Origin of the sequence: Geobacillus sp. Sah69, assembly GCF_001414205.1 — a bacterium.
Taxonomy (GTDB): domain Bacteria; phylum Bacillota; class Bacilli; order Bacillales; family Anoxybacillaceae; genus Geobacillus; species Geobacillus stearothermophilus.
The window spans coordinates 1-56,008 of the sequence record NZ_LLKS01000022.1; the positions used below are offsets into that span (position 1 = coordinate 1).

Consider the following 56,008-nt stretch of genomic DNA (forward strand, 5'->3'; position numbering starts at 1 on the left):
CCGTGGACTGGCCTTGGGATTAGGAGAGGAACCGAAGTACCGCAAGGTAGACCTCTTCCGCCAAATCCAGCAGGCGATCGAGCGATTGTATCATGAACGGCGGATCACGCCGGTGTTCATTTTGGATGAGATGCATTTAGCGAAGGATGCATTTTTACAGGACATCGCGATCTTGTTCAACTTTGAGATGGATTCGACCAACCCATTTGTCTTGATTTTGGCCGGGCTGCCCCATTTACAGGGGAAGCTGCGGCTCAATCAGCACCGCCCTCTCGACCARCGGATCATCATGCGATACCGGATGGGGCCGCTGGAGAAGGAAGAGGTGGCGGGCTACATCGAACATCGGATGAAACAGGCCGGGGCGAAGCATCCGATCTTCACCCCATCGGCGTTAGAGGCGATTGCCCTGCAGTCGCGGGGATGGCCTCGGGTGATCAACACGTTGGCCACGACGTGCCTGTTATACGGGTATCAGCTGAAAAAGGACGCCATTGACGAAGAAATGGTGCGCATGGCCGCAGAGGAAATGGGGTATTAGCACGAAAGGGGCCGAATCGGCCTCTTTTGTGCTTTCTCTTTTCCATAGGTCCATCAGGCGCGCTGGAAATCTTCATCTGAAAGAGCGTGCAAACGTTCCGAAAGAATGTGCAAAATCCGGAACAATCCGCAAAAATTTTGCACATTATTTCCGAATCCGCCTGAAATAATTTGAAAAAGGGATTCTGAAATAATGTGCTAGTTTACATGGAAAGGAACGTTTTTCCCGTTCCGACTCCACCATAAAAAATAACTTTAATTTGCATTTCCACTTATCTTTCACCTCCGGTGGACTCGAAAAATCGATCATAATGACTAAGTCCTCTAGAGGCTTCAGGCATAGTGGGAACGCTTATTTTTGGCTGGATGGGTTCCCTTATCCCTCTTCCATTGATTAACTGATAGAATACTTGCTTAATGGAATCTACACTCGGATGCCCATATTGCGAAGCGAGCCGTAAAGCTTGCGTTGAAATTTCAAAATCGTGCTCTTTTAGTAAAACGGCCAGTAATTGTAACGTTTTTTGTTTTTCCTGAATGGTACAATGTGAAAAATAATCTTGCCATTCTGAAGGCATTTTCTCGTAAAAATCCGTATACTTTAATGCATTTGGCCTTTTAGCCATCAGGATAAGGTAAGGTTGCCATTTCATCGATTTTTGTTGCGTTCCATACAAACGCTCATGTTTCACTATGAGTTCATAGTCCTCTGTCAAAATCTCAATCTCTTGATATGAGATTTTTGCCAAAACCATTTGTTTGGCAAAACGGGGAGAAGTGGAATAAAGTTTATTCTCTACCCGGATGTAGCCATATTTATCCGCCCTAACTTGTTCATACCGAACACATTCGTATTCTTTTGCCGGCAACTGTAGAAAGCATTCCTTCTCTTCCTCAAACAATTCGGCAATCGTTTTTCCTTTTTGATAATGGGGCCTCTGCCAGTCTCTTTCACACTTTTCCCATAAGGAGTCATTAAAGGACTCCAAATCATATATCGTTAATTCTGGAAGAAGAAAGTTATTCCGAATGTACTTCACTTTTGCTTCCACGTGCCCTTTTTCATTTCCACTTGCTGGATTACAAAATTCACATTCAAACCCGTAATGTAAAACAAACCGTTGAAATTCCTCTGTCAGTTCTCTTTCTCCATTAGGCAGGATCTTTTTCACCGCAGGTGATAAATTGTCGAAACGGATCACCTTCGGTACTCTGCCCATGTAATGAAACATTCGTTTTAATCCTTCCAAAAAGCATTCTCTGTTTTGAGAAGGCATGACTTGAAAATAAAAGCCATTGCTGTACGGAAACGAAAGAGCTAAAAAAGGAAGAATGACACGTTCCCCTTTGTAGACGAAAGGGGCTTCTCCAAAATCTACTTGTGCTGTCGCCGGCTTGGCTTCTAAAGGAAGAGCCGCTGATTCACTCTGTTCTTGTAACTCTTTTTTCCGTTTAGCTACATAAAGTCGAACGGAACGATCTGACCCTTTGAAATCAAATTGTTCTTTTAACATTTCATACATTCTTTTTGCAGTTCTTCTAAACTTTTTCTTTTTCGTTAAGTCCTCTTGAATCCACTTATCTAAGATAGGTTTCACTGGATCCATTACTCTAGCTTTCCGGATTTGTTTTCTTTTCGTTGGGCTAAAGTCCTCCATCTCTGCATACTTCTTAATCGTTCTAGGATCATGATTCGTTCTTTTGGTAATATCTGAGTATGAACGCCCTTTTTGATTCGCCTCATATCTGATATAATCTATTTCAGCCACTGCTAACATCTCCTTCATTACCTCCCGTTGAACAAGTTGCCCAACTAGGAGGGTATGGTATTTAGGGAATGTTGGCAAGTGGTTTTTTTATTTATGTATGGCCGCTGGGGCCTACATAAATTAATTGCCATACACTACATTAATAGATTGCCACAAACAGCTCCGGGGGTATTTAAAACACCGCTTTTTGCCGGTTTACCGGAAAAGGCGCAGGAAGCACTGGCAAAGATGACGCCCTTTTCCCCTAGACTGGGACATCCAGAAGAATTTGCCAGGCTGGTTTGTGCGATCGTGGAAAATCCAATGTTAAATGGGGAAACGATTCGTCTTGACGGGGCAATTCGCATGCCGCCGAAATAGACAGAGGGGTGATGGAATGGGAGAGCTTGTATTCGTACGCAAGGACAAGCACATCGCATATTTGACGATGAACCAACCGGAAAAATTAAATGCTTTATCCGCAGATCTGGTCCAGGCATTAATTCGCGAATTGAAGAAGGCGGAAGCCGATGATGAAGTGAAAGTTATTATCCTCTCCGGAGCGGGGAAATCGTTCTGTTCCGGCGGAGATCTTTCGGCTTTTCAGAAAATGTCCGATATTGGATCAATCATCAACTGGATGAAAGAGGCAACAAGACTTGAGCAGACGATTGTTGAGTTAGATAAGTTGGTGATTAGTGCAGTTCACGGGTATGCTGCTGGCGCTGGTTTCAGTTTGGCATTAGCGAGCGATTTTATCGTTTGCGATAAGGATGCGATTTTTACCGCGAGTTTCGCGAAGGTGGGACTGATTCCCGATTTAGGGTTGATGAAAAATTTAGCGAAAAACGTACCGCTACCGCTGGCAAAGGAGTGGCTTCTATCTGGAAGTCGTATTACAGCTGAAGAAGCCTATCGAAAAGGACTCGTCAATCGAATTGCTGAAGGAGATTTACTGGAGGAGGCGAGTCGTTTTGCCAAGTTTATTGTGGAGGGACCGCCACTTGTTCAGCGTTTTGTTAAATATATGTTGAATCATGCCCATGAGTTCACCCACGATACGAATTTCATGCAAGAAGTAACGATGCAAGCCTTGCTTTTACAGACAGAAGATAATAAGGAAGGCGTGCGGGCATTTTTCGAAAAAAGAAAGCCAGATTTTAAGGGGAAATAAGTGAAAAGATGAAAAAAAGGCGGAGAAACATAAGGTTTTTCCGCCTTAAGTCATTTAGTGAGGAAACTATTCATGTGTCTTTAATACGTGTTTCCTTAGAGCATTTGCCACTCCATGTTGATCATGGTGATCGGTTGTAAACATTGCATGACTTTTTACGACATCATCGGCATTCTCCATTGCAATGCTAATACCTGCTGCTTTTAACATCGGAATATCATTGATTTGGTCTCCAATCGCGACCGTATTTTCCATAGGGATTTGTAAGTGACTGGCCAAGTAACGTAGGCCGAACCCTTTATTCGCATCTTTATGGGTAAATTCAATGGAAGGTGGTCCACCAGAACTAATGGATACATCGTTCCGTGCCATCGTTTGTTTTTCCAAGAGCGATAGTTTTTCCTGATTAAATGTATTTCCGCTAATTTTTGTAACGTTTAAGTTTAATAGATCAAGTTCTTCGACATCACGTACAAATATCATATTGTTTTGGCTGAATACGATATCCGCATGATGTCTGTAGTAGTCTTTATCAATAGCAGGAGATGATTTTGCCAATTCGTCAATCTCGTTGTATAGAAAACTCTTTGTATCTTTTTCCATGAATATACCTTGATCGGTATAAAGTTCAACGGGTATCTCATATTGACGGAGGGCGTTAATTATTTCCAGGACCGTTTGCTTGTCTAAAAACAATTGTTTTAAAAAGCCGTTATCGTAAATGCTTGAACCATTCCCGCTGATAATTGGTAAATGAAGCTTATATGGCTTTAAAATATGCAAAATATCATCATGATACCTTCCAGAACAAATCGCAATATGATGGCCCTGCTTCTTCACTTCCAGGATTGCCTGTAGATTTTCATCGCTGATCGAACCATCGCTCGATAACAATGTGCCGTCCATATCAATGGCGATTAATTTCATGAAAACATCATTCGCTTTCTTTGTATTTTTGTTCCATGATAAAAATAGACCCGCACACCATAAGATAAGAGTTTTTGATAAACTTTTCGTATGGTGGCGGGTCTTACCTTAACAATTCTATCTATCTAAAATACTTCATTCGACATAAGCTATTTGTTACGATTCTTCAAGGGTTGAGTGAGTGATTTTGTCCAAATTGGAGGTCCTTCCGGGAATGCTGCTTGCATATATACGTACATGAACATTCCCGAAAGTTTTTTTATTTATTAGAGCTCTTCACCATTCGTTTCGATGACTTTCTGATACCAGAAGAAGCTGTCTTTCTTAATCCGTTCCATAGATGCGTTATCGTCCACATCACGATCGATATATACGAAACCGTAACGTTTTTGATACCCGTTTAACCAGCTTAATACGTCTGAGAATGACCATACAGTATAGCCGATCACGTCTGAACCATCGGAAATTGCATCCCGAATCGCGTTAATATGATCTCTTAAATAGTTAATTCGATAATCATCGTGGATTCTGCCGTTTTCCACAGTATCAAATGCTCCGAGACCATTTTCTGTAATTAATACAGGTAAGTTGTAGCGACTGGTGATTCTTGTGATGGCAATTCGTAAACCGGTCGGATCGATCGTCCAGTCCCAATCAGTTTTATCGGTGAATGGATTATCGACAATCCGATAAAGTCCCGGAATTCCTTTTTCCGGTGTCGTTCCTTTTTCACCGGTATTGTTAATTGCATAGTTCATTTGCACACCGTCGAGGGGATTGTAAGCAACGGTTGCTGTTTGATAGTAGTTGATACCCATAAAATCAGGTTTTCCTTTGGCAAGGAGCTCGAAGTCGCCTTCCTGGATATCCGGTGTCAAACCATTTTCCTCTAAATAACGCCATGCTCTTTTCGGATATCTGCCATGTACGTATACATCCATCCAGAAGTAATTGTGGAAGTCATTCGCATCGTCTGCTGCCAGTACATTTTCTGGTTTCGTATCTACAGGGTAGTACGGCATATAGGCAAAGCTCGGTCCAATTTTTCCATCTGGAACATATTTGCGGAATTCGTTTATGACAGCCGCATTGGCGAGATTGGCAATATGGTTTGCATTATACATTCTTTTTCTATCTTGTACTTTAGGAGGGTGGAGAGCAGATTCATAGCCATGCCCGATAAAAATATTTTGTTCATTTAATGTTACCCAGTATTTTACACGGTCTCCGTACCGTTTAAATAATGTAATCGCATAGTTTTTAAAGTCTTCGATGATTCTTCTCGATTCCCAACCGCCATATTCATCTTGTAGAGCTTGCGGTAAATCCCAGTGATAAATCGTTAATACTGGTTCGATATTGTATTTGAGTAATTCGTCGATTAAACGATCGTAAAATTCCAGTCCTTTTTCATTTACCTCGCCATATCCTTTAGGATAAATACGTGGCCAGGAAACAGAGAAACGGTATGCTTTAAGACCTAATTCGGCCATTAATTTTACGTCTTCTTTATAGCGATGATAGTGGTCAATCGCTATATTACCGGTTGTGTTTTTGTAAGTATTTCCAGGGGTCTGAGAAAATGTATCCCAGATGGACGGTCCTTTTCCATCCTCATTCCAGGCCCCTTCTATCTGGTAGGCTGCCGATGCAGCCCCCCATAAGAAATCTTTCGGGAAAGGTTTTTTCTTGAGATGCTCCATTCTAAAATCCTCCTAATTTATTAATCAATTTTATTAGTTGTTAAATTGTTTTAATACAAAGTCAATCGCTTTCTTCGGATTGTTTGTCAATTCGATATATTCTTGACCACTGGTCGATACGAGTTTAATTCCTAAACGATCCGTATCTTTCTTGATCACTTCGTAGTTGGAAGCAACTTGTGGTGCGAGAATGACTAAATCAAAGTCTTTCAAAATATCATTGTGAGAACCGTATGCACCTGCTCCTGCAATAATCGGAACATTATATTCTGCAGCGGCTTTTTTTAATGCATTGGCGAGTAAACCACTAGTTCCACCACCGGCACATAAGACAAGGACGTTTTTCACATCTTTCTTTTGTGCAGCGACAACTTCATCAAGCGCTGTATCTACTTCAGCCGTAACTTCTTCTTCATCTGATTCTGCAGTTTCCAGTTCTTTTTGATAGATTTCATTATCGTAAGCTTTAAAGAATGGATAGTAGATGAGGAAGTCAACAACCAGTAACAGGATTGCTAACACAAAGGATAATCCTGCAAAACCGGTACCCATTACTAATCCTAACGGACCGGGTGTTGTCCACGGTAATACGTAAATGAATCCATTCATATTTAAAACATCAACGAAAAATTTGAAGAGCCATACGTTTGCAATTGGTGCCAGGATAAATGGTACAAAGAATACCGGGTTTAAGACTAACGGTGCACCGAATAAGATCGGTTCGTTAACACCGAAAAGTACAGGAATCGTTGCTGCTTTACCGATTGCCCGGTTTTGTTCTGATTTGGCTAAGAATGCAAACATTAATGTAATGATTAATGTTGCACCGGTTCCACCTAAAGTGGCGACGAAATATTGTAATCCAGGAGCTAAAACGTGTGAAGCGTGTTCACCAGCCTGGAATAATTTCAAGTTTGCTTCGATATTCACATAGTAAATTGCAGTAACAGCAGGTTCAACAATGGAAGGACCGTGAATACCGATAAACCAGAAGAAGGCCATGGCTCCGTAAATGAGCGCCAGTCCTAAATATCCATCAGCAGCTGAGAACAAGGGTTGGAAAAACTTAATAACTCCTTCTGCAAAGTTCATCCCGGTTAAGTTTCTAAACACCAAATCAAATAGCCAGAAAAATAATGTAGATAAGGCAAATGGAATTAAGTCCTTGAATGTTTGGGCGATATTTGGTGGTACTTGTTCCGGTAATTTGATCGTTACATCGTTTTTCACACAAACTTTATAAATATTACCAACGACAAATGCCGAAATGAAAGCTGTAAGTAATCCAGCAGATCCCATATAGCCACTGGAAAAACCGCCTTCAATGGCATCTGCGGAAACGAGCAAGAAACCAACAATGGAAGCTAACATCGTAGAAATATTGTTGATTTGGTTGTTACTCGGTAAATCCCGGTTAAATGAGTCGGTTAAATATTTTGCCGTTGTGGCAGTTACCAATACGGCCAAAATTCCCATTGAATAATTGTAGGCTTTTAACAGAATTGCTTCGATGTGTTCAGGCCAGTAGAATCCGAAAACATTTGGTACGAAAGCCACTAACATAAAAATACTGGAAAATAAGACAACAGGCATGGATGCGATGAAACCGTCTTTTACAGCTCTCAAATAGACGTTTCGAGAAATTTTTTCAAAAAAGGGTTTCATTTTTTCGATTTGTGCAACTAAGCCATTCATTTTTTCCCATTCCTTTTCATGATTTTTATGAATTGTGATCTTTTCGGTAAATATTTATTAAATGCTGAACAATATCACTTAACAACAATGTCGTCATTAAATGATCTTGTCCATGGACCATGATGAAACCTAATTCTAAATCTTCGCCACTAGCTTCAGCTGATAAGACTTTCGTTTGAGCATTATGAGCTTTATTTAAGCTCTCTCTTGCTTCTTCGATTAACTGATCAGATACATCGAAGTTGCCATTTCTTGCTTCGTTGATTGCGTTGAGTAGCTTTGATCTTGCTTCACCGGCGTAGGAAACAATTTCAAAGCCTACTAAATTCACTTCCGTTTTATTCATGTTGTTTCTCCTTTCTAAAACATGTTTGCTATTTTTTGTATTTAATGTAAAATTTGAAATTTAATAATGTAACAGAAGCTGAAAAGAAAAACTATAATAAAATTCAAACAATTCACCGCAAAAATCACGTTTGGAACGGAAAATTATGGTAACAACTGCTTATATAATTGCCTATTATTATACCCGTGGTGCTAGTTGAACTTTAACGCTCAACTAGCCCAAGAATTACGAGTGAATAAGCTAGTAAAATGCTATCCAAAGCTGATTCAAATCCAGAAACAGAGTTGGCTCGAATCTCTGTGATCCGGTACTGATCAATGAGAACTGAAAACACGGTTTCAATGACTTTGCGCTTTCGTTTCATCCATCGTTTCCATGCTTTCGATTGATGGATTTTCTGGTTTTTCCGAACGGGCGTCCAAAAAGCGATCATGTATTCATCATACAGCTTCTTTTGCAAGTCTTGGCTCACATATCCTTTGTCACCAAGTGTATACGGATGAGGAAGTTGGGCCATCACGGTTTCCGCAGCTGTCCGGTCGTGACAGGATGCTTCGGTGACGACATATCCCATCGGAAGCGCTTGGTCAGTGATCTGGAGATGAAGCTTAAACCCATAGTAAGCCATCTTTTTGGATGCACAATACCCGATATCTGCGATTCCTTGAAACTCCAAATAAAGTGAAAGTGGGAGGAGTTCAGTTCAACGGATACAAAACGGCTTAAGCGCTTTCTTATAACCCATACAGAAATTCCGAAAGGATAACGATATTTTTTAGGTGCTCTTTTAAAAATTCTCCCTAATTTTTTTGACTTTCTCATTTCAAAGCATCCTAATGTTTCTAAATTCTATAGAAACACTTTGGTCAGTTAATGGCTTACTTACTGATTTTCATTGATCACAAACAATACCAAACGAATGTTATATAACTTCACTGAACAGCATGACCAAAAGATGTCTCACCGCATGAATTGATTTTTTGTCTGATGTCCCTTATAATTAAAACTATCAGTGACTTGTTTTCTCTCAAACTACCTGTTTTTCACTGGATTTGTTTTGCACTGCATTTTTGTATTCTTCATTTCTTTTTTTCATTTGTTTTACATACCAAGCTTTTGAATTTTATATCTTTCTCTAATTTTACAACAACAAGTTTTTTGCAGTTACTGTATTCAGGTTCTGAGTGTGGGATTGCCACGTTAGGAAGATTTTCTCCAACCACACTTAAGTCTATTCCGGTAGGATATTTTTCTTCTCTCTCCACAATAGATTCAATGAACCCTTCTTTAACTAAACCATTTTCCAACAACTTACGACCAATTTTTCTTAATATTTCCTCCTTGCTCTCAGCGTTTTCAAAGAAGATTAATTCTTTATTTAATAATTCACTAATTACTTTCATCCTTCTATCACCTCCTCGATATTACAATACATCCAACTTTCAATTACCTTATTGATTTTCCACTTAAGGAATAAATTCTATCTACTATCATTTGATTGATAATATAGTCAATTTGATTGGTATCAATAAACCCCGTCTTTTCTTCGATAGCATTTAACGTTCCGAAAGCATTGCCATAGACCAATACTTGTTCAGGACTATAATTTCTCTGAAGGGCGACAGCGAATCCAGCGACCATAGAATCCCCTGATCCAACCGGATTGACCGCTTGGACCTTAGGTGGTGTAATTTTGTAAAAAACTCCTTGATGATAGGCAATCGATCCTCTTTGTCCTAATGAAACGACAATATATTCGATTTCATATTCCAATAAAGAATTTTGGATGGCTTCGATGACTTCTTCATCCGTTGTCACTTTTCGATTGCATAGTTGGGATAATTCATCGAGATTCGGTTTAACTAAATATGGCTTCGCCTTTATTCCTTCTCTCAAAGCTTCTCCACTTGTATCCAAAATAAATTTTTTTCCTTTTTTATTCGCAATCTCAATCAATGTTCGATAAAAAGACGGTTTTAACCCTTTTGGCAAACTTCCCGAAGCTGTAATGACATCGGCACCGTTGATGAGGTCTTGATAATTCTCAATAAATTTTTTTGCTTCTTCTTCTGATATCGCCGGTCCTTCTTCTAAAATTTCTGTTTGTTGTCCATCATGGAGAAGAGCTATGCAGTTTCTTGTGTTTCCCTTAATATCAACAAACCGATGTGGAATTTGGATGGAATCAAGCTCGTTTCTTATAAACTGTCCGTTTGTTCCACCGAGAAATCCCGTTGCACAAAGACTTTCATTTGTGCAACGGATAACCCGGGAAACGTTTAACCCTTTTCCACCAGCGGTTTTGATCACACGATTGCATCGGTTCACTTCGTTGATATGAAAGGAAGAAAGATGATAGCTCATGTCAATAGCCGGATTTAATGTGATCGTCAAAATCATCCATCTCACCTTTTTCAATAACGATTGACACTCATGCACATTTCGATTTTTTCTTTAACCACTTGTTTCATAGCTTGCTTGGCCGGTTCCATATATTTTCTTGGATCATTTGCATTAGGATGATCGATTAAATATTGTCTTAACGCATTGGAAAAAGAAATTTTCAATTCAGTGGCGATGTTGACTTTACAGCATCCTAATTCAATACATTTTCGAACATCCTCGAATGGGATGCCAGATGCCCCGTGCAAAACAAGAGGCACACTTACCACTTCACGAATTTCTCGTAATCGATTAAAATCTAATTTAGGGGCGGACTTGTAAAGACCATGAGCTGTTCCAATCGCAACCGCTAAAGAATCAACACCCGTTCTTTCCACGAATTCTTTGGCGGCTTGCGGGTCCGTATAATAAGAATCAGCATCATCTACCACTAGATCATCTTCTTGTCCGCCCAATCTTCCGAGTTCCGCTTCAACGGTTGCTCCATTAGAATGAGCCAACTCCACCACTTGTTTGACTACCTGAATATTTTCTTCAAAGGGGAGATGAGAACCATCGATCATGACAGATTTAGTACCCAATTCAATCGATTCCTTAATATCTTCGATGTTTTCATGATGGTCAAGATGAAGTGCAATCGGAATCGAGTATTTTTTGGCGGCCGTTTCGGCAATGGCTTGGATGTAATCTCGGCCCGCATACTTAAATGTGCCCGGTGTGGCAGCTAAAATCACCGGCGATCTTAATTCAGATGCTGTTTCGACGACCACTTGAATCGTTTCCAAGTTGTGAATATTAAATGCAGGAACCGCATAACCCTCTTTTTGAGCTTTTAATAACATGTCTTTTGTGTTGACTAAACAATTGAACATAATGATTGCCACCTTCTTGTTTTTCATTATTCATTCGGGTACTCGCCTTTTTCCCATTTTTCTAAGAATTCATCAAAAAAGTGTTCATCCCCGATCGATGAGTCCTCCTCAATCAATCCATCGATTTTTTCTATCCATTTCTTATTTTTTTCTGTTTCTTTATACTCTGTTTCAAGAAAGACGTCGATAATATTTTCCATCAACCCGATGCCTGTAATTCGTCCCCCCATTCCAATGACATTGGCATTCAATTGTTCTCTCGCATATTTGGCTGTGGCTACATCTCGAACCAATGCGGCTCGTATGCCTTTTACTTTATTAGCGCTCGTCGTAATGCCAACACCGGTACCGCAAATAACAATGCCTAAATCCGCTTCGCCATTTACAACTTTCTCGGCTGTTTTTTTGCCATAAATCGGATAATGAGTTCTCACTTTATCATAAGTACCATTATCAATCACTTCATAGCCTTTCTCTTTTAGATACTCAACTAAATGATCTTTAATTTCTGTGACAATATGATCGCAACCTATCGAAATTTTCACCGAAATCCCCCCATTTATGCCATTTTATTTAGCATATCCACGCGAATTTGATGTCTGCCACCGGAGTATTCCCCTTTGATGAAGGCATCGACGATCGATTCAGCCAACCGTTTTCCCACAATACCAGACCCCATAGTAATCATCGAGGCGTTATTATGCTCCCTTGTCATCTTGGCAGAATGTTCATCCGAGACTTCAGCACAAATAATGCCTTTATACTTGCAAGCCGTCATAAATGACCCAGCTCCATATTCGTCAATCGCAATTCCTCTGTCAGCCTCATTAGCTAAAATCGCTTTGGCTACACGAGTAGTCGATTCAAAAAAATCCAAATCATTTTCCGGCGTTTTATCTATCACTTTATGACCTTTGAGACTTAAATACTTTTTCAAATGTTCTTTTAATTCAAAACCGGCGGAATCTGCACCTATCGCAATCTTCATGTTGGGATCCTCCCTTACTTTCTATTTAATAATTTTGGTCCATTTCTTATAGTACTCTTCTATTTGGGGACTAATTTTCGTGTCTGTGATAATCGCTGTCACATTTTTTACATCATAAAAGGTACAAAATGCTTCCACCCCAAATTTAGAATGGTCAGCTAAAATGTATTTTTCTGCCGCATTGTCTAAAATGATTCTTTGTCCATTGCCTTCCTCTTCATTGGCTGTAGTCACTCTTGTATCAATGATTCCGTTTGTGCCGATAAAAGCTTTATTTACTTTGATCTCGCTTAATAATTTATTGGCAAAATAACCAATAAAGGTTCCTGTTCTTTCTCTAAATCTTCCACCGATTAAAATCACATCATACCGTGAATCGTGCTTAAAACGGTTAAAAACCGTAATCGAGTTGGTGATAACATCCACATTTTCTGCCTTGACATAATCATAAATTAATTCATTCGTCGTTCCCGGCCCAATAAAAACAATATCATGATCGCAGATTAATTCCGCACATTTTTGAGCAATATGTTTTTTCTCCTCTACATTGATCGTTTGTTTCTGAACATGGGATAACTCTACATAAGGGATGGTACCTTTCTTCTTCGCACCCCCGTGAACCCGCTCAATTAAGCCTTGTTCCTCAAGAGCATTCAAATCCCTTCGAATCGTCATTTCAGCGACATTCAATCGCTCCGCCAATTCCGAAACCTTCACGACATCTTTTTGACTAATCACATCTAAAATGAGCCGGTATCTATCCTCTTTTAACATCGTCACCTCCCTCCTTTCACAGTTCGAAAATGTTCATTTTTGTTATAAAATGTTTGTTTCTGTTTACATTTATTTTATAACGAAAACGCTATAATTACAACGATTTTTTGTTTTGTTCAACCTTTTGTCAAAAAACAGACTGGTACCGTCAAGAAGTTTGTTTCTGTTTACATTTATTATTTTATAACGAAAACGCTATCATTACAACTATTTTTTGTTTTGTTCAACCTTTTGTCAAAAAACAGACTGGTACCGTCAAGAATTTTGTGTAATGTAATGGGGTAGGGTTTCTCTGAAATGGATTTGGAATGAATAGGGAACTAGTTTCCTCCACACAGGAGACTGAATATTCAGTCTCTTGTGTGGAAAGGGAGAATCCCCCTATTTTGTTTATTTACAGTATTTGGTTAATGATAACGTTCTTCAAACATTCGCTCGAGGGCTTCCTGCGCTTCGGCAAATCCTCTTAACTTTCGCCCTGCCCATTTCTCATTAAAATCTTGAATGGTTAAATACACGACTTTTTCCGCGGCTTCTAAACTGCTCAAACTGTTCATCGGCTTTAGACGTTTCCGAATCTCTTTGATCGTTCGTTCGATGACATTCGTCGTGTAAATCACACTTCGAATACTGCTTGGATAATCCATAAATGTAAGGAGGACATCCAACTCATTGGCCCAAGATTGAACTTCTCTTGGATATTTGCTGGACCATTTCGACTCAAACTGTTGAAACATTTGTAACGCCATCTCCTTATTCGGCGCGCGATAAATCAGCTTGAGATCCTCGGCCACTTCGAATTGGTCTTTTTTCCGAACACGGCTGAGGGTGTTGCGGACTTTGTGCACGACACAGCGCTGCACATCGGCTTTCGGATACACCGACTTAAAGGCTTCCTCCAGCCCCGGAAGGCCATCGAAGACGCCAAGAAGCACTTCCTTGACGCCTCTTTGGTAGAGGTGTTGAAGAATTTCCTGCCATACATAGGCGCTTTCTTGTCCTCCCACAAAGAAATCAAGAATTTCGCGATATCCTTCTTCGTTCACCCCTAACACCACATAAATGACTTCTTTCTCCACGGTTTTGCGACGAAGTTTTACGTATAAACCATCCAAATATAAGACGGAATAACGCTTGTGCAGTGGACGAGTGTGCCATTTCTCGATGTCTTCCTTCACTACATCGGTAATACGGCTGATCGTTGCAGGAGAATAGGCATTGCCTAAAATTCGTTCAATAAACTTGCCAATTTCACGCGTACTCATGCCACTTTGATACATCCTGATGATGGCTTCCTCAAGCCAGCCGGTGTGCCGTTGGTAAGGGGCAAACAACTGCGTTTGAAATTCCCCGTTTCGGTCTCTTGGAACCAAAAGACCCTCAATCCGGCCATATTGCGTATCTAGATTTCGCTGATAGTAGCCGTTTCTCATATTCGGCGTTCCAGCCTGTTCGATTTCAAGGAAATGTTTGATTTCTTCCCGCATAATCAGTTCTAATTTTTCTTTTACAAACTGACGAATGGCATTTTCCAGTTGATTTGCCCAGTCTACATTCGGTATACTTTTAGACATAGGTAGGGTTCTCCTTTCTCTAAGATTTTTGGTCCAATCAGAGAATACCCTACCTTTTTTCTTTTGTTCTAGCAAAATGCTTTACACAAAATTTTATACATCATCCTGTAGATGAGCAAATTCACTGACATAAATTGACAACTAAACAAAAAAGGAGACATGAACCCGATTCCTTGGTTAGAATAGATGTACCACCAACTATCCACAAGGAGGTTCATGTCTCATGAATAGATTAGCACATCACCAAGGAATCCACAAGTTTTTCTTCACGCTGGGGTTGACGCTGCAGCTTTCCAAACCGGTCATCAAGCATCTCATTCATATTGTCGATGCCTTGACCACCAAGGGATTCTCGGGAACATTGACTGATATTCATTACTGGAGCTTTCATCCGAATCATCGAACGACGCTCMGTCACTTTTTCACGAAAAGCCCTTGGAACGAGGAAAGGCTGCTTGGGAAGCTTCAAGAGTGGATCCTTTCCCAGGTCGAACGACTGGCCAAACGGAAGAATCAACCCCTTTTTGTTTCGATTGATGATACGATTTGCCAAAAAACAAAGCCTTCGTCACGGGCTGTGCACGCCATTCAAGGGTGCGACTGGCACTACTCGCATAAAGATCATCAATCGGTCTGGGGGCATTCGCTCGTTTGGCTGATGGTGCACACCTTCACGCAGGCGTTCCCRTAATCGTCACGATCGTGTTGTTGAAAGTCGAACGGATATGAGCGATGCCAGTGTCAATATTTTTTCTCACCCGGCGTTTGCGAGTGTTTGTTCTGCGTGCCATTCGTCAAATGACCTCCTTTGCGTGATTATTTTTTCTTATTCGCTACCGTACGGCGCGGACCTTTGCGCGTGCGGGCATTGTTTTTCGTGTTTTGGCCGCGAACCGGCAATCCGCGGCGATGGCGGAGTCCGCGATAGCAACCGATTTCCATCAGCCGTTTAATGTTTAACGATACTTCGCGGCGCAAATCCCCTTCCACTTTTAAGCGGCCGACGATTTCGCGAATGCGGCCAAGCTCTTCTTCCGTTAAGTCACGGACGCGCGTGTCTTCCGATACTCCTGCTTCTTTTAAGATTTTTTGCGCCGTTGGTTTGCCGATCCCGTAAATGTATGTTAACGAAATGACTACGCGCTTGTCGCGCGGAATGTCAACACCTGCAATACGTGCCATCGTAGTACACCTCCTTGGAAATTACCCTTGACGTTGTTTGTGTTTTGGGTTTTCACAAATGACCATGACTTTTCCGCGTCTGCGAATAACTTTGCATTTTTCGCAAATCGGTTTGACAGATGGTCTCACTTTCATGTTGTTTACCTCCTTATTAAACGGAGTGCAATCTTTTATTTATACCGATACGTGATTCGTCCACGCGTCAAATCATAGGGCGACAATTCCACCGTCACTCGGTCGCCGGGCAAAATGCGGATGAAGTGCATGCGGATTTTGCCGGACACATGGGCCAATACCGTATGCCCATTTTCTAATTCTACACGAAACATCGCATTTGGCAATGTTTCAATGACGGTGCCTTCTACTTCAATGACATCGTCTTTTGCCATCGAGCGGCTCCCCCTCCTTCGAATGAGTAACATTGTGTTACGCAAAACCGGACGGACATAAGGCGGCGCAATTGTCCACAGTGAACGGGAAGGTCGGTAAGCGGCCGCCTTGATCGCGGAATCGGCGAAACAGCTTTAGACAACTGCAAACGTTGAAAACGGTTCGCCGATCTGCCCGAGCACCTTGAGGCGGCTCTGCCTCGATCCGTTCACGTTAAAACTTCATAGCCATTTTCCGTAATCACAATCGTATGTTCAAAATGGGCACACCGTTTTCCGTCCGCCGTCACGACGGTCCAGTCATCAGCCAACGTTTTGACATGGCGGCTGCCCGCATTGACCATCGGTTCGATGCATAGCGTCATCCCCGGACGCAAAATCGGCCCTTTATTCGGTGGCCCATAATGTGGGACTTGCGGGTCTTCATGTAAGTGTTGACCAATTCCATGCCCCACATACTCGCGAACGACGGAAAAATGGTGCGCTTCAACATACGTTTGAATCGCATGAGAAATGTTCGTCAAACGAGCGCCTGGCTTCGCCTCGGCGAGTCCGACATACAACGATTGTTCTGTTACGTCGAGCAGCCGCTTCGTCTCCGCATCGATCTCCCCAACGGGATACGTCCAGGCGGAGTCGGCGTGATACCCTTCATACTGGGCGCCCACATCGATCGTAATAATGTCGCCCTCGCATAACACACGGTCGCCGGGAATGCCGTGCACAAGCTCCTCATTGACTGAAGCGCAAATGCTTCCCGGGAACCCTTGGTATCCTTTAAACGATGGAACGGCGCCATGGGAACGAATCACTTCCTCCGCGATGGCATCCAGTTCCTTTGTCGTGACCCCGGGGCGAATATGGTTTTTCAACTCTTCCAACGTAGCGGAAACAATTTTTCCAGCCTCGCGCATGAGGGTGATTTCGTGCGCGGTTTTGCAAATGATCATCGAGCAAGTCCCCCGAGCAATTCACGAATATCGGCAAACACCTTTTCCATGTCCTGTTCGCCGTTAATGTTGCGCAAATAGCCTTTTTGTTCGTAAAAGTCAACGAGCGGCTTCATTTGTTTCATATTCACTTCGAGCCGGTTCGCCACTGTCGCTTCGTTATCATCGGCGCGCTGGTACAATTCCCCCCCGCACTTATCGCAAACACCCGGTTTCGCCGGCGGATGAAAAACAAGATGGTACGTCGCTCCGCAGTTGCGGCAAATCCGTCTGCCGGTCAAGCGCTCCATTAAAACGTCTTGGCGGACATCGATATGGATGACATAGTCAAGTTTGCGGCCAATGTCGGCCAACATCGTTTCCAGCGCCTCCGCTTGAGCGACCGTGCGCGGGAATCCATCGAGCAAAAAACCGTTTTGGCAATCGTCTTTGCTCAGCCGTTCACGGACAATGCCGATCGTCACTTCATCCGGAACAAGGTCGCCGCGGTCCATATATTGCTTCGCTTGAAGCCCTAGCGGCGTTCCTTCCTTCATCGCCGCCCGAAACATATCGCCCGTTGAAATGTGCGGAATACCGTAAGCCGCTACGATTTTCTCGGCCTGCGTGCCTTTGCCTGCACCCGGCAGCCCCATCAGCACTAAATTCATCCTAACTCCCCCTATCGGCAAGGGACGCCCGCTCTTGCCTTCTTTATTTGATGAATCCACGGTAATGGCGTTTCACCAGCTGGCTCTCAAGCTGTTTCATTGTCTCCAGCGCCACGCCGACGACAATGAGCAAGCTCGTACCGCCAATTTTCGCAGAAGGTGGCAAGTTCGCAACGTTCACGAAGAACACCGGCAGCACGGCAATGACCGCTAAAAAGACAGAGCCGACGAGTGTCAGCCGGTACAAAATTCTCGTTACATACTCTTGTGTATTCTTTCCAGGACGGATGCCTGGAATATAGCCGCCTTGCTTCTTCAAATTCTCCGCCATTTGCTCCGGGTTGACTTGGACGAACGCATAAAAGTACGTAAACGCGATAATAAGCACGACGTAAATCGTCATGCCAATCGGATGGGTATAATCAAACGTTCGGCGAATCCACAATGTTACATCATTCGTGCCAAAAAACGATGCAATGGTCGGTGGTGCAATCAAAAACGATACAGCAAAAATGACCGGAATGACTCCCGCTGGGTTCACTTTGAGCGGCACATGAGTCGAGTGGCCGCCCACCGGGCTTCGGCCCTCAAGCCGCTTTGCGTATTGAATCGGAATTTTCCGGAACGCCTGCTGGATGTAAATGACACCAACGATGACGGCAACGACCGCCAACGCCACAAGCAGGAGCCGGACGATGCGCAAAAACACATCTTCCCCGACATTTTCAAACTGTTGGGCGTAAATTTGGTTCAAGACCGTCGGAATGCCTGAGACAATCCCGGCGAAAATAATGATCGAAATGCCATTGCCCACGCCTTTCGCGGTGATCTGTTCGCCGAGCCACATTAAAAATGCAGTGCCGGCGGTCAAGACAACCGCGATCAACAAATACGTGCCGATGCCCGGATTTCGAATGAGCATCCCGCCAGCTAAATTGTTGAAGCCGTACGACATGCCAAGCGCTTGGATAAACCCGAGCACGACCGTGAAATAGCGGGTAAACTGAGCTAATTTACGCCGGCCAACCTCGCCTTGCTTCGACCACTCCGTAAATTTGGGAACAACGTCCATTTGCAGCAGCTGGACGATAATCGACGCGGTGATGTAGGGCATAACCCCCATGGCAAAAATTGAAAAATTTCGCAGCGCCCCGCCGCCAAAAATGTTCAGGACGCCGAACGAATTTAATTCATCTTGCAGCTTGAGCACATCGGTGTTCACGCTCGGAACCGGGATGAACGTTCCGATGCGGAACACGATCAGCATAAGAAGAGTGAAAATGATTTTGTTTCGAATATCACTGACGCGCATAAAGTTGGAGATTGTCCGAAACATTAAATCACCTCAGTTTTACCGCCAGCCGCTTCAATGGCCTCTTTCGCCGATGCTGAGAATTTATGTGCTTTGACCGTCAGTTTTTTCTCGATTTGGCCTTTGCCTAAAATTTTCACACCCGATTTCAACTTGCTAATAACGCCCGTTTCAAGGAGCAATTCCGGCGTTACTTCCGTTCCGTCTTCAAAACGGTTCAGTTTTTCCAAGTTCACAACTGCATATTCTTTCCGGTTGATGTTCGTGAAGCCGCGCTTCGGCAAACGGCGGAACAACGGTGTTTGACCGCCCTCAAAACCGAGGCGAACCCCCCCACCCGAGCGGGCATTTTGACCTTTTTGACCACGTCCGGACGTTTTGCCGTTGCCTGACCCGATCCCGCGGCCGACACGAACCGCTTTCTTCCGGGAACCCGGCGCTGGTTGCAATTCATGAAGTTTCATGGCGAAGCACCTCCTTACGATTATTCCTCAATTTCTTTCACTTTGACCAGATGAGCGACTTTGTTGATCATCCCGCGGATGGCAGGATTGTCGTTATGGACGACCGTTTGATGCATTTTCCGCAAGCCGAGCGTTCTGACGGTAATGCGCTGATCTTCCGGACGGCCAATCACGCTGCGCGTGAGGGTAATCGCCAGTTTTTTTGCCATGATCGTTCCCTCCTTATCCTAACAGTTCCTCGACTGTTTTGCCGCGCAATTTTGCTACGTCTTCGGCGCGTTTTAATTGTTTCAACCCATCGAACGTGGCGCGCACCATGTTGATTGGTGTGTTCGAGCCGATTGATTTTGACAAAATGTCGCTGATGCCCGCCAGCTCTAATACGGCACGGGCCGGACCGCCGGCGATAACCCCGGTACCTTCAGAGGCCGGTTTTAAAATGATTTCCCCAGCGCCGAAGTGGCCGATGACTTCATGCGGAATCGTTGTGCCGACGATCGGCACTTCAATTAAGTTTTTCTTCGCATCTTCAATGGCTTTGCGGATCGCTTCCGGAACTTCTTGCGCTTTCCCGGTGCCAAATCCGACGTGGCCGTTTTTATCGCCGACGACGACGAGAGCTGAAAAGCGCAGGCGACGTCCGCCTTTCACGACTTTTGCTACACGGTTGACCGCGACTACACGCTCTTCGAGTTCGAGTTTATTTGGATTGATACGACGCATCGTTGTCCCTCCTTTGTAATTAGAATTCCAGACCGGCTTCGCGGGCGGCATCCGCTAGTGCTTTCACCCGGCCATGGTACAAATATCCGCCGCGATCGAAGACGACTTGTTTGATGCCTTTTTCCAACGCCCGTTTGGCGACAAGTTCGCCGACTTTTTTCGCCGCCTCAATGTTGTTCGTCGAATCTAAGCCGAACTCTTTATCCAATGTCGACGCGCTGACAATCGTTGCTGATTTTGTATCATCAATAATTTGTGCATAAATATGTTTGTTTGAACGGAACACGCTCAACCGCGGACGTTCAGTCGTGCCGAAGATTTTTTTCCGGATGCGCGCGTGTCTTTTTTTGCGGACCGCGTTTCGGTCAACTTTTGTAATCATCGAGTGTCACTCCTTTCGCTTCGCTATGCCGCGTTATTTACCAGTTTTGCCTTCCTTCAGGCGCACCAATTCGCCTTCGTAGCGAATGCCTTTGCCTTTATACGGCTCCGGCGGGCGTACAGCACGAATGTTGGCTGCCAATTCGCCGACGCGTTGTTTGTCTGCCCCTTTGACGATAATTTTCGTTTGGGACGGAACTTCGATTTCGAGCCCTTCCTCTGGCTCAATTTCTACCGGATGGGAGTAACCGACGCTCAACACAAGCTTTTTCCCTTGTTTGGACGCCCGGTACCCGACACCAACGAGTTCGAGCGCTTTTTCATACCCTTTCGAAACGCCTTCGACCATGTTGGCGAGCAAGCTGCGCGTCGTGCCGTGGAGCGCGCGGTGATGTTTTTCATCGCTTGGGCGCGTAACAGTGATCACATTGCCCTCAACGGTGATCGTCATATCCGGATGGAACGTGCGGGTTAATTCCCCTTTCGGCCCTTTGACCGTAACGGTATTGCCGTTCACAGTAACGGTGACACCGGCAGGAATTTCAATTGGTTTTTTGCCGACACGTGACATGTCAAACACACCTCCATTCTTGAGCAAATAAATTACCAAACGTAGGCGATTACTTCGCCGCCCGTGCCTTTTTGCCGTGCTTCTTTGTCCGTTAAGACGCCTTGCGATGTCGAAAGAATCGCGATGCCTAAGCCGTTTAAGACGCGCGGCACTTCATGAGCCTTGACGTATACGCGCAAACCGGGTTTGCTGATGCGTTTCAGCCCTGTAATGACGCGTTCATTGTTCGGGCCGTACTTCAAGAATATGCGGAGAATGCCTTGTTTGTTGTCTTCGATATATTCATAATCACGAATAAACCCTTCGCGCTTTAAAATTTCGGCGATTTCCCGCTTGATTTTCGAAGCCGGGACTTCGAGCTTTTCGTGACGAACCATATTCGCATTCCGAATGCGGGTCAGCATATCAGCAATTGGATCTGTCATCACCATTTTGTTTTACCTCCTTCCCAATCAATGGGTTGATTACCAGCTGGCTTTTTTGATGCCAGGAAGTTGACCTTTATATGCGAGTTCACGGAAACAAATACGGCAAAGTTTAAACTTGCGGTAAACCGAATGCGGGCGGCCGCAGCGCTCGCAGCGGGTATACGCTCTTACTTTAAACTTCGGCGTCCGTTTTTGTTTCGCGATCATCGATTTTTTAGCCACGATTTCGCCTCCCTTTCCTTATGGGATCATTATTTTTGGAATGGCATGCCCAGCAACGCCAGCAGTTCACGCGCTTCTTCGTCCGTGTTGGCCGTTGTGACGATCACGATATCCATGCCGCGCACTTTGTTCACTTTATCGTAGTCAATCTCCGGGAAAATGAGCTGCTCTTTAATGCCGAGCGTATAGTTGCCGCGGCCATCGAACGCTTTTTTCGATACCCCGCGGAAGTCGCGCACGCGCGGGAGCGAGACCGAGATCAACTTATCAAGAAATTCATACATCCGTTCACCGCGCAACGTTACTTTTGCACCGATCGGCATCCCTTGGCGGAGACGGAAGCCCGCAATCGATTTTTTCGCGCGCGTCACAACCGGACGCTGGCCGGCGATCAACGTCAGCTCTTCAACGGCGCTGTCTAATGCTTTCGGGTTTTGCACCGCGTCGCCGACACCCATGTTGATGACGATTTTTTCGATTTTCGGCACTTGCATGATCGATTTATAGTTGAACTTGCTCATCAGAGCAGGAACGACTTCTTTTACATACTTCTCTTTTAGGCGGTTCATAAAGGTACCTCCTTTCCTGCGTCACGATTATTTATCTAAAATCTCTCCGGATTTTTTCGCGTAGCGCACTTTTTTACCGTCGACAATTTTGTAGCCGATGCGCGTCGGTTCGCCTGTTTTCGGATCTAACGGCATCACTTTCGACACATGGATCGGCGCCTCTTTTTCGATGATGCCGCCTTGCGGATTCGCTTGCGACGGTTTCGCATGCTTTTTCACAATGTTGACGCCCTCAACGATGACGCGGTTTTTCTTCGGAAACGCCGCCAGGATGACGCCTTGTTTGCCTTTGTCTTTACCGGAGATTACTTGCACTTTGTCACCTTTTTTTACATGCATCGCATTCGCACCTCCTTGAAACGTGCTTCCGTCCCATTAGATAACTTCCGGGGCTAACGAAATGATTTTCATGAAATCTTTGTCGCGCAGTTCGCGGGCAACCGGCCCAAAAATACGCGTGCCGCGCGGGCTTTTGTCATCACGGATGATGACGCAGGCGTTCTCGTCAAAACGGATATATGAACCGTCCGGACGGCGCACCCCGCGTTTTGTGCGGACGACCACCGCTTTTACGACTTGACCTTTTTTAACAACGCCACCTGGCGTCGCATCTTTAACCGTAGCGACAACAACATCGCCGATGTTCGCATAGCGGCGGCCCGAGCCTCCGAGCACTTTAATGACAAGCACTTCGCGTGCGCCAGAGTTATCAGCTACTTTTAAGCGAGATTCTTGTTGAATCATCGACGAAACCTCCTTTCGGACTTATCTCCCCGAACTGGAATGAAATGATTACAGAACAACTGCTTTTTCAACGATCTCGACGAGGCGGAATCGTTTCGTTGCCGACAGCGGGCGGGTTTCCATGATTTTGACGATGTCGCCCACTTTCGCTTCGTTATGTTCGTCATGCGCTTTATATTTTTTCGAATATTTCACGCGCTTGCCGTATAACGGATGTTTTTTGTACGTTTCAACCAAAACGGTAATCGTTTTGTCCATTTTGTCTGATACGACCCGTCCGACGTACACTTTTCGTTGATTGCGTTCGCTCATTCCGCAAACCTCCTCTCAAACATTATTTATTGGCAGCGAGCTCACGTTCGCGAATGATCGTTTTCATACGGGCGATGTCTTTGCGCACTTGGCGGATGCGCGCCGTGTTTTCCAGTTGGCCCGTCGCCAGCTGGAAGCGAAGGTTGAACAATTCTTCCTTCAACGCTTTAATTTTTTGTTCGATTTCGGCAGTGGTTAACTCACGGATTTCTTTCGCTTTCATTACGCTTCACCACCAGTTTCTTCACGTTTTACGAATTTGCATTTGATCGGAAGTTTGTGAGAAGCCAAACGCAACGCTTCACGTGCCACTTCCTCGGAAACACCGCCCACTTCAAACATCACTTTGCCTGGTTTGACAACGGCAACCCAGCCTTCCGGAGCCCCTTTACCGGAACCCATCCGCACTTCAAGCGGTTTCGCTGTGTATGGTTTCGAAGGGAAAATGCGAATCCATACTTTTCCGCCCCGTCTCATGTAGCGGGTCATTGCCCGACGGGCGGCCTCAATTTGCCGGTTCGTAATCCAAGCCGATTCCAGCGCTTGCAGGCCGAATTCACCAAAATGAACTTCCGTACCGCCTTTGGCGCGGCCTTTCATCCGTCCGCGATGTTCACGGCGATATTTGACGCGTTTTGGCATTAACATGATTATTTTCCTCCTTCCTCAGCTTTTTTCTTTGTCGGAAGGACTTCCCCACGGTAAATCCATACTTTCACGCCGATTTTTCCGTACGTCGTATCGGCTTCTGCCGTCGCATAGTCAATGTCAGCGCGCAGCGTATGGAGTGGAACCGTCCCTTCGCTGTAATGTTCCGAACGTGCAATCTCTGCACCGCCTAAGCGGCCGGACACCATCGTTTTGATCCCTTTCGCCCCGGCGCGCATCGCCCGTTGAATCGCTTGTTTTTGCGCCCGGCGGAACGATACGCGGTTTTCAAGCTGGCGGGCAATATTTTCCGCAACAAGTTTCGCATCCAAATCCGGTTTTTTGATTTCAACGATGTTGATGTGAACGCGTTTGCCGGTCAATTGCGTGAGCGCTTTGCGGAGCGCTTCCACTTCCGAACCGCCTTTCCCGATGACCATGCCCGGTTTCGCCGTATGGATCGTCACGTTGACGCGGTTGGCGGCGCGTTCAATCTCTACGCGGGAAACGGCTGCGTCCTGCAAACGTTTGTTGATGTATTCACGGATTTTTAAGTCCTCATGCACGAGGTCTGCATAGTCTTTTTCCGCATACCATCTCGATTCCCAGTCACGAATGATGCCGATGCGCAGACCGATCGGATTGACCTTTTGACCCACGGATTATCCCTCCTTCTTTTCTGACACGACGATTGTAATATGGCTTGTGCGTTTATTAATGGCGCTTGCCCGGCCCATCGCACGCGGACGGAAACGTTTCAACGTTGGACCTTCATCAACGTACGCTTGGGAAATGACCAAGTTGTTGACGTCCATGTCATAGTTGTGTTCAGCGTTGGCAACAGCCGATTTCAACACTTTTTCAATGATCGGGGAAGCCGCTTTTGGCGTGTGGCGCAAAATCGCGAATGCTTCGCCCACTTCCTTCCCACGGATCAAGTCAATGACTAAGCGCGCTTTACGAGGAGCGATGCGAACGGTTCTCGCAACAGCTTTAGCTTGCATATCCAGAACCTCCTCTCATTACCGTTTTGTTTTCTTGTCATCGCCAGCATGGCCGCGGAACGTGCGCGTCGGCGCAAATTCACCCAATTTGTGCCCGACCATGTCTTCTGTGATGTATACCGGTACATGTTTGCGGCCGTCATATACGGCGATCGTATGGCCGACAAACTGCGGGAAGATCGTCGAACGGCGAGACCATGTTTTGATCACTTGTTTTTGCCCAGTTTCATTGAGCTTTTCGATTTTTTTCATCAAATGTTCATCGCAAAACGGACCTTTTTTCAAGCTGCGACCCATAAGTGAACCTCCCTTCTGAATTGCGCTCGTTCATTATTTCTTACGGCGGCGAATGATGAATTTATCCGATTTGTTTTTCTTTTTGCGCGTTTTGTATCCGAGCGTCGGTTTGCCCCACGGCGTCATCGGCGACTTGCGTCCGATCGGTGCTTTCCCTTCACCACCGCCGTGCGGATGATCAACTGGGTTCATAACCGAACCGCGAACAGTCGGACGGATGCCTAACCAGCGAGCGCGCCCTGCTTTCCCGATGTTGACAAGTTCGTGCTGCTCGTTGCCGACTTCACCGACAGTAGCGCGGCATTTGCCCAAAATCATGCGCACTTCGCCCGAAGCGAGGCGAACGATGACATATTTGCCTTCTTTCCCGAGCACTTGCGCCGACGTTCCGGCTGCGCGCACCAATTGCCCGCCGCGGCCCGGCTTCAATTCGATGTTGTGGACAAGCGTACCGACCGGGATGTTTTCAAGCGGCAATGCATTCCCGATTTTAATGTCCGCATCCGGACCCGACATGATTTCCATGCCGACTTTTAAGTTTTTCGGCGCGATGATGTACCGTTTTTCACCGTCTGCATAGTTGATGAGCGCGATGTTCGCCGAGCGGTTCGGATCGTACTCAATCGTAGCAACGCGTCCTGGAATTCCATCTTTGTCACGCTTAAAGTCGATGATCCGGTATTGACGCTTATGACCCCCGCCTTGATGGCGAACGGTAATTTTCCCTTGGTTGTTGCGGCCTGCTTTTTTCTTTAATGGAGCAAGCAGCGATTTTTCCGGCTGGTCTGTCGTGATCTCCGAGAAATCAAGCACCGTCATGCCGCGACGGCCGTTCGATGTCGGTTTGTATTTTTTAATCGCCATCGGAATGTCCCTCCTTCGCTTTTAGTCTTACACTTCAAACAGTTCGATTTCTTTGCTGTCTGGCGTCAGCGTGACGATCGCTTTGCGGCGGCGGTTCGTATAGCCGCTGTAGCGGCCGACGCGTTTAAATTTCCCTTTATAGTTCATGATGTTGACTTTCTCGACTTTGACGCCAAAAATTTTCTCGACCGCGTCTTTCACTTCCGTTTTGTTCGCTTTGACGTCGACCTCAAACGTATATTTCTTTTGCCCGATCAAATTCATTGTGTTTTCCGTGATGATGGGGCGCTTAATAATGTCGCGAGGGTCTTTCATTATGCAAGCACCTCCTCTACTTTCTCCACGGCCGCCTTCGTAATGACGAGCTTATCGTGGTTTAACACGTCAAGCACGTTGATGCCGTTGGCTGGAACGACTTTGACGCCCGGGATGTTGCGCGCCGACAAATATACATTCTCATTGAGCTCGTCGGTCACAATGAGTGCTTTCCGATCCACCGAGAGATTGTTTAAAATTTTGACCATTTCCTTCGTCTTCGGTGCTTCAAGCGACAATTGGTCCAGTACCACGATGTCGTTTTCGAGCACTTTTGAAGACAATGCCGATTTGATCGCTAAACGGCGGACTTTTTTCGGCAATTTGTAGCTGTAGCTGCGCGGAACCGGACCAAAGACCGTGCCGCCGCCGCGCCATTGCGGAGCGCGAATCGAACCTTGGCGGGCGCGTCCTGTCCCTTTTTGACGCCACGGTTTGCGGCCGCCGCCGCTCACTTCCGCGCGGTTTTTCGTTTTGTGCGTTCCTTGGCGCATCGAGGCGCGCTGCATAATGACAGCTTCGAACAATACGTGTTTATTCGGTTCAATCCCAAAAACGGCATCGTTCAGCTCGATTTCTCCGACTGTCTGCCCGTTTTGGTTATATAATGCTACTTTTGGCATTACGTAGTTCCTCCTTTCTCGGCCAAATGTTATTTCGCCTTCGCTTTCGCTTTAACGGCGCTTTTTACGATCACTAATCCTTTTCTCGGGCCCGGTACGTTCCCTTTGATGAGCAACAAGTTACGTTCCGGATCGACCTTGACAATTTTCAAGTTTTGAATCGTCACACGCTCGCCGCCCATGCGTCCCGGCAAGTTTTTCGTTTTGAATACGCGGTTTGGCGCGATGGCACCCATCGAACCCGGGCGACGATGATAGCGAGAACCGTGAGCCATTGGCCCGCGCGACTGGCCGTGGCGCTTAATGGCCCCTTGGAACCCTTTCCCTTTGGAAATGCCTGTGACATCGACGATGTCGCCTTCGCTGAAAATGTCCACTTTTACTTCTTGGCCAACTTCATACTCATTGATGTTGGCGCCGCGAATTTCACGAATGAAGCGCTTAGGTGCCGTGTTTGCTTTGGCAGCATGGCCAATTTGCGGTTTGTTGGCGCGTTTTTCGCTAATATCTTCAAACCCTAATTGGATCGCTTCATAACCGTCGTTTTCGATCGTTTTCTTTTGCAACACGACGTTTGGCGTTGCATGGATGACAGTAACCGGAATCAAATCGCCATTTTCCGCAAATATTTGCGTCATACCGATTTTTCTGCCTAAGATTCCCTTCGTCATTCGTCACACCTCCTAATCGATTAAAGTTTAATTTCAATATCAACGCCCGACGGCAAATCCAGCCGCATCAACGAATCAACCGTTTGCGGAGTCGGATTGATAATGTCAATCAAACGTTTGTGTGTCCGCATTTCGAATTGTTCACGAGAGTCTTTGTACTTGTGAACGGCACGCAAAATCGTATAGACCGTTCTTTCCGTCGGCAGCGGGATCGGCCCCGACACTTTCGCCCCAGAACGTTTTGCCGTTTCGACGATTTTCTCTGCCGATTGATCTAAAATTCGATGATCATAAGCCTTTAAACGAATACGGATTTTTTCTTTTGCCATTTTGGTTTCCCTCCTTCTTCGCCTATTTTGAAAATAGACTTCTCCATGGAAATTTCCTGCACACCGCCGTGGCAAAGCGGCCGGGTGTGTCAGCAACCTTCCACTTCATCGCAGTCAAAGACCAACATTTGATATTATACTCGTATGTAAGCGAGATTGCAAGTGATTTCTTCGCTTTTCCCACACTTCCTCATTATACATAGCGGCCGCCTCATTTTCAACAAGACACCCAAACGGTGAAGTTTGGCAAAGCCGCGTCAAAGATTGAAAGAACGGTGATGAATAGGATTCTCTGGCAGCCAGGATAAAGAAAAAAGGATGTCCAATCGTTGGACATCCTTTTTTCTTGATTACTCGATGATTTCCGATACGGAACCAGCGCCAACTGTACGGCCGCCTTCACGGATCGAGAATTTCGTTCCTTCCTCGATCGCGATCGGTGCGATCAGCTCAACCGTCATCTCAACGTTGTCGCCAGGCATAACCATTTCAACGCCTTCCGGAAGCGTGATGATGCCTGTTACGTCCGTTGTGCGGAAGTAGAATTGCGGACGATAGTTCGAGAAGAACGGAGTATGGCGTCCGCCTTCCTCTTTCGTCAGAACGTAAACTTGTGCTTTAAATTTCGTATGCGGCGTGATTGAGCCCGGTTTTGCCAATACTTGGCCGCGCTCAACTTCGTCGCGCGATACACCGCGGAGAAGCGCACCGATGTTGTCTCCAGCTTCTGCTTGGTCAAGAAGTTTACGGAACATTTCAACACCCGTAACCGTCGTGGCTTTCGGCTCGTCAGAAAGACCGATGATTTCAACCGGGTCACCGACTTTGAGCGTACCGCGCTCAACACGGCCCGTCGCAACCGTACCACGGCCTGTGATCGAGAAAACGTCCTCAATCGGCATCATGAACGGTTTGTCAACTTCACGTTGCGGAGTCGGGATGTACTCATCAACCGCGTTCATCAATTCAATGATTTTTTCTTCCCATTTCGGATCGCCTTCGAGCGCTTTTAATGCCGAACCTTTGATAACCGGCACTTCATCGCCCGGGAAGTCGTATTCAGAGAGAAGGTCGCGAACTTCCATTTCAACGAGTTCAAGCAATTCTTCGTCGTCCACCATGTCGCATTTGTTCAAGAAAACAACGATGTACGGAACGCCGACTTGGCGGGAGAGAAGAATGTGTTCGCGCGTTTGCGGCATCGGACCGTCAGCTGCCGATACAACAAGGATTGCACCGTCCATTTGCGCTGCGCCCGTGATCATGTTTTTGACGTAGTCAGCGTGGCCCGGGCAGTCAACGTGCGCGTAGTGACGAGCATCTGTTTCATACTCGACGTGGGCCGTCGAAATCGTGATCCCGCGTTCACGCTCTTCCGGAGCTGCGTCGATTTGGTCGTACGCTTTTGCTTCGGCTTTCCCTTGTTTCGCAAGAACCGTCGTGATCGCAGCTGTCAGCGTCGTTTTCCCATGGTCAACGTGGCCGATCGTGCCAATGTTGACGTGCGGTTTCGTGCGCTCAAATTTCGCTTTAGCCATGAGAAAGATCCTCCTTAAAAGTAAAATATGAATTTGTATAGTTAGGTAAGTATAGGATGCTTGGGAACAAAATGTTCCCAAGTCTTACTTACATAAGTATTTATAGCGGAACTAGCAAGAGAAATCAATTATTCGCCTTTATTTTTTTTGATAATTTCATCGGCGATGTTTTTCGGAACTTCTTCGTAGTGATCAAATACCATCGAGAATGTTCCGCGCCCTTGCGTGTTCGAACGGAGCGATGTCGCATAACCGAACATTTCGGCCAGCGGTACCATCGCGCGCACGACTTGGGCATTCCCGCGCGCTTCCATCCCTTCAACGCGACCGCGGCGAGACGTGATGTCACCCATAATGTCGCCGAGGTATTCCTCAGGGATGACAACTTCGACTTTCATGATCGGCTCAAGGAGAACCGGCTCACACTTCGTCGCGGCGTTTTTCAGCGCCAATGAAGCGGCGATTTTGAACGCCATTTCACTCGAGTCGACGTCGTGGTACGATCCGTCGAACAGTTTCGCTTTAATGTCGACGATCGGATAGCCAGCTAAGACGCCATTTTGCATCGCTTCTTCCAAACCAGCTTGAACGGCCGGCACATACTCTTTCGGAACGACACCGCCGACAATGGCGTTTTCGAATTCGAAGCCTTTGCCGCGTTCGTTCGGCGAGAATTCGATCCAAACGTGACCGTATTGACCGCGACCGCCGGACTGGCGAACGAATTTGCCTTCGACTTGGGCCGATTTGCGGAACGTTTCGCGGTAAGCAACTTGCGGCGCGCCGACGTTCGCCTCAACTTTGAACTCACGGCGCATCCGGTCAACGATGATGTCAAGATGCAGCTCGCCCATCCCGGAAATGATCGTTTGCCCTGTTTCCGGGTCGGTGTGAGCGCGGAACGTCGGGTCTTCTTCTTGCAATTTTTGCAGCGCTTGACCCATTTTGTCTTGGTCTGCTTTCGATTTCGGTTCGATCGCGACCGAAATAACCGGCTCTGGGAACTGCATCGATTCTAGGATGACGAGGTTTTTCTCATCACATAGAGTATCGCCGGTTGTCGTATCTTTTAAACCTACTGCTGCCGCAATGTCGCCGGCGTATACTTTCGAGATTTCCTCCCGATGGTTGGCGTGCATTTGCAGCAAGCGGCCGATCCGTTCGCGTTTGCGTTTCGTCGAGTTCATGACGTACGAACCGGAATCGAGCGTTCCCGAGTATACGCGGAAGAACGTCAATTTCCCGACATACGGGTCGGTCATAATTTTGAATGCCAGCGCCGCAAACGGAGCGTCGTCGCGCGCTTCACGCGTTACTTCTTCTTCCGTATCCGGAATCACCCCGCGGATGGGCGGAATGTCTACCGGAGACGGCAAGTAGTCGACAACGCCGTCAAGAAGCAGCTGAACACCTTTGTTTTTAAACGCCGAGCCGCAGAAGACCGGGAAGAATTCAACGCTGATCGTCGCCTTGCGGATGGCGGCTTTCAGCTCTTCTTTCGTGATCTCTTCGCCTTCCAAATATTTCATCATTAATTCTTCGTCCAGCTCAGCGACCGCCTCAACCAACTTGTTATGGTACTCTTCTGCCATATCGCGATATTCTTCCGGAATTTCAATGCGCTCAATGTTTTTGCCGAGCTCATCGTGGTAATGGTATGCGCACATTTCAACCAAGTCGATAATGCCAGAGAACTGGTCTTCAGCGCCGATCGGCAGCTGCACCGGGTGAGCGTTTGCTTGCAAGCGGTCATGGAGCGTTTTCACCGCATACAAGAAGTCCGCACCAATCTTGTCCATTTTGTTGACGAACACGATCCGCGGAACGCCATACGTCGTCGCTTGGCGCCAAACCGTTTCCGTTTGCGGCTCTACACCTGACTGCGCGTCTAAAACCGTGATAGCTCCATCCAATACGCGCAACGAACGTTCAACCTCAACCGTGAAGTCGACGTGCCCCGGCGTATCGATGATGTTGATGCGGTGGCCTTTCCATTGTGCCGTTGTCGCCGCCGACGTGATCGTGATCCCGCGCTCTTGCTCTTGCTCCATCCAGTCCATCGTGGCTGCGCCTTCATGCACTTCCCCGATTTTATGAACACGGCCGGTATAGAACAAGATCCGTTCGGTCGTCGTCGTCTTCCCGGCGTCAATGTGCGCCATGATCCCGATGTTGCGAGTATTTTCCAAGGAGAACTGTCTTGCCATAGTGGTTATTTTCTCCTTCCTTCAAAATAAAATAGATAGATGGCGCCTCCATCCTCTTGTTCTGCAGAGAAATGATCGCGCACGCGGCCAAAAAGCCGAAATATGTAGGAAGATAGGTGAACAGGCCGTCGATTGCGCCTTTTCACCTATTCCTTTCAAGCAGCTATTCTTACCAGCGGTAGTGGGCAAACGCTTTGTTCGCTTCGGCCATTTTGTGCGTATCTTCGCGTTTTTTCACCGCTGCGCCCGTGTTGTTGGCAGCATCCATAATTTCGTTCGCCAAGCGTTCTTCCATCGTTTTCTCTCCGCGAAGGCGGGCGTATTGCACAAGCCAGCGCAATCCGAGGGAGACGCGGCGATCTGGACGGACTTCGACCGGAACTTGGTAGTTCGCTCCGCCGACGCGGCGAGCGCGCACTTCCAACACCGGCATCACGTTTTTCAGCGCTTGCTCAAACACTTCCATTGGATCTTTACCCGTTCGTTCACGAATAATATCAAAGGCAGTGTAAAGAATTTTTTGCGCTTTTGATTTTTTTCCGTCGATCATAATTTTATTGATCAAACGGGTAACAAGTTTTGAATTGTAAATTGGGTCTGGCAATACGTCACGTTTAGCAACAGGGCCTCTACGTGGCATAGTTTTTCCTCCCTTCAGGAAAACATTCTCTTCACTTCATTATTTTTTCTTCACTTCATTATTTTTTCGCTGCTTTTGGTTTTTTCGCGCCGTATTTCGAACGACCTTGCATCCGGTTGGCAACGCCAGCCGTATCAAGCGCACCGCGGATGATATGGTAGCGCACCCCTGGCAAGTCTTTAACACGTCCGCCGCGGATCAGCACAACGCTGTGTTCTTGCAAGTTATGGCCGATCCCCGGGATGTAAGCCGTTACCTCGATCCCGTTCGTCAGACGGACACGGGCATATTTCCGAAGCGCCGAGTTCGGTTTTTTCGGCGTCATCGTGCCGACACGCGTGCAGACGCCACGTTTTTGCGGAGACGCCACGTTTGTTTGTTCTTTTTTGAAGCTGTTGTACCCTTTGTTCAACGCAGGGGATTTCGATTTAAATACTTTTTTCTCGCGTCCTTTGCGGACTAATTGGTTGATTGTAGGCATGAAAAAGTTCCTCCTTTCACATGTATCGTTTAAGCCCACATATCCAGGTGGTTCATCATGTATGCAAACAAAGGTTTAAAGGCAAACTGGTCAACGGAGAATCGCCACCGCAGCCGCGCCGACTTGGATTTTGCATGCTTTGCCGAGCTTTTTCATCGAGTCGACTTTCGTGACCGGCACGTTCGCTTCATTGGCAGCAGCGGTCACTTTTTCGATAATCGGCAAATCGGCATCTTCCGCTACGATCACTTCCGTTACTTTCCCTTCCTTTAAAGCCCTTATCGTTTGTTTGGTTCCAATGACGATTTTCCCAGCCTGCAATACTTTTTCATAAGACATGTAACATATCCTCCAAAGTACCAGGTTGTTGGAACACCTTTATTAGACTACCATTTTCTTTGTTCATTGTCAACTGGATTTTTTTCATCAAGGACCGGCCGGTCAAAGGTTGCCTTGAACCGACCGATCTCTACTTTTTACTTCGATGGAACCGTATCGCCAGCCGTTTCCTTCTTGACGGCAGGTTTTACTTTTCGATAGCGGGCCATGCCCGTTCCGGCTGGGACAAGTTTGCCGATAATGACGTTTTCTTTCAAGCCGAGCAGCTCATCCCGCTTCCCTTTGATGGCGGCGTCGGTCAGGACGCGCGTCGTTTCTTGGAACGAAGCCGCGGACAAGAACGAATCCGTTTCAAGCGACGCTTTCGTAATACCCAGCAGCACCGGGCGGGCTGTCGCCGGTCGCTTTCCTTCGCGGATGGCTTGGGCGTTGACATCGGTAAACTGGTGGACGTCCAAAAGCGTGCCCGGCAGCACATCCGTATCGCCGGCATCGACAACGCGCACTTTGCGCAGCATTTGCCGCACCATCACTTCAATATGCTTATCGCTGATTTCAACCCCTTGCATCCGGTATACTTTTTGCACTTCGCGGAGCAAGTATTCTTGCACAGAAGTAATGTCGCGCACGCGCAACAACTGTTTCGGGTCGACCGAGCCTTCTGTCAGCTCCTGACCGCGCTCGACGCGCTGTCCTTCTTCCACTTTGATCCGCGCGTTGTATGGAGCAACGTACGTGCGCGTTTCGACCTCGCCTTGAACAACGATCTCATATTGGTTGTCGCGCGTTTCGTTCACGGAAATGACCGTGCCGTCGATTTCGGAAATGACCGCTTGCCCTTTCGGATTGCGCGCCTCAAACAGCTCCTGCACCCGCGGCAAACCTTGGGTAATGTCGTCCCCGGCGACGCCGCCCGTATGGAACGTCCGCATCGTCAGCTGCGTGCCCGGCTCACCGATCGATTGAGCGGCGATAATGCCGACCGCCTCGCCAACTTCCACATCCATGCCCGTCGCCATATTGCGGCCGTAGCATTTTTTGCATACGCCATGGCGCGTGTTGCAGGCAAAGACGGAGCGGATCCACACTTCCGTAATGCCCGCCTTAATAATTTCGTTTGCAATGTCTTCAGTGATCATTTCATCTTTGCGGACGATCACTTCACCGGTTTCCGGATGGCGCACCGTTTTGTGCGCATAGCGGCCGACAAGCCGTTCTTCCAGCTTGACGACGACCTCGGTGCCATCCGTCAATGCGCGTGCCAAAATGCCGCGGTCGGTGCCGCAATCCTCTTCGCGGACGATGACATCCTGCGCCACATCGACGAGACGTCTCGTCAAATATCCCGAGTCGGCCGTTTTGAGCGCCGTATCCGCCAACCCTTTTCGGGCGCCGTGCGTCGAGATAAAGTACTCCAATACTGTCAGCCCTTCGCGGAACGACGATTTGATCGGCAGTTCGATGATCCGGCCGGCCGGGTTGGCCATTAAGCCGCGCATCCCGGCGAGCTGCGTAAAGTTCGACGCGTTCCCCCGCGCTCCGGAATCGCTCATCATAAAGATCGGGTTGCGCTTATCGAGCGATTTCATCAAGCGGTCTTGGATTTTATCTTTCGCCGCGCTCCAGATGGAGATGACACGCTCATACCGCTCTTCGTCGGTGATCAACCCGCGGCGGAACTGCTTTAAGACGGTATCGACCTTCGCTTGCGCCTCATCCAAAATTTCTTGTTTTTCCGGCAAGACGACAATGTCAGCGACGCCGATCGTAATCCCGGCTTTCGTCGAATATTGGAAACCGAGGTCTTTCATGCGGTCCAGCATTTTTGACGTCTCGGTGATTTTGAACCGCTTGAACACTTCAGCAATAATTTGCCCGAGCACTTTTTTCTTAAACGGCGGCACAGGCTCGCGCTTGCGAATCTCCTCGCGCACGTCGACCCCTTTGTCAAGGAAATACTTGTCCGGCGTCCGCCCTTCGATGTTTTCCGTCGTCGGCTCGTTAATGTACGGGAACGAGTTGGGCAAAATTTCGTTGAAAATCAGTTTTCCGACCGTCGTTAAGAGCAGTTTGTTGTTTTGCTCCTCGGTAAACGTTTCATTTTTCAGCGAGCCGGCATGGACGGCGATGCGCGAGTGGAGATGGACATAACCGTTATGGTAAGCGAGCAGCGCTTCGTCCGTATCTTTGAACACCATGCCTTCGCCGATCGCCCCTTCGCGTTCCATCGTCAAGTAATAGTTTCCTAACACCATGTCTTGGGAAGGTGTCACGACCGGCTTTCCGTCTTTCGGGTTCAAAATGTTTTGCGCCGCCAGCATCAACAGGCGAGCTTCCGCTTGTGCCTCGGCCGACAGCGGCACGTGCACCGCCATTTGGTCGCCGTCGAAGTCGGCGTTGTATGCCGTACAAACGAGCGGATGAAGGCGGATGGCCCGGCCTTCGACGAGCGTCGGCTCAAAGGCTTGAATGCCGAGACGGTGAAGCGTCGGGGCGCGGTTGAGCAGCACCGGATGCTCTTTAATGACGTCTTCAAGCACATCCCATACCTCAGGGTGGACGCGCTCAATTTTCCGTTTCGCGCTTTTAATGTTGTGCGCCAACCCCCGCTCCACAAGCTCCTTCATGACGAACGGCTTAAACAGCTCGAGCGCCATTTCTTTCGGCAGGCCGCATTGATACATTTTCAAGTTCGGACCGACGACAATGACGGAACGGCCGGAGTAGTCAACGCGTTTGCCGAGCAGGTTTTGCCGGAAGCGCCCTTGCTTCCCTTTCAGCATGTGGGAAAGCGATTTTAACGGGCGGTTCCCCGGCCCGGTCACCGGACGGCCGCGGCGGCCGTTGTCAATCAAGGCGTCGACCGCTTCCTGGAGCATCCGTTTCTCGTTTTGGACGATAATATTCGGCGCGCCAAGGTCAAGCAGGCGCTTCAGCCGGTTGTTGCGGTTAATGACGCGGCGGTACAAATCGTTTAAGTCCGATGTCGCAAACCGGCCCCCATCGAGCTGGACCATCGGGCGCAATTCCGGCGGAATGACCGGCAATACATCTAGCACCATCCACGCTGGGTCGTTTCCGGAGCTGCGGAACGCCTCAAGCACTTCAAGCCGTTTAATGATACGGGCGCGCCGCTGTCCTTGCGCCGTCTTCAGTTCTTCTTTCAACGCCGCCACTTCTTTATCCAAATCAATGTCCTGAAGCAGCTTTTTGATCGCTTCCGCCCCCATCGACGCTTGGAACGACTGGCCGTATTTCTCGCGATAGGCGCGGTATTCCTTTTCCGACAGCAGTTGTTTTTTCTCCAGCGGCGTATCGCCGGGATCGGTGACGACGTAAGAGGCAAAATAAATCACTTCTTCGAGCGCCCGCGGCGACATATCAAGCACAAGCCCCATCCGGCTCGGGATGCCTTTGAAATACCAGATGTGGGAAACCGGAGCAGCGAGCTCAATATGACCCATCCGTTCGCGGCGGACTTTTGACCGCGTCACTTCAACGCCGCAGCGGTCGCAGACAACCCCTTTGTAGCGGACGCGCTTATACTTGCCGCAATGGCATTCCCAGTCTTTTGTCGGGCCGAAAATGCGTTCGCAAAACAAGCCGTCTTTTTCCGGCTTTAGCGTCCGGTAGTTGATCGTTTCCGGCTTTTTGACTTCACCGTACGACCAAGAACGAATTTTCTCCGGGGAAGCGAGCCCGATTTTCATGTACTCGAATTTATTGACATCTAGCAAGGGGTATACCTCCCTCTTTGATCCGTCGGTTTTGCTCCATGGCTTGTTCGTCATCCGTTCGCCTCAATGGCCGCGGGCGGGGAAACGCTCCCCGCCTTTTCGCCATTGCCGGTTACTCTTTCGTTACCGCATCTTTTTCTTCGCTGGCTTCTTCCGGTTCAGCCGGTTTCACATCGACCATGATCGCATCCGGCGCATGATCATCATCGTCGTCAAAGTTTTCCATGTTGATTTCCTGTTCGTCGCTCGTCAAAATCGTGACGTCCATCCCTAGACTTTGCAGCTCTTTGATCAACACTTTAAACGACTCCGGCACGCCCGGTTCCGGAATGTTTTCCCCTTTGACGATCGCTTCGTACGTTTTGACGCGGCCAACCACATCGTCAGACTTGACGGTCAAAATTTCCTGCAGCGTATACGCCGCACCGTACGCTTCAAGCGCCCATACTTCCATCTCGCCAAAGCGCTGGCCGCCGAACTGCGCCTTACCGCCGAGCGGCTGCTGGGTGACAAGCGAGTACGGGCCGGTCGAGCGAGCGTGGAGTTTGTCGTCGACCATGTGGGCAAGCTTGATCATGTACATGATCCCGACCGACACGCGGTTGTCAAACGGTTCGCCCGTCCGCCCGTCATACAGCACCGTTTTGGCATCGCGCGCCATGCCGGCTTCTTCAAGAATGTTCCAAACATCTTCCTCCGTCGCTCCGTCAAAGACTGGGGAAGCGATATGCAAGCCAAGTTTTTTCGCCGCCATGCCAAGATGCAGCTCAAACACTTGCCCGATGTTCATCCGCGACGGAACGCCGAGCGGGTTCAACATGATGTCAATCGGCGTGCCATCCGGCAAGAACGGCATATCTTCTTCCGGAAGAATGCGGGAGATAACCCCTTTGTTTCCGTGGCGGCCTGCCATTTTATCGCCTTCGGAAATTTTCCGCTTTTGCACGATATAGACGCGCACCAACTGGTTCACGCCCGGCGGGAGTTCGTCGCCGTCTTCGCGGTTGAAAACTTTGACGTCAAGGACAATGCCGCCGCCGCCGTGCGGGACGCGCAGCGACGTATCGCGCACCTCGCGCGCTTTTTCGCCGAAGATCGCATGCAACAGCCGCTCCTCAGCCGTCAGCTCGGTCATTCCTTTCGGTGTCACTTTGCCGACGAGCAAATCGCCGTCTTTCACTTCTGCACCGATGCGGACGATGCCGCGCTCATCCAAGTTTTTCAACGCATCTTCACCGACGTTCGGGATGTCGCGTGTAATTTCTTCCGGACCGAGCTTCGTGTCGCGCGATTCGGCTTCATACTCTTCAATATGGATTGACGTATACACGTCTTCTTTGACGAGCCGTTCGCTCATGATGATCGCATCTTCGTAGTTGTAGCCGTCCCATGTCATAAAGGCAACAAGCACGTTGCGGCCAAGCGCCAATTCGCCTTTATCCATCGACGGGCCATCGGCCAAAATTTCGCCCTTCTCCACGATATCGCCTTTTTTCACGATCGGCCGCTGGTTGTAGCACGTGCCTTGGTTCGACCGGACGAATTTCAGCAACCGATATTTATCTAGATCACCCTTGACTTCTTTGCCGTCCACTTCAATCAGCCGACGCACCCAAATTTCCTTTGCTTCGACGCGCTCGACGATGCCGCGATGCTTGCAAATCACCGCCGCGCCCGAGTCTTTCGCCGAAACATACTCCATGCCTGTGCCGACGATCGGCGCTTCGGGTTCCAACAGCGGCACGGCTTGCCGCTGCATGTTCGCCCCCATCAAGGCGCGGTTCGAGTCGTCATTTTCCAAAAACGGGATGCACGCCGTCGCCGCCGAGACAACTTGCTTCGGCGACACGTCCATATAGTCGACGCGATCGCGCTTGACGACGATGTTCTCGCCGCGGAAACGGGCGATGACGTTTTCTTCAAGGAACGTGCCGTCCTCCGCAAGCGGTACGTTCGCCTGCGCTACAACGTAATTGTCCTCTTCATCGGCTGTCAAATAATCGATTTGGTCCGTTACCCGACCTGTTTCCGGATCGACGCGCCGGTATGGCGTTTCAATAAAACCAAACTTGTTCACTTTCGCGTAAGTGGACAGCGAGTTGATGAGCCCGATGTTCGGCCCTTCCGGCGTCTCGATCGGACACATCCGCCCGTAGTGCGAATAGTGAACGTCGCGCACTTCAAACCCGGCGCGCTCGCGCGTCAATCCGCCGGGGCCAAGCGCAGAAAGGCGGCGCTTATGCGTCAGTTCAGCGAGCGGGTTCGTCTGATCCATAAACTGCGACAGCTGCGAGCTGCCGAAAAACTCTTTAATCGCTGCGATCACCGGGCGGATGTTGATCAGCTGCTGCGGCGTGATCGTGTTCGTATCTTGAATCGACATGCGCTCGCGCACGACGCGTTCCATGCGCGACAAGCCGATGCGGAATTGGTTTTGCAGCAGTTCGCCGACCGAACGGAGGCGGCGGTTGCCCAAATGGTCGATGTCATCCGTATCGCCGACGCCGTGGAGCAAGTTGAAGAAATAGCTGATCGATGCAATGATGTCCGCCGGCGTAATATGTTTGACATCTTCCGCAATAAAGCCGTTGCCGATGATGTTGATTACCTTTTCGTTGTCCGGATCATTCGGTGCATAAATTTTCACGGTCTGCACCTCAATCGGACCATCCGCCACTCCCTCAGCCGGACGGTACGTCCGCAACCCGACTCCTTTTTCCAAATACGGCAGCAGGCGGTTCAGCGTCCGGCGGTCGATCATCGCTCCAGCTTCAGCGATGACTTCCTTGGTTTCGGGATCAATGATCGTTTCCGCGAGCCGCTGATTGAACAAGCGGTTTTTAATATGAAGTTTTTTATTGATTTTATAACGGCCTACGCTCGCCAAGTCATAGCGCTTCGGATCAAAAAAGCGCGACGCCAGCAAATTTTTCGCATTCTCAAGCGTCGGCGGTTCTCCCGGACGAAGACGCTCGTAAATTTCAATCAACGCTTTTTCCGTGCTGTCGGTATTATCTTTTTCAAGCGTATTGCGCAAGTATTCGTTGTCGCCGAGCAGATCGATGATTTCTTGGTCGGAGCTGAACCCAAGCGCACGGAGAAGCACCGTAACGGGCAGTTTACGGGTACGGTCGATGCGAACGTAAACGACGTCTTTCGCATCGGTTTCATATTCAAGCCATGCGCCGCGGTTCGGAATCACTGTCGCCGAGTAGCCGCGTTTGCCGTTTTTATCAACTTTGTCGCTGTAATAGACGCTTGGCGAACGGACGAGCTGGGAAACAATGACGCGTTCCGCCCCATTGATAATAAACGTTCCGGTTTCCGTCATGAGCGGAAAATCGCCCATAAACACGTCTTGTTCTTTCACTTCGCCCGTTTCTTTATTAATCAAGCGAACTTTGACGCGAAGCGGCGCCGCATATGTAACGTCGCGTTCTTTCGCCTCTTCGACCGTATATTTCGGTTCTCCTAAACTATAGTCGATAAATTCAAGCGAGAGATTGCCGGAAAAGTCTTCAATCGGGGAAATTTCCCTAAACATTTCCCGCAGCCCTTCATCGAGAAACCATTGGTAGGAGGACGTTTGAATTTCGATCAAGTTCGGCAATTCCAGCACTTCGCTGATGCGTGCATAGCTTCTGCGTTGGCGGTGTCGCCCGTATTGAACTAGTCGGCCTGTCAAGAGTGATTCACCCCTCAAATGTAGACATTAGTGAAAACCGGAAGCGGAACATCGCATTGATCCAGCCGCCTTGGCGGCATATGCCGCCAAGGCCGTCGGCCGCTCCGCCATTCCGGGGCAAAGCGCTAGGCATGCATGCGGCTGGCCCCCGCCATCCGGACGGAAACGGTTCAGCTATGACGCCGCCGTTTCGGTAAGGGGATTTCACACGCTCCCGGTGCGAGGAAACCAGGCGTTGGATGGAGAAAAAAAGAAAATGGTTTCTATCCAGTAGAAAACCATATGTTTAGCTGTATATTGATTTTATCATTTTTTCCATCATATCCAAAAATATACGTCATCCCCTCATGTGGGAAATGTGCATATTTAGCATTTTATAATGTTACCACAACCAAAAAAGAGTGTCAACATTTTTTTGCCTTTATGATATAATATCCTTTTTTCTTGGAAGCCACCTCAACAAACGGAAACAGTTCTTTCAGCTTTTCAAGCGCTGATGGCGCCCCTTGTTTTTTTTGAATGACGACCCATAGCTCCCCGCCGTCAAGCAAGTGGTCCCGGCTTTGTTCAAAAATCGCGTGGACAACCCGCTTGCCGGCCCGGATCGGCGGATTGGTGACAACGGCCGCAAACCGCTGTTCCCCGACTTCTGAAAACAAGTCGCTCTGGTAAATGCGCACATTATCGATATGGTTTGCACGCTTGTTTTCCCGCGCCAGCTCCAGCGCCCGCTCATTCACATCGATCATTTGGACGAGCCGGTTCGGAAACGATTTGGCCAGAGCGAGGCCGATCGGTCCGTATCCGCAGCCGACATCCAATAGGTCGCCGGCCACTTCCGGCTCCTCAAACGTTTCGATCAGCAGCTGCGTGCCAAAATCGACACCGCGTTTGGAAAACACCCCGCTGTCGGTTGTAAAGCGAAATTCATGCCCCCGGAGCGTAAACGTCCACGTTTGCGGGTTTCGCTCCGACGTGGGAGCAGCTGAATAATAATGTTCGCTCACCATCATCCCTCCTCTGTCGGCAAGCCGCTTCGGCTCCCGATATATAGTGTAACAAAAAAGAGGCTTTCCCTTGCTTGGGTCAGCCTCTTTTTTGCAATGACGCCATTACTTCACTTCAACTTTTGCGCCAACTTCTTCAAGTTTGGCTTTAATTTCTTCTGCTTCTTCCTTCGAAACGGCTTCTTTGATCGGTTTCGGCGTGTTGTCAACCAAGTCTTTCGCTTCTTTCAAGCCGAGACCAGTGAGTTCGCGGACAACTTTAATAACTTTGATTTTTTGCGCGCCAGCATCAGCGAGAATGACATCAAATTCTGTTTTCTCAGCTGCTGCTTCAGCGCCGGCTGCCGCACCGCCAGCGACAACAACCGGAGCTGCCGCCGTTACGCCGAATTCTTCCTCGATTGCTTTTACCAGTTCGTTTAATTCCAATACCGTCATATTTTTCACAGCTTCAATGATTTGTTCTTTCGTCATCATCATTTCCTCCTTGTTTGGTTGATGGTGTGTTACGCACATCGGTATACACGATTACGCGCCTTGTTCTTCTTGCTTGTCAGCCACCGCTTTGACCGCAAGCGCAAAGTTGCGGATCGGGGCTTGGAGAACGCTAAGCAGCATCGAAAGCAACCCTTCGCGGGACGGGAGCTTCGCCAACGCATCGATTTCTTCTTTGCTGGCGATGTTCCCTTCGATGACGCCGCCTTTGATCTCCAACGCCTCATGCGTTTTCGCAAACTCGCTTAAAATTTTTGCCGGCGCCACAACATCTTCATTGCTGAACGCGATGGCGTTCGGGCCGGTAAACATCTCATCCAATCCTTCCAGGCCGACTTCCGCGAGCGCCCGACGGGTCATCGTGTTTTTATACACTTTGAACTCAATGCCTGCTTCGCGCAGCTGTTTGCGCAGCTCGGTCATTTCCGCCACGTTCAGGCCGCGGTAATCGACGATGACGGTTGCCTTGCTGGCGCGGAATTTGTCCGCAATCTCGGCAACCACTTGTTTTTTCAGTTCAATCGCGCTCGACACGTCCTGCACCTCCTGCAAAGAAAATGGTGGAATACCAGTTATACCGTTTGGCGGCTCAATAAAAAACCTCCATGCCGCGTAGACATGGAGGTAGCGTTCAACGCACGGCCGCCGGCTGCTGCCGGCCTATGGCGCGCTGCTTATCGTCCACATACCTCGGTAGGAAATTAAGCCGGGAACGGCACCTACTGTCTACGGTATAAATGATATTCGTTTGTTCAGCCAAATGGCATTTTATCAGACTCGACACAGAAAGTCAACCGTTACTGTGCAACAGCCACCGTCGTCGGGTCCACTTTAATGCCAGGACCCATCGTTGACGTAATCGTCACGTTTTTGACGTATGTCCCTTTCGCTGCCGCCGGTTTGGCTTTCAAAATCGCCTCGTAGACGGCGGCGAAGTTTTCGACCAGTTTCTCGTTGTCGAACGATACTTTGCCGATCGGCACATGAATGTTGCCGGCTTTATCAACGCGGTATTCCACTTTACCAGCTTTGATCTCCTGCACAGCTTTCGCAACGTCAAACGTGACCGTGCCGGTTTTCGGGTTTGGCATTAACCCTTTCGGACCCAAAATACGACCGAGTTTCCCGACCTCGCCCATCATATCCGGCGTGGCAACAACGACGTCAAAGTCAAACCAGCCTTGCTGGATTTTATTGATGTATTCTGTATCGCCGACATAGTCAGCGCCAGCTGCTTCTGCTTCTTTCGCTTTTTCCCCTTTTGCGAACACTAACACGCGCGCTACTTTCCCCGTGCCGTGCGGCAGGACGACAGCGCCGCGAATTTGTTGGTCCGCTTTTTTCGGGTCAACGCCCAATCGGAACGCAACTTCCACCGTCGCATCAAATTTCGCGACGTTCGTTTTTTTCACGAGCTCGATCGCTTCTGCAACCGGATAAGCCTTGAAGCGATCAACGAGCTTCAACGCTTCTAAGTATTTTTTTCCTCTTTTCGGCATGTAAAATCCTCCTCAATTGTGGTTTTAGCGGAAAAAACCTCCCACGATCAAACAACCTTCGCTTCTTTCGAAGGCGAACCATTCAGCAGACAGCGACCTTCTGAAAAGGACTGTCCTTCATTCATAAAAGACTTTTTTGCCCATGGAGAGAGAGGTTGCGGAATACGCAACCCCCCGGACAACAAACCAGCCTTAGTCTTCGATCACGATGCCCATGCTGCGAGCCGTGCCTTCAATCATACGCATGGCTGCTTCAATGCTCGCTGCATTCAAATCCGGCATTTTCAATTCAGCAATCTCGCGCACTTTGTCACGTTTGATCGTCGCTACTTTGTTGCGGTTCGGTTCGCCGGAGCCCGATTCGATGCCCGCCGCTTTTTTCAACAGTACAGCGGCCGGCGGCGTTTTCGTGATGAATGTAAACGAACGGTCTTCAAAAACCGTAATTTCAACCGGAATGATCAAGCCTGCCTGGTCAGCGGTACGGGCATTAAACTCTTTGCAAAACGCCATAATATTAACACCGGCTTGACCTAACGCAGGACCTACTGGCGGCGCCGGATTTGCTTTCCCTGCAGGAATTTGCAGTTTGACGATCTTGATTACTTTTTTCGCCACGAGACACACCTCCTTAAGTCCGTGATGTGGTATTAGGGATTGCCCCTCCCACTCCATCCGGCTCCGATCTGACGAGCCGCTTTCATATCTCCCGTTTCGGCCGGGAGGATTAGCGCATCAAGCACGTTCGCTCCCTTATACAGCACGTATAAGTTCATCGCTGCATGCCTTGTCTAAGATTCAAGACATACTGACTTTAAAATAGTATCACTTTTCAACAACGATTGCAAGTTCTTTTCCATTAGATTTTTTCTATTTGCGAAAACTCCAATTCCACCCGTGTTTCGCGGCCAAACATATCGACAAGCAGCTTCACCTTATGTTTGTCGAGGTCAATCACCTCAATTTTTCCAGTGAAGTTGGCAAACGGCCCTTCTTTAATCCGAACCGTTTCATTCACCTCGTAGTCGACATCAATCTCAGTAAGCGGCATGCCCATCCGCTTCAAAATCATTTTGACTTCTTCCTCCATGAGCGGCGTCGGTTTCGAACCAGCCCCGCTCGAACCGACAAATCCGGTCACGCCCGGCGTGTTGCGCACGACGTACCACGAATCGTCGGTCATGATCATTTCGACAAGCACATAACCGGGGAACACTTTCTTTTTCGTCGTTTTCCGTTTGCCGTTTTTGATGTCCGTTTCCGTTTCTTCCGGGACGACAACACGGAAAATCTTGTCTTGCATTCCCATTGATTCAACGCGTTTCTCCAAATTGGCTTTCACCTTATTTTCGTATCCCGAATATGTATGGACGACATACCAGTTTTTCTCCATCAGCGAGCCTCCCTAGGGCGGTTTTCATTTTGTTTTCTGCGCAAAACAAAAACCCGTTTCCGGGTTCCATGTTCGCACGATTATCTTTCATTATAGCATATCATCCGCCCGCTTATTCAAATACAAGGCGAATCAACTGCGAAATGCCGAGGTCGACAACGGCGAAAAAGATGGTGAAAAACGCCACCGTAGCCAATACGATTCCCGTATAGTTCACTAGTTCTTTCCGGCTCGGCCAGCTCACTTTTTTCAACTCCCGCACGACTTCTTTGAAAAAGTTGATTACTCGCTGCATCCCTCGTACCTCCACGATTGATCAAAACTGTCCCCACCGCCTGCTTCGTCTCGCGATGGACGGTATGATTGTTGCTCATCGAACAAAACTTGTTGGCCGCCAAGCGCCTGCACCAAGGCAACCGGCCTGTTTTGCAGCCGTGCAGTTTCGGCTCCCGCATTGCGCGCGAGCCAACGTTGCTCGTTAACATAAACGTTTGACCGTTCCCGCGAGATGTCCATAAAAATTTATCATATCAGCATTTCCGCTGTCAATGCCATCTTTTGGCCTCCGTTCGGCCATCGGCCGATGCACCGCCTACAAACTGATTTCCCGATATTCCAAATATTTCTCCAACTTCCGTTTGACGCGCTGCAAGGCGTTGTCGATCGATTTGACATGGCGGTTTAACTCTTCGGAAATTTCTTGGTACGAGCGCCCGTCCAAATACAACGCGAGCACTTTCCGCTCCAAATCGCTGAGCAATTCCGCCATTTTCAGCTCAATATCGTCAACTTCCTCGCGGTTGACAATCAGCTCTTCCGGGTCGGTCACCTGCGTGCCGGACAACACGTCCATCAGCGTCCGGTCCGACTCGTCGTCGTAAATCGGCTTGTCCAAGGAAACGTAAGAGTTGAGCGGAATGTGCTTTTGGCGGGTCGCGGTTTTAATCGCGGTAATCATTTGCCTCGTGATGCATAGTTCTGCAAACGCTTTAAATGAAGAGAGCTTGTCCCCCTTAAAATCGCGGACTGCCTTGTACAGCCCGATCATCCCTTCCTGCACAATGTCCTCGCGGTCAGCCCCGACTAAAAAGTATGAGCGGGCTTTGGCGCGCACAAAGTTTTGGTATTTGTGGATCAAAAAATCAAGCGCTTCTCCATCCCCTTCGTGAACAAGTGTAACAAGCTGTTCATCCTCTAAATGTTTATAATCCTTTGGCTTGTCTACTTTTAAGCATTCCCCCACGCTGATCCCCCCCGACCGCATCAATCGCTAACATTTATTATACAGTGCAAATTTTTACAGCGTCAACCGCTCATTTTTGCCCTCTCCGCCATTTTTCAAAAATTTCGGCAACTCTGTCATTGAGCGGCACTTTCAAGGTCGGGGTATGCTGCTTCATTGACTGCAACTTTTTTGAAATATCCCGCTCCACCTCTTCGATTTCGTGCAGAAGTTCGCGCGCCGATTTGCGCAAGGCGCCTTGACCGAACACCGTCCATTGTTCCGTATAATCCGATGTCGCGACATACACTTTGGTGCGCGCGTTGATGAGCGTTTTCGCCAACCGCTCAATCCGTTCGTCCGCTGTCTCATTTTCCTTTGTAAAAATGACATCGATATCGTAGTTTTTATACTTTTTCTCGTTTCCCTGCACGAGATGGGCGTCAAACACGATCACGACGTGATCCCCGGTGAACCCTTTGTAATCGGCCAGTTTGTCAATCAACAAATCCCTTGCCGCTGCCAGATCGCCTTCCTCTTTCAGCCGGCGCAGCGCCGGCCATGCCCCGATGATGTTGTAACCGTCGACAATTAAAACGTTCATCGGCTATTCCCCTAGCGGATACCGCTTTCGGTACACCTCGTACATGAGCAAACTGGCGGCGACAGAAGCGTTGAGCGAAGTGACGTGCCCCCGCATCGGCAGCCGAAACAAGAAATCACACTTTTCCCGCACTAACCGGCTGATGCCTTTTCCCTCGCTGCCGATGACCAGCGCCAACGGCATCGTGCCGTCAAGGAAGCGGTAGTCATCTTTGGCGTCTGCATCGGTGCCAGCCACCCAAACGCCCCGCTCTTTCAGCTCGTCGATCGTCCGCGCCAAGTTCGTCACGCGCGCGACCGGAACGTGCTCGATCGCTCCGGTTGACGCCTTCGCTACGGTCGGCGTCAACCCCACCGACCGCCGTTTCGGGATGATGAGCCCGTGCGCTCCGACCGCATCTGCGGTGCGCATAATGGCGCCCAAGTTATGCGGGTCTTCGATTTCGTCCAAAATGAGGAAAAACGGCGCTTCTTCCCGTCGGGCGGCGCGGGCAAACAAATCGTCGACCTCGTAATAGCGGTATGCGGCCGCCTGGGCGATCACCCCTTGGTGCACCCCGTCAACCATTTGGTCAAGCTTGCGCTTCGGAACATATTGGACGAGCACGCCCCGCCGCTTCGCCCATTCGAGGACAGGCTCGACGGCGTGGCGCTGCGCTCCTTCCGCGATCCAGATTTTATTGATGTCGCGCCCGGATTTGAGCGCCTCGATGACCGGGTTTCTGCCGATAATGTAATCCATCATTCCAACGCCCTTTCTTCCCTTTCAATAATCGCAAATGAACGGCCGATTAACTCGTCGACCCGCCGGCCGTTGTCCTGTAAAAAATGATAGCCGATCAACGCTTCGAACGCGGTGCTGTGCCGGTATGTCTGCACATCCGTATTTTTCGGAATCGTGCCTGATTTCGCGTTGCGGCCGCGGCGGACGATGGCTTGCTCCTCTTCCGTCAACACGCCTTCATCAAGCAAGGTTAAAATGACTCTTGCTTGCGCCCGGGCCGACACGTAGCGGATCGCCCGCCGATGCAGCTCGTGCGGCCGTACGCTGCCCATCGCCAGCAAGTGGCGGCGCACGTACACTTCATAAACCGCATCGCCAATATAGGCGAGCGCCAAGCCATTTAATTGTTTGACATCATGAACGGTCTCAAACTGCGCCATTGCTTATGATCCCCGTTTCCATCTTGTCCCTTGAGGCGTATCTTCCAAAATAATGTTTTTGGCCTTCAACTCGTCGCGAATGCGGTCAGCCAGCGCGAAATCGCGGTTTTTCCGCGCTTCGTTGCGCTGTTGGATCAGCGCCTCGATTTCCTCATCAAGCAGCTCTTCTTGCTTTGGCTTTGGATCGAGGCCAAGCACGTCCATCAACTGTTCAAATTCACGCAAAAAGGCGCCAATAACGGTTTCCGATGTCGTCTTTTCCTGCAAATACAAGTTCGCTTGTTTCGCCAGCTCAAATAGAACCGCAATGCCGTTCGCCGTGTTGAAATCGTCGTCCATTTCGCGGATGAACGATTCGCGGACCGCAGCGATGCGCGACAGCCATTTGTCATCGTCGTCGGTTAAATTCGTGCTCGCTCCGAGCCGGTGCTGCAAGTTGCCATATGCCGTCCTTAAGCGTTCGAGCCCGCGCCGGGCGCTCTCGAGCAGCTCTTCGCTGTAGTTGATCGGATGGCGATAGTGCACCGACAACATAAAGAAGCGCAGCACTTGCGGGTCAATCTGCCGGATGATATCGTGGACGAGCACGAAGTTGCCGAGCGACTTCGACATTTTTTCGTTGTTAATATTTAAATACCCGTTGTGCAGCCAATATTTCGCAAACGGTTTGCCGGTCAAAGCCTCTGACTGGGCGATTTCGTTTTCATGGTGCGGGAACGTCAAATCTTGGCCGCCGGCGTGGATATCGATCGTATCGCCTAAATATTTGCGCGCCATCGCCGAGCATTCGATATGCCAACCCGGCCGCCCTTTCCCCCATGGACTGTCCCAACAAATCTCTCCTTCTTTCGCCGCTTTCCAAAGGGCGAAATCGAGCGGGTCGTCTTTTTTCTCGCCGACTTCGATGCGCGCTCCAGCCTGCAATTCATCGATCGATTGGTGCGACAGCTTGCCGTAACCGGGAAACTTGCGCGTCCGGTAGTAGACGTCGCCATCCACCTCGTACGCATACCCCTTGTCGATGAGCGCTTGGATGAATTCGATAATCGTCCCGATATTTTCTGTCACGCGCGGGTGGATGTCCGCCTTTTTGCAGCCAAGCGCCTGAATGTCTTCAAAATACGCCTCGATAAACCGCTCGGCAATCGCCGGAACGCTTTCGCCAAGCTCGCGGGCCGCCTTAATCAGTTTGTCGTCGACATCGGTAAAATTGGATACGTACGTCACGTCGTAGCCGCGGAACTCCAAATAGCGGCGGATCGTGTCAAAGACGATGGCGGCCCGGGCGTTCCCGATATGGATATAGTTGTAAACGGTAGGACCGCATACATACATTTTGACCTTGTTGGGCTCAAGCGGCTCAAACGGTTCCTTTTTTCGCGTCAACGTATTATAAAGCCGGATGCTGCTCATACTCGCTCTTCCTTTCTTGCTGTTTCAATGCCTCCAACTCGCTTTTCAGCCGGACGATCTCCTCTTCAAGCTCCCGGAACCGGTCAGCGATCGGATCTGGCAGGTCGGTGTGGTTCAAATCTTTTTTCACTTTCACTCCATCACGCACAACCACGCGGCCCGGAATGCCAACGACGGTTGAGTTGGGCGGCACGTCTTTTAACACGACCGACCCGGCGCCAATTTTCGAGTTTTCGCCGATCGTAATCGACCCGAGCACTTTCGCGCCGGCAGCGATCAAACAGTTGTCTTTGATCGTCGGGTGCCGCTTCCCTTTTTCTTTCCCTGTCCCTCCTAATGTGACCCCTTGATAGACCGTGACATTGTCGCCGATTTCGCACGTTTCGCCGATCACCACACCCATGCCGTGGTCGATGAAAAAGCGGCGGCCGATTTTGGCGCCCGGATGAATTTCAATGCCGGTGAAAAAGCGGCTGATTTGCGAAATCAACCGGGCAAGAAAGTAAAATTTCCGTTTGTAAAGCGCATGAGCGATCCGATGCGCCCAAATGGCATGCAGACCGGAGTACGTTAAAATGACTTCCAGGTAGCTTCTTGCCGCCGGGTCTTGCTCAAAAATGACCTCAATATCCTCTTTTAACGTTTTAAACATCATGTCCTCCCTCCATCCCTCTAAGTTGTTTTGAATAAAAAAGCGTCCCTGTGCCGAAGACACAGAGACGCTTTTGGCGCGGTTCCACTCTGTTTAGCGAAACGGGAAAACGCCGTTTCACTCACTCGAGTCCGATAACGGAGAGGCTCCGCTCCTCTCTACTGCAGAACGTCTCTGTTCCGGTTCGAAAGGAGACTCCGAGGCGCATTTCGGATAACGCCGGGCATAAGCCGCTTCCAGCCAAGGCGACTCTCTCTGGGATGACGGCGTTTCCTACTTCTCCTCGTCAACGCTTTTTCACTATGCGCTTGTTCAACCGATAAACTTTGTATTATTATACCACACGCACTACGCAAACGTGCACACCTATTCCGCTAAAATTTTTCTTGCAGCGCCCGCTCGAGCCGCTCGATTACTTTTTGTTTGCCGAGCAGCTGAATGGCAAACGGAAGCTCCGGCCCGTGCGTTTGCCCGGTCACCGCGGCGCGAATTGGCATAAACAGCTTTTTCCCTTTTTGTCCGGTCGCCTTTTGCACCGCCTTAATCGCCGCTTTAATTTCGTCGGCTGTAAACGGGTCGAGGTCCCGCACATGGGCCAAAAAGGCCGAAAGCACGTCGGGCACTTGTTCTTCGGCGAGCACTTGGCGCGCCTCATCTTCGTATTCGACTTCTTCCTTAAAGAACAACTCGGACAACGGAACAATCTCCGCCCCGTAGCTCATTTGCTCTTGATACAGTGCGATTAAATCGCGCGCCCACTGCCGCTGTTCGTCGCTCATGTCCGCCGGCAAGCGCCCGGCTTTCACCAAATGCGGCAAAGCCAATTCGACGAGCCGGTCCAAATCGAGTTTTTTGATGTATTGATTGTTCATCCATGTCAGCTTTTTCGTGTCAAACATCGACGGCGACTTTGACAGCCGCGAAACGTCGAAGATGCGGATGAGCTCGTCTTTCGAAAAAATTTCTTCCTCCCCTTCCGGCGACCAGCCTAAGAGGGCGAAAAAGTTGAACATCGCTTCCGGCAAATAGCCGAGCTCTTTGTATTGCGACACGAACTGAATGATTGACTCATCGCGCTTGGACAACTTTTTCCGCTGTTCGTTGACAATCAACGTCAAATGGGCAAACTGCGGCGGCTCCCAGCCAAAATATTCATACACCATCAGCTGCTTCGGCGTGTTGGACAAATGCTCCTCACCGCGGAACACATGGCTGATCTCCATAAGGTGGTCGTCGATGACGACGGCAAAGTTGTACGTCGGAATACCGTTCGCCTTCACAATGACCCAATCGCCGATATCTTTCGATTCAAACGTCACTTTGCCGCGCACCAGATCGTCGACTTCGTATGTTTTCCCTTCCGGCACCTTGAGGCGGATCGTATACGGCTTGCCTTGCGCCTCAAGTTCCGCGACCTGTTCCGGCGTCAAACGGCGGCACTTGCCGCTGTATTGCGGAGCGGCGATGCCGGCCGCACGCTGCTCCTCCCGCTCCCGCTCAAGCTCTTCCGGCGTGCAAAAACATTTGTACGCATGTCCTTGCTCGAGCAGTTCGTCCACATACTTCCGGTATATATCAAGCCGCTCCGTCTGGCGGTACGGCCCATAGCCGCCATCTTTATCAACGGACTCGTCATAATCGATGCCGAGCCATTGTAAGTTTTCGAGCTGCGACTGTTCGCCGCCTTCCACGTTCCGTTCGATATCCGTATCCTCGATGCGGACGATCATTTTTCCGCCGTGATGGCGAGCAAACAAATAGTTAAACAGCGCGGTCCGCGCCCCTCCGATATGCAAATGGCCGGTCGGGCTCGGCGCATAGCGCACGCGCACATCTTTTGCCATCGTCCAACCCTCCACTTTCATCCAAACTTGTACCCTTATTGTACCGTTTATCGCGGCAAAGTTCAAAACGGACGGCTCGCCCCATTCGGCGCCTAACGGTTGCGCCTTACTCCCCGCTCTTTTTAAGCAACACGACCGCTTGGGCGGCAATGCCTTCCCCGCGCCCGGTGAACCCGAGTTTTTCCGTTGTCGTCGCCTTGACGTTCACTTGTGTGCGCTCGGCTTCAAGCAGGCGGGCGATCACGGCTTTCATCTCCTCAATGTACGGAGCCATTTTCGGCTTTTGAGCGATAATCGTACAGTCGGCGTTCACCAATGCATACCCTTCCTTCCGGACGAGCGTCCATACGTGCGCCAACAATTCGGTTGAGTCCGCGTCTTTATAGCGCGGGTCATCATCAGGAAAATGCCGTCCGATATCGCCGGCGCCAATCGCTCCAAGGCACGCGTCCGCCACCGCGTGGAGCAGCACATCGGCATCCGAATGGCCGAGCAGCCCTTTCTCATGCGGAATATGTACGCCGCCAATGATAAGCGGACGCCCTTCAACGAGCTGGTGAACGTCAAACCCTTGTCCGATGCGAAACATGTCTTCACCTCCGTTTACTCTGCGACGCGGCTCGCTAAAATCGCCTCGGCAAACAAAATGTCTTCCGGAGTCGTCAGTTTAATGTTGCGGTAGTCCCCTTCTACAATTTTCACCGGCTTGCCGAGCCGCTCGACGAGGCTGGCGTCGTCCGTGCCAAGATAGCCTTCCCGTTTCGCAGCCTCATGCGCCTCGGCGATCAAAGACAGACGAAAAGCTTGTGGCGTCTGCACCGCCCACAAGCTGGAACGATCAATCGTCTGTTCGACAAACAAACCGTCCACTTTTTTGATTGTGTCTTTCACCCGCACAGCCGGGACCGCTGCCCCGTATCGGGCGGCTGCATCCGCCAGCTCATGCAAATGGCGGACGTGAATAAACGGGCGGGCGCCGTCGTGGATCAGGACAATGCCCCGTCCCTCTAACGCCTGCAGCCCGTTATAGACGCTATGTTGCCGCTCCTCGCCGCCCTCAGCGAACGCTGCCACTTTTTTGATACGAAAACGAACGACAAGTTGCTCAAAGCGGCTTCGCTCCGCCGGATTCACGACAAGCACGACGCGGGCGCACCGTTCATCGCGGTCGAACACCTTCAGCGTCCGGACGATGAGCGGTTCGCCGCCTAGTTCAATAAACTGCTTATTCATACCGGCGTTCATCCTCTTTCCTTGTCCGGCCGCCAAGACAATCGCTTCGTAGTTCATTGGACGTTTCCCCTGTTCTGTTTACAGCGCTTTTTGCAACAACTTCAGCTTGGCAAAAATCATTCTCCCCGCAGATGTTTGTAACACGCTGGTGACTAGGACGTCAACCCGTTTGCCGATATATTCTTTGCCGTCTTCGACAACAATCATCGTTCCGTCATCCAAGTAAGCAACGCCCTGGTTATGTTCCTTTCCGTCCTTAATGACATGCACATTCAGCTCCTCGCCCGGCAGGACGATCGGCTTGACGGCATTAGCCAAATCGTTGATATTAAGGACGCGCACGTTTTGCAGCTCACACACTTTGTTCAAGTTGAAATCGTTTGTGACGACGACGCCTTGAAGCTGTTTGGCTAGTTTGACGAGCTTGCTGTCGACTTCTTGCACATCGCTGAAGTCGGCCTCATGAATTTCCACCTTCATCGCCATCTCTTTTTGAATGCGGTTTAAAATATCCAAGCCGCGGCGGCCGCGGTTTCGCTTCAGCACATCGGAGGAGTCGGCGATATGCTGGAGCTCCTCTAACACAAAACGGGGAATGACAAGCGGGCCTTCCAAAAACCCGGTTTGGCAAATGTCCGCGATCCGCCCATCGATGATGACGCTTGTGTCCAAAATTTTCACCGCTCCACCTTTCGGCGCCTCGTTCTCGGTTTCTCCGCCTTTTTTCTTTGTCATTCGATTGGAAAGAGAAAATAAGTTCATCAGCTCATTCCGTTTCTTTAAGCCGACACGAAACCCTAAATAGCCAAGCAAGATCGTCAAAAAAATCGGCAGCACCGTGTTCAACACTTGAATTCGAAACGATTGCAGCGGCATGACGACCAAAAACGCAATAATAAGACCAAAAATCAGCCCGAGGCTGCCAAACAGCACGTCAGCAGCAGGCGCCCTTACCAATGTTTCCTCGACCCAGCGCACCATGTCCACAACATAATCCACAAGCCAAAACGTCAACAAAAAGAAAAGAACAGCGCCCAACACCGCCAACGTATAGGAATTATGGATGAGCGGCATGCCGCTTACATTCAACAGCGCAAGCAAATCAGGCAAAAACATGGCGCCCAGCGTTCCGCCTACGGCGAGAAAAAATAGTTGTACGACACGTTTGACCATCGGCTCATCTTCACCTCCCTATCTAACATTATAAACAGTTTCCAATGTTTGAAACCAACCGAAACCCAATTTTTAACCATTTTTGAACATTCGACATCCGCTTGTAACAATTCGCGCTGGACGCCCGTGCACAGCGGAAGGACGTTGCCCCCCTATATATATTTACGTTGTTCGAAACAAAAAGTTCGGTCATTTCATGCAAAACATGATCGGGGCGGAGCAAGAGGATGCTTTAGCGAGCGCCCCCAGCCGTTTCCTATTTGCCCGTTCCCCCGAAGAAAGCGTTCAAATCATCGTGTGCTCGAGCGCCTCAGCCACATGGGAAACGCCGATCACCTGAACGCTTGCCGGCGGCTGCCAACCTGCCAAATTGTTTTTCGGTACAATGACACGGGAAAAACCTAGTTTGACAGCCTCTTGCACACGCTGTTCAATGCGGGAGACACGCCGCACTTCCCCGGTCAACCCGACTTCACCGATAATGACGTCGGTCGGATTGGTCGGCCGATCGCGAAAGCTTGAGGCGATGCTGACGGCGATGGCTAGGTCAATGGCCGGCTCATCAAGCTTCACTCCGCCCGCCACCTTCAAATAGGCATCTTGGTTTTGCAACAGCAGCCCGACCCGCTTTTCCAATACGGCCATAAGCAACGACACGCGGTTATGATCGAGGCCGGTCGCCATCCGCCTCGGGTTGCCGAAGCTTGTCGGCGAAACGAGCGCTTGAATTTCCACCAGAACCGGGCGCGTCCCTTCCATGGCCGCCACCACCGTCGAACCCGCCGCCCCGTGCGATCGCTCTTCCAAAAACACTTCGGACGGATTTTCCACTTCCCGCAGCCCGATGTCGCGCATTTCAAAAATACCGATTTCATTCGTCGAACCGAAGCGGTTTTTCACCGCCCGCAAAATGCGGTACGTATGATGCCGCTCCCCCTCAAAATAAAGGACGGTATCGACCATATGCTCGAGAATGCGCGGCCCGGCGATCGCCCCTTCTTTCGTCACATGGCCGACGATAAAAATGGCGACGCCTTTTGTTTTGGCGATTTTCATCAACTCAGCGGTGCACTCGCGCACTTGGGCGACACTGCCCGGCGCTGACGTAATATCCGTCCGGTACACCGTCTGGATTGAATCAATCACGACACAGGAGGGCTGAATCGTTTCAATCGCTGATACAATATATTCCAAATTCGCCTCCGCTAACACATACAGATGATCGGACTCGGCGCGAAGGCGCCCAGCGCGCAGTTTTACCTGTTTGACGGATTCCTCGCCCGATACATAC

Annotated in this window: 66 protein-coding genes, 4 pseudogenes and 2 other annotated features (1 of these 72 cut by a window edge); of the genes and pseudogenes, 4 read left to right on the plus strand and 66 right to left on the minus strand. The window is 48.9% G+C overall.

Annotated elements, in window-relative coordinates:
• The coding region (locus tag AP057_RS03835) for an ExeA family protein (protein ID WP_055358123.1) at positions 1–541 on the plus strand (541 nt) is incomplete at its 5' end.
• 271 nt (positions 542–812) lie between these two features.
• On the opposite strand, the gene istA is transcribed toward AP057_RS03835, so the two are convergent.
• Positions 813–2,318 (minus strand): IS21 family transposase, encoded by a 1,506-nt coding sequence (istA, locus tag AP057_RS03840; protein ID WP_055358124.1) that lies wholly within the window; start codon positions 2,316–2,318, stop codon positions 813–815.
• Between the two features lie 135 nt (positions 2,319–2,453).
• Between istA and AP057_RS03845 the strand changes: the two are divergent.
• Positions 2,454–2,669, plus strand: a pseudogene (locus AP057_RS03845) (3-hydroxyacyl-CoA dehydrogenase); the annotation flags it as partial.
• 16 nt (positions 2,670–2,685) lie between these two features.
• A complete protein-coding gene (locus tag AP057_RS03850) occupies positions 2,686–3,462 on the plus strand; it encodes an enoyl-CoA hydratase/isomerase family protein (RefSeq protein ID WP_055358125.1) in 777 nt (258 codons plus the stop codon).
• 66 nt (positions 3,463–3,528) lie between these two features.
• Here the strand turns inward: AP057_RS03850 and AP057_RS03855 are convergent, their stop codons facing one another.
• The 12 genes and pseudogenes from AP057_RS03855 to AP057_RS03910 all read right to left on the minus strand — a co-directional run bounded on the left by AP057_RS03855 (position 3,529) and on the right by AP057_RS03910 (position 14,744).
• Positions 3,529–4,389: a Cof-type HAD-IIB family hydrolase gene (locus AP057_RS03855; RefSeq protein WP_049624222.1), complete on the minus strand. Its 861-nt coding sequence runs from the start codon at positions 4,387–4,389 to the stop codon at positions 3,529–3,531.
• A gap of 266 nt (positions 4,390–4,655) precedes the next feature.
• Positions 4,656–6,092 carry a glycoside hydrolase family 1 protein gene (locus tag AP057_RS03860; RefSeq protein ID WP_049624221.1) on the minus strand — a complete coding sequence of 479 codons (1,437 nt, stop codon included), beginning with the start codon at positions 6,090–6,092 and terminating at the stop codon, positions 4,656–4,658.
• Between the two features lie 33 nt (positions 6,093–6,125).
• On the minus strand, positions 6,126–7,787 hold the full coding sequence (locus AP057_RS03865) for a lactose-specific PTS transporter subunit EIIC (protein WP_055358126.1): 1,662 nt from the start codon (positions 7,785–7,787) through the stop codon (positions 6,126–6,128).
• Positions 7,788–7,812: 25 nt separating this feature from the next.
• The gene (locus tag AP057_RS03870; RefSeq protein WP_049624219.1) at positions 7,813–8,133 is read right to left on the minus strand and encodes a PTS lactose/cellobiose transporter subunit IIA; all 321 of its coding nucleotides are present in this window, start codon (positions 8,131–8,133) and stop codon (positions 7,813–7,815) included.
• A gap of 202 nt (positions 8,134–8,335) precedes the next feature.
• Positions 8,336–8,803 (minus strand): annotated as a pseudogene (locus AP057_RS03875) (IS982 family transposase); the annotation flags it as partial.
• Between the two features lie 409 nt (positions 8,804–9,212).
• Complete coding sequence (locus tag AP057_RS03880) at positions 9,213–9,536, minus strand: PTS sugar transporter subunit IIA (protein WP_081106630.1); 324 nt, start codon at positions 9,534–9,536, stop codon at positions 9,213–9,215.
• 43 nt (positions 9,537–9,579) lie between these two features.
• Positions 9,580–10,533, minus strand: a complete 954-nt coding sequence (gene pfkB, locus AP057_RS03885; protein ID WP_049624218.1) for a 1-phosphofructokinase — start codon at positions 10,531–10,533, stop codon at positions 9,580–9,582.
• Between the two features lie 14 nt (positions 10,534–10,547).
• Complete coding sequence (locus tag AP057_RS03890; protein ID WP_049624227.1) at positions 10,548–11,408, minus strand: tagatose bisphosphate family class II aldolase; 861 nt, start codon at positions 11,406–11,408, stop codon at positions 10,548–10,550.
• 26 nt (positions 11,409–11,434) lie between these two features.
• A complete protein-coding gene (gene lacB, locus AP057_RS03895; protein ID WP_049624217.1) occupies positions 11,435–11,953 on the minus strand; it encodes a galactose-6-phosphate isomerase subunit LacB in 519 nt (172 codons plus the stop codon).
• Between the two features lie 14 nt (positions 11,954–11,967).
• The gene (lacA, locus tag AP057_RS03900; protein ID WP_049624216.1) at positions 11,968–12,396 is read right to left on the minus strand and encodes a galactose-6-phosphate isomerase subunit LacA; all 429 of its coding nucleotides are present in this window, start codon (positions 12,394–12,396) and stop codon (positions 11,968–11,970) included.
• Between the two features lie 21 nt (positions 12,397–12,417).
• Complete coding sequence (locus AP057_RS03905) at positions 12,418–13,170, minus strand: DeoR/GlpR family DNA-binding transcription regulator (RefSeq protein WP_049626027.1); 753 nt, start codon at positions 13,168–13,170, stop codon at positions 12,418–12,420.
• Positions 13,171–13,577: 407 nt separating this feature from the next.
• On the minus strand, positions 13,578–14,744 hold the full coding sequence (locus AP057_RS03910; RefSeq protein ID WP_055358127.1) for an IS256 family transposase: 1,167 nt from the start codon (positions 14,742–14,744) through the stop codon (positions 13,578–13,580).
• A 223-nt stretch (positions 14,745–14,967) separates the two neighbouring features.
• Between AP057_RS03910 and AP057_RS03915 the strand changes: the two are divergent.
• A pseudogene (locus tag AP057_RS03915) lies at positions 14,968–15,429 on the plus strand (IS701 family transposase); the annotation flags it as partial.
• Here AP057_RS03915 and AP057_RS16005 read toward each other — a convergent pair.
• The 53 genes and pseudogenes from AP057_RS16005 to radA all read right to left on the minus strand — a co-directional run.
• A pseudogene (locus AP057_RS16005) lies at positions 15,425–15,535 on the minus strand (30S ribosomal protein S11); the annotation flags it as partial. The pseudogenes AP057_RS03915 and AP057_RS16005 sit on opposite strands and share 5 nt — an antisense overlap.
• Positions 15,536–15,560: 25 nt before the next feature.
• Complete coding sequence (gene rpsM, locus AP057_RS03920; RefSeq protein ID WP_008881920.1) at positions 15,561–15,926, minus strand: 30S ribosomal protein S13; 366 nt, start codon at positions 15,924–15,926, stop codon at positions 15,561–15,563.
• A gap of 21 nt (positions 15,927–15,947) precedes the next feature.
• Positions 15,948–16,061 carry a 50S ribosomal protein L36 gene (rpmJ, locus tag AP057_RS03925; protein WP_003247619.1) on the minus strand — a complete coding sequence of 38 codons (114 nt, stop codon included), beginning with the start codon at positions 16,059–16,061 and terminating at the stop codon, positions 15,948–15,950.
• 35 nt (positions 16,062–16,096) lie between these two features.
• A complete protein-coding gene (gene infA / locus AP057_RS03930; RefSeq protein WP_011229642.1) occupies positions 16,097–16,315 on the minus strand; it encodes a translation initiation factor IF-1 in 219 nt (72 codons plus the stop codon).
• 209 nt (positions 16,316–16,524) lie between these two features.
• A complete protein-coding gene (map, locus tag AP057_RS03935) occupies positions 16,525–17,265 on the minus strand; it encodes a type I methionyl aminopeptidase (RefSeq protein WP_055358128.1) in 741 nt (246 codons plus the stop codon).
• The gene (locus tag AP057_RS03940; protein WP_049624206.1) at positions 17,262–17,915 is read right to left on the minus strand and encodes an adenylate kinase; all 654 of its coding nucleotides are present in this window, start codon (positions 17,913–17,915) and stop codon (positions 17,262–17,264) included. The genes map and AP057_RS03940 overlap by 4 nt, the downstream gene beginning before the upstream one ends.
• Before the next feature lie 43 nt (positions 17,916–17,958).
• The gene (gene secY / locus AP057_RS03945) at positions 17,959–19,251 is read right to left on the minus strand and encodes a preprotein translocase subunit SecY (RefSeq protein ID WP_055358129.1); all 1,293 of its coding nucleotides are present in this window, start codon (positions 19,249–19,251) and stop codon (positions 17,959–17,961) included.
• Entirely contained in the window at positions 19,251–19,691 is a 441-nt protein-coding gene (rplO, locus tag AP057_RS03950; RefSeq protein WP_011229638.1) for a 50S ribosomal protein L15, read from the minus strand. The genes secY and rplO overlap by 1 nt, the downstream gene beginning before the upstream one ends.
• A gap of 20 nt (positions 19,692–19,711) precedes the next feature.
• On the minus strand, positions 19,712–19,900 hold the full coding sequence (rpmD, locus tag AP057_RS03955; protein ID WP_033008683.1) for a 50S ribosomal protein L30: 189 nt from the start codon (positions 19,898–19,900) through the stop codon (positions 19,712–19,714).
• A gap of 13 nt (positions 19,901–19,913) precedes the next feature.
• A complete protein-coding gene (gene rpsE / locus AP057_RS03960; protein WP_033017242.1) occupies positions 19,914–20,414 on the minus strand; it encodes a 30S ribosomal protein S5 in 501 nt (166 codons plus the stop codon).
• Between the two features lie 19 nt (positions 20,415–20,433).
• Entirely contained in the window at positions 20,434–20,796 is a 363-nt protein-coding gene (gene rplR / locus AP057_RS03965) for a 50S ribosomal protein L18 (protein ID WP_033008681.1), read from the minus strand.
• Between the two features lie 33 nt (positions 20,797–20,829).
• Entirely contained in the window at positions 20,830–21,366 is a 537-nt protein-coding gene (gene rplF / locus AP057_RS03970) for a 50S ribosomal protein L6 (RefSeq protein WP_011229634.1), read from the minus strand.
• Between the two features lie 32 nt (positions 21,367–21,398).
• The gene (rpsH, locus tag AP057_RS03975; RefSeq protein WP_033008676.1) at positions 21,399–21,797 is read right to left on the minus strand and encodes a 30S ribosomal protein S8; all 399 of its coding nucleotides are present in this window, start codon (positions 21,795–21,797) and stop codon (positions 21,399–21,401) included.
• Between the two features lie 33 nt (positions 21,798–21,830).
• Entirely contained in the window at positions 21,831–22,016 is a 186-nt protein-coding gene (locus AP057_RS03980) for a type Z 30S ribosomal protein S14 (RefSeq protein WP_003247599.1), read from the minus strand.
• A gap of 29 nt (positions 22,017–22,045) precedes the next feature.
• Positions 22,046–22,585 carry a 50S ribosomal protein L5 gene (gene rplE / locus AP057_RS03985; protein ID WP_033008675.1) on the minus strand — a complete coding sequence of 180 codons (540 nt, stop codon included), beginning with the start codon at positions 22,583–22,585 and terminating at the stop codon, positions 22,046–22,048.
• A 27-nt stretch (positions 22,586–22,612) separates the two neighbouring features.
• The gene (gene rplX, locus AP057_RS03990) at positions 22,613–22,924 is read right to left on the minus strand and encodes a 50S ribosomal protein L24 (RefSeq protein WP_011229631.1); all 312 of its coding nucleotides are present in this window, start codon (positions 22,922–22,924) and stop codon (positions 22,613–22,615) included.
• 36 nt (positions 22,925–22,960) lie between these two features.
• On the minus strand, positions 22,961–23,329 hold the full coding sequence (rplN, locus tag AP057_RS03995) for a 50S ribosomal protein L14 (RefSeq protein WP_011229630.1): 369 nt from the start codon (positions 23,327–23,329) through the stop codon (positions 22,961–22,963).
• A 48-nt stretch (positions 23,330–23,377) separates the two neighbouring features.
• Entirely contained in the window at positions 23,378–23,641 is a 264-nt protein-coding gene (gene rpsQ / locus AP057_RS04000; protein WP_033008672.1) for a 30S ribosomal protein S17, read from the minus strand.
• A 22-nt stretch (positions 23,642–23,663) separates the two neighbouring features.
• Positions 23,664–23,864, minus strand: coding sequence for a 50S ribosomal protein L29 (gene rpmC / locus AP057_RS04005; RefSeq protein ID WP_011229628.1), 201 nt, complete (start codon positions 23,862–23,864; stop codon positions 23,664–23,666).
• Positions 23,864–24,289: a 50S ribosomal protein L16 gene (rplP, locus tag AP057_RS04010; RefSeq protein ID WP_011229627.1), complete on the minus strand. Its 426-nt coding sequence runs from the start codon at positions 24,287–24,289 to the stop codon at positions 23,864–23,866. Before rplP ends, rpmC begins: the two co-directional genes overlap by 1 nt.
• A gap of 2 nt (positions 24,290–24,291) precedes the next feature.
• The gene (gene rpsC / locus AP057_RS04015; RefSeq protein ID WP_033008670.1) at positions 24,292–24,948 is read right to left on the minus strand and encodes a 30S ribosomal protein S3; all 657 of its coding nucleotides are present in this window, start codon (positions 24,946–24,948) and stop codon (positions 24,292–24,294) included.
• Positions 24,949–24,951: 3 nt separating this feature from the next.
• The gene (gene rplV / locus AP057_RS04020) at positions 24,952–25,293 is read right to left on the minus strand and encodes a 50S ribosomal protein L22 (protein WP_033008668.1); all 342 of its coding nucleotides are present in this window, start codon (positions 25,291–25,293) and stop codon (positions 24,952–24,954) included.
• 18 nt (positions 25,294–25,311) lie between these two features.
• Positions 25,312–25,590: a 30S ribosomal protein S19 gene (rpsS, locus tag AP057_RS04025; RefSeq protein WP_003247570.1), complete on the minus strand. Its 279-nt coding sequence runs from the start codon at positions 25,588–25,590 to the stop codon at positions 25,312–25,314.
• 33 nt (positions 25,591–25,623) lie between these two features.
• Entirely contained in the window at positions 25,624–26,454 is an 831-nt protein-coding gene (gene rplB, locus AP057_RS04030) for a 50S ribosomal protein L2 (protein WP_011229623.1), read from the minus strand.
• A gap of 27 nt (positions 26,455–26,481) precedes the next feature.
• A complete protein-coding gene (gene rplW / locus AP057_RS04035; RefSeq protein WP_033008663.1) occupies positions 26,482–26,769 on the minus strand; it encodes a 50S ribosomal protein L23 in 288 nt (95 codons plus the stop codon).
• Complete coding sequence (gene rplD, locus AP057_RS04040) at positions 26,769–27,392, minus strand: 50S ribosomal protein L4 (protein ID WP_033008661.1); 624 nt, start codon at positions 27,390–27,392, stop codon at positions 26,769–26,771. The genes rplW and rplD overlap by 1 nt, the downstream gene beginning before the upstream one ends.
• A gap of 29 nt (positions 27,393–27,421) precedes the next feature.
• Entirely contained in the window at positions 27,422–28,063 is a 642-nt protein-coding gene (rplC, locus tag AP057_RS04045) for a 50S ribosomal protein L3 (RefSeq protein WP_033008659.1), read from the minus strand.
• Positions 28,064–28,083: 20 nt separating this feature from the next.
• Positions 28,084–28,392, minus strand: coding sequence for a 30S ribosomal protein S10 (gene rpsJ / locus AP057_RS04050; protein ID WP_008881945.1), 309 nt, complete (start codon positions 28,390–28,392; stop codon positions 28,084–28,086).
• Positions 28,393–28,742: 350 nt separating this feature from the next.
• Positions 28,743–29,930, minus strand: coding sequence for an elongation factor Tu (tuf, locus tag AP057_RS04055; RefSeq protein WP_055358130.1), 1,188 nt, complete (start codon positions 29,928–29,930; stop codon positions 28,743–28,745).
• A gap of 128 nt (positions 29,931–30,058) precedes the next feature.
• Positions 30,059–32,137 (minus strand): elongation factor G, encoded by a 2,079-nt coding sequence (gene fusA, locus AP057_RS04060; protein WP_055358131.1) that lies wholly within the window; start codon positions 32,135–32,137, stop codon positions 30,059–30,061.
• 169 nt (positions 32,138–32,306) lie between these two features.
• On the minus strand, positions 32,307–32,777 hold the full coding sequence (gene rpsG, locus AP057_RS04065; protein WP_033008652.1) for a 30S ribosomal protein S7: 471 nt from the start codon (positions 32,775–32,777) through the stop codon (positions 32,307–32,309).
• A gap of 58 nt (positions 32,778–32,835) precedes the next feature.
• Complete coding sequence (gene rpsL / locus AP057_RS04070) at positions 32,836–33,258, minus strand: 30S ribosomal protein S12 (protein ID WP_033008650.1); 423 nt, start codon at positions 33,256–33,258, stop codon at positions 32,836–32,838.
• Positions 33,259–33,348: 90 nt separating this feature from the next.
• Positions 33,349–33,597, minus strand: a complete 249-nt coding sequence (locus tag AP057_RS04075) for a 50S ribosomal protein L7ae-like protein (RefSeq protein ID WP_033017245.1) — start codon at positions 33,595–33,597, stop codon at positions 33,349–33,351.
• Between the two features lie 137 nt (positions 33,598–33,734).
• Positions 33,735–37,334, minus strand: a complete 3,600-nt coding sequence (gene rpoC / locus AP057_RS04080) for a DNA-directed RNA polymerase subunit beta' (protein WP_033017247.1) — start codon at positions 37,332–37,334, stop codon at positions 33,735–33,737.
• A 112-nt stretch (positions 37,335–37,446) separates the two neighbouring features.
• Positions 37,447–41,019, minus strand: a complete 3,573-nt coding sequence (rpoB, locus tag AP057_RS04085; protein ID WP_055358132.1) for a DNA-directed RNA polymerase subunit beta — start codon at positions 41,017–41,019, stop codon at positions 37,447–37,449.
• Positions 41,020–41,423: 404 nt separating this feature from the next.
• Positions 41,424–42,026 (minus strand): class I SAM-dependent methyltransferase, encoded by a 603-nt coding sequence (locus AP057_RS04090; protein ID WP_033008715.1) that lies wholly within the window; start codon positions 42,024–42,026, stop codon positions 41,424–41,426.
• Positions 42,027–42,131: 105 nt separating this feature from the next.
• Positions 42,132–42,500, minus strand: a complete 369-nt coding sequence (gene rplL, locus AP057_RS04095) for a 50S ribosomal protein L7/L12 (RefSeq protein ID WP_033008641.1) — start codon at positions 42,498–42,500, stop codon at positions 42,132–42,134.
• Positions 42,501–42,554: 54 nt separating this feature from the next.
• Positions 42,555–43,055 carry a 50S ribosomal protein L10 gene (gene rplJ / locus AP057_RS04100; RefSeq protein WP_055358133.1) on the minus strand — a complete coding sequence of 167 codons (501 nt, stop codon included), beginning with the start codon at positions 43,053–43,055 and terminating at the stop codon, positions 42,555–42,557.
• Positions 43,056–43,106: 51 nt separating this feature from the next.
• Positions 43,107–43,271: a sequence feature (ribosomal protein L10 leader region), on the minus strand.
• 47 nt (positions 43,272–43,318) lie between these two features.
• Positions 43,319–44,020 (minus strand): 50S ribosomal protein L1, encoded by a 702-nt coding sequence (gene rplA / locus AP057_RS04105; RefSeq protein ID WP_050368058.1) that lies wholly within the window; start codon positions 44,018–44,020, stop codon positions 43,319–43,321.
• Positions 44,021–44,212: 192 nt separating this feature from the next.
• Positions 44,213–44,638 carry a 50S ribosomal protein L11 gene (gene rplK / locus AP057_RS04110; protein ID WP_044746824.1) on the minus strand — a complete coding sequence of 142 codons (426 nt, stop codon included), beginning with the start codon at positions 44,636–44,638 and terminating at the stop codon, positions 44,213–44,215.
• 241 nt (positions 44,639–44,879) lie between these two features.
• Positions 44,880–45,413, minus strand: coding sequence for a transcription termination/antitermination protein NusG (nusG, locus tag AP057_RS04115; RefSeq protein ID WP_055358134.1), 534 nt, complete (start codon positions 45,411–45,413; stop codon positions 44,880–44,882).
• A gap of 112 nt (positions 45,414–45,525) precedes the next feature.
• The gene (gene secE, locus AP057_RS04120) at positions 45,526–45,708 is read right to left on the minus strand and encodes a preprotein translocase subunit SecE (RefSeq protein WP_033017257.1); all 183 of its coding nucleotides are present in this window, start codon (positions 45,706–45,708) and stop codon (positions 45,526–45,528) included.
• A gap of 297 nt (positions 45,709–46,005) precedes the next feature.
• Positions 46,006–46,656 carry an RNA polymerase sporulation sigma factor SigH gene (gene sigH / locus AP057_RS04125; protein WP_033017272.1) on the minus strand — a complete coding sequence of 217 codons (651 nt, stop codon included), beginning with the start codon at positions 46,654–46,656 and terminating at the stop codon, positions 46,006–46,008.
• Between the two features lie 70 nt (positions 46,657–46,726).
• Complete coding sequence (locus AP057_RS04130; RefSeq protein WP_055358135.1) at positions 46,727–47,239, minus strand: NYN domain-containing protein; 513 nt, start codon at positions 47,237–47,239, stop codon at positions 46,727–46,729.
• Between the two features lie 3 nt (positions 47,240–47,242).
• Positions 47,243–47,980 (minus strand): 23S rRNA (guanosine(2251)-2'-O)-methyltransferase RlmB, encoded by a 738-nt coding sequence (gene rlmB, locus AP057_RS04135; RefSeq protein WP_033017258.1) that lies wholly within the window; start codon positions 47,978–47,980, stop codon positions 47,243–47,245.
• The gene (locus tag AP057_RS04140) at positions 47,980–48,402 is read right to left on the minus strand and encodes a Mini-ribonuclease 3 (protein WP_033017259.1); all 423 of its coding nucleotides are present in this window, start codon (positions 48,400–48,402) and stop codon (positions 47,980–47,982) included. Before AP057_RS04140 ends, rlmB begins: the two co-directional genes overlap by 1 nt.
• A 3-nt stretch (positions 48,403–48,405) precedes the next feature.
• Entirely contained in the window at positions 48,406–49,815 is a 1,410-nt protein-coding gene (gene cysS, locus AP057_RS04145) for a cysteine--tRNA ligase (RefSeq protein WP_033017262.1), read from the minus strand.
• On the minus strand, positions 49,793–50,503 hold the full coding sequence (cysE, locus tag AP057_RS04150; protein ID WP_230581422.1) for a serine O-acetyltransferase: 711 nt from the start codon (positions 50,501–50,503) through the stop codon (positions 49,793–49,795). Before cysE ends, cysS begins: the two co-directional genes overlap by 23 nt.
• A gap of 24 nt (positions 50,504–50,527) precedes the next feature.
• Positions 50,528–50,766: a binding site (T-box leader), on the minus strand.
• A gap of 75 nt (positions 50,767–50,841) precedes the next feature.
• Complete coding sequence (gltX, locus tag AP057_RS04155; protein ID WP_033008710.1) at positions 50,842–52,311, minus strand: glutamate--tRNA ligase; 1,470 nt, start codon at positions 52,309–52,311, stop codon at positions 50,842–50,844.
• A 106-nt stretch (positions 52,312–52,417) separates the two neighbouring features.
• Positions 52,418–52,900 (minus strand): 2-C-methyl-D-erythritol 2,4-cyclodiphosphate synthase, encoded by a 483-nt coding sequence (gene ispF / locus AP057_RS04160; RefSeq protein WP_033008623.1) that lies wholly within the window; start codon positions 52,898–52,900, stop codon positions 52,418–52,420.
• A 14-nt stretch (positions 52,901–52,914) separates the two neighbouring features.
• Positions 52,915–53,601 carry a 2-C-methyl-D-erythritol 4-phosphate cytidylyltransferase gene (gene ispD / locus AP057_RS04165; protein ID WP_033008621.1) on the minus strand — a complete coding sequence of 229 codons (687 nt, stop codon included), beginning with the start codon at positions 53,599–53,601 and terminating at the stop codon, positions 52,915–52,917.
• Between the two features lie 21 nt (positions 53,602–53,622).
• Complete coding sequence (locus AP057_RS04170; RefSeq protein ID WP_033008620.1) at positions 53,623–54,717, minus strand: PIN/TRAM domain-containing protein; 1,095 nt, start codon at positions 54,715–54,717, stop codon at positions 53,623–53,625.
• A 285-nt stretch (positions 54,718–55,002) separates the two neighbouring features.
• Positions 55,003–56,008, minus strand: partial view of a DNA repair protein RadA gene (gene radA, locus AP057_RS04175; protein ID WP_033017265.1) — the 3' portion only. 365 nt of this gene lie beyond the right edge of the window; only the last 1,006 of its 1,371 coding nucleotides appear in the window; its start codon lies beyond the right edge, outside the window — the gene reads right to left on this strand; its stop codon occupies positions 55,003–55,005.

Coding starts and splice junctions, on each gene's coding strand:
- tuf (WP_055358130.1), bottom strand. CDS start 29,930: ATGGCTAAAGCGAAATTTGAGCGCACGAAACCGCACGTCAACATTGGC.
- pfkB (WP_049624218.1), bottom strand. CDS start 10,533: ATGATTTTGACGATCACATTAAATCCGGCTATTGACATGAGCTATCAT.
- rplP (WP_011229627.1), bottom strand. CDS start 24,289: ATGTTAATGCCAAAACGCGTCAAATATCGCCGTGAACATCGCGGACGG.
- rplV (WP_033008668.1), bottom strand. CDS start 25,293: ATGCAAGCTAAAGCTGTTGCGAGAACCGTTCGCATCGCTCCTCGTAAA.
- map (WP_055358128.1), bottom strand. CDS start 17,265: ATGATCATTTGCAAAACCGCGCACGAAATCACCCTCATGCGCGAGGCT.
- gltX (WP_033008710.1), bottom strand. CDS start 52,311: ATGGCAAAAGATGTGCGCGTGCGCTATGCGCCGAGCCCGACCGGCCAT.
- ispF (WP_033008623.1), bottom strand. CDS start 52,900: ATGTTTCGCATCGGACAAGGGTTTGACGTTCACCAGCTCGTTGAAGGG.
- AP057_RS04170 (WP_033008620.1), bottom strand. CDS start 54,717: ATGGTCAAACGTGTCGTACAACTATTTTTTCTCGCCGTAGGCGGAACG.
- AP057_RS03860 (WP_049624221.1), bottom strand. CDS start 6,092: ATGGAGCATCTCAAGAAAAAACCTTTCCCGAAAGATTTCTTATGGGGG.
- AP057_RS03910 (WP_055358127.1), bottom strand. CDS start 14,744: ATGTCTAAAAGTATACCGAATGTAGACTGGGCAAATCAACTGGAAAAT.
- AP057_RS03870 (WP_049624219.1), bottom strand. CDS start 8,133: ATGAATAAAACGGAAGTGAATTTAGTAGGCTTTGAAATTGTTTCCTAC.
- rpsQ (WP_033008672.1), bottom strand. CDS start 23,641: ATGAGCGAACGCAATCAACGAAAAGTGTACGTCGGACGGGTCGTATCA.
- AP057_RS03880 (WP_081106630.1), bottom strand. CDS start 9,536: ATGAAAGTAATTAGTGAATTATTAAATAAAGAATTAATCTTCTTTGAA.
- rplL (WP_033008641.1), bottom strand. CDS start 42,500: ATGACGAAAGAACAAATCATTGAAGCTGTGAAAAATATGACGGTATTG.
- rplN (WP_011229630.1), bottom strand. CDS start 23,329: ATGATTCAACAAGAATCTCGCTTAAAAGTAGCTGATAACTCTGGCGCA.
- AP057_RS03940 (WP_049624206.1), bottom strand. CDS start 17,915: ATGAATTTAGTGCTGATGGGGCTGCCGGGTGCAGGCAAAGGCACGCAG.
- rpmC (WP_011229628.1), bottom strand. CDS start 23,864: ATGAAAGCGAAAGAAATCCGTGAGTTAACCACTGCCGAAATCGAACAA.
- rpsL (WP_033008650.1), bottom strand. CDS start 33,258: ATGCCTACAATCAACCAATTAGTCCGCAAAGGACGCGAGAAAAAAGTA.
- rplE (WP_033008675.1), bottom strand. CDS start 22,585: ATGAACCGCCTAAAAGAGAAGTATGTAAAAGAAGTCGTTCCTGCTCTG.
- ispD (WP_033008621.1), bottom strand. CDS start 53,601: ATGAACTACGAAGCGATTGTCTTGGCGGCCGGACAAGGAAAGAGGATG.
- AP057_RS04140 (WP_033017259.1), bottom strand. CDS start 48,402: ATGGCGCAGTTTGAGACCGTTCATGATGTCAAACAATTAAATGGCTTG.
- AP057_RS03890 (WP_049624227.1), bottom strand. CDS start 11,408: ATGTTCAATTGTTTAGTCAACACAAAAGACATGTTATTAAAAGCTCAA.
- rpsJ (WP_008881945.1), bottom strand. CDS start 28,392: ATGGCAAAAGAAAAAATCCGTATTCGTTTAAAGGCTTATGATCATCGA.
- rlmB (WP_033017258.1), bottom strand. CDS start 47,980: ATGGATTACATTATCGGCAGAAACCCGGTCATCGAGGCGCTCAAATCC.
- rplO (WP_011229638.1), bottom strand. CDS start 19,691: ATGAAACTTCATGAATTGCAACCAGCGCCGGGTTCCCGGAAGAAAGCG.
- rpmD (WP_033008683.1), bottom strand. CDS start 19,900: ATGGCAAAAAAACTGGCGATTACCCTCACGCGCAGCGTGATTGGCCGT.
- istA (WP_055358124.1), bottom strand. CDS start 2,318: ATGTTAGCAGTGGCTGAAATAGATTATATCAGATATGAGGCGAATCAA.
- secE (WP_033017257.1), bottom strand. CDS start 45,708: ATGCAGCGAGTAATCAACTTTTTCAAAGAAGTCGTGCGGGAGTTGAAA.
- AP057_RS03855 (WP_049624222.1), bottom strand. CDS start 4,389: ATGAAATTAATCGCCATTGATATGGACGGCACATTGTTATCGAGCGAT.
- rpsH (WP_033008676.1), bottom strand. CDS start 21,797: ATGGTGATGACAGATCCAATTGCTGATATGCTGACCCGCATTCGGAAT.
- rplX (WP_011229631.1), bottom strand. CDS start 22,924: ATGCATGTAAAAAAAGGTGACAAAGTGCAAGTAATCTCCGGTAAAGAC.
- AP057_RS04075 (WP_033017245.1), bottom strand. CDS start 33,597: ATGTCTTATGAAAAAGTATTGCAGGCTGGGAAAATCGTCATTGGAACC.
- lacA (WP_049624216.1), bottom strand. CDS start 12,396: ATGAAGATTGCGATAGGTGCAGATTCCGCCGGTTTTGAATTAAAAGAA.
- rpsM (WP_008881920.1), bottom strand. CDS start 15,926: ATGGCACGTATTGCAGGTGTTGACATTCCGCGCGACAAGCGCGTAGTC.
- rplW (WP_033008663.1), bottom strand. CDS start 26,769: ATGAAAGACCCTCGCGACATTATTAAGCGCCCCATCATCACGGAAAAC.
- rplB (WP_011229623.1), bottom strand. CDS start 26,454: ATGGCGATTAAAAAATACAAACCGACATCGAACGGCCGTCGCGGCATG.
- rplA (WP_050368058.1), bottom strand. CDS start 44,020: ATGCCGAAAAGAGGAAAAAAATACTTAGAAGCGTTGAAGCTCGTTGAT.
- AP057_RS04130 (WP_055358135.1), bottom strand. CDS start 47,239: ATGAACGTTTTAATTGTCGACGGTTACAACATCATCGGGGCATGGCCG.
- rpmJ (WP_003247619.1), bottom strand. CDS start 16,061: ATGAAAGTGAGACCATCTGTCAAACCGATTTGCGAAAAATGCAAAGTT.
- rpsG (WP_033008652.1), bottom strand. CDS start 32,777: ATGCCACGTAGAGGCCCTGTTGCTAAACGTGACGTATTGCCAGACCCA.
- rplD (WP_033008661.1), bottom strand. CDS start 27,392: ATGCCAAAAGTAGCATTATATAACCAAAACGGGCAGACAGTCGGAGAA.
- rplR (WP_033008681.1), bottom strand. CDS start 20,796: ATGATTACAAAAGTTGACCGAAACGCGGTCCGCAAAAAAAGACACGCG.
- rpsE (WP_033017242.1), bottom strand. CDS start 20,414: ATGCGTCGTATCAATCCAAATAAACTCGAACTCGAAGAGCGTGTAGTC.
- secY (WP_055358129.1), bottom strand. CDS start 19,251: ATGTTTCGGACAATCTCCAACTTTATGCGCGTCAGTGATATTCGAAAC.
- fusA (WP_055358131.1), bottom strand. CDS start 32,137: ATGGCAAGACAGTTCTCCTTGGAAAATACTCGCAACATCGGGATCATG.
- rpsS (WP_003247570.1), bottom strand. CDS start 25,590: ATGGGTCGCAGCTTGAAAAAAGGTCCGTTTTGCGATGAACATTTGATG.
- nusG (WP_055358134.1), bottom strand. CDS start 45,413: ATGGAGAAAAACTGGTATGTCGTCCATACATATTCGGGATACGAAAAT.
- AP057_RS03865 (WP_055358126.1), bottom strand. CDS start 7,787: ATGAATGGCTTAGTTGCACAAATCGAAAAAATGAAACCCTTTTTTGAA.
- infA (WP_011229642.1), bottom strand. CDS start 16,315: ATGGCAAAAGACGATGTCATTGAAGTAGAAGGCACCGTCATTGAAACA.
- AP057_RS03850 (WP_055358125.1), top strand. CDS start 2,686: ATGGGAGAGCTTGTATTCGTACGCAAGGACAAGCACATCGCATATTTG.
- rplF (WP_011229634.1), bottom strand. CDS start 21,366: ATGTCACGTGTCGGCAAAAAACCAATTGAAATTCCTGCCGGTGTCACC.
- AP057_RS03905 (WP_049626027.1), bottom strand. CDS start 13,170: ATGTTAAAAGAGGATAGATACCGGCTCATTTTAGATGTGATTAGTCAA.
- rplC (WP_033008659.1), bottom strand. CDS start 28,063: ATGACGAAGGGAATCTTAGGCAGAAAAATCGGTATGACGCAAATATTT.
- cysS (WP_033017262.1), bottom strand. CDS start 49,815: ATGAGCAGCATCCGGCTTTATAATACGTTGACGCGAAAAAAGGAACCG.